Here is a 54,812-nt window from a genome sequence, read left to right as displayed (position 1 = left end):
ACCCGGCCGACGCCAAAGACCATGACGACGCGGTTTACGCTGAACTGGATGATGACCCCGCAAATGAAGGCGGCTATCTCATCTATATCGCCATCGCCGACGTGGCCAATTATGTGCGGCCCGAATCTGCCATGGACAAAGAAGCGCTTATTCGTGGCAACTCGGTCTATTTCCCCGACCAGGTGGTGCCGATGCTGCCAGAGCGGATTTCCAACAATCTGTGCTCGTTGGTGGAAGGTGAAAACCGCGCGGCCATGGGGCTGGTCATCAAGATTGATAAGGACGGCAACAAGCTCGACCATCATTTCCACCGTGTGCTGATGCGCTCAGCCGCAAAACTCAGCTATCAGCAAGCCCAAACCGCGATCGATGGGCATCCGGACGACAAGACGGAACCTTTGCTGGAACCAATCCTCAAGCCCCTGTTTGCGGCCTATGCGGCGCTTGAAAAAGCGCAAAAACAACGCTCACCACTGGCCCTCGATTTGCCGGAGCGACGCATTCGGCTGAATGAAGAGGGCTTGGTGGAAGATGTGTTTGTGCCGGAACGGCTGACAGCTCACCGCCTGATCGAGGAAATGATGATTCAGGCCAATGTGGCCGCAGCGGAAACGCTGGAAGCGAAAAAATCGCCCCTGCTCTACCGCGTGCACGATGCGCCGTCACAACAAAAAATGATCGGCTTGAAAGAATCGCTGGCCAGTTTGGACATCAATCTTTCGATTGGCGAAAACGTCAAACCGATGCATTTCAACAAGGTGTTGGCGCAAGCCGCAAACACCGATAACCCGCACATGGTCAACGAGCTGGTGCTGCGTTCACAAGCGCAAGCGGAATATACCAACGAGAATTATGGCCACTTCGGGCTGAATCTGCGCCGCTACGCGCACTTCACCTCGCCGATTCGCCGCTATGCTGATCTGATCGTTCACCGCGCACTTATTTCTGCGCTTAAACTGGGCGATGATGGCCTCAAACCCGGCGCAGAAAGCAAGCTGGCCGGGATTGGCGAGCAAATCTCGATGACGGAACGCCGCGCCATGATGGCCGAGCGTGAGACCAGTGATCGCCTGCTGGCCTATTTCCTCGCAGACCAAATCGGCGCCCGATTCAATGGGCGCATTGCTGGCGTTATCGGGGCGGGACTATTTGTCCGATTGGATAAAACCGGCGCAGATGGTTTTATACCAGCTTCGACGCTTGGCACCGACTATTTCGTTCATGATGAGTCGCAACAAGCACTGATAGGGGAACGCACAGGAGAACGATTCCGCATTGGTGATCAGGTTGAGGTTCGGCTTATGGAAGCCGTGCCGTTGGCTGGCTCTTTGCGCTTTGAAATGCTTTCAAAGGGCGAAAAAACCAAACCGATTGGCCGTGGACGTTCAAAACGTTCCTTTGGGACAAAATCCAAAGGGTTTGCCCGTAAACGTGGCAAACGGAGTGCAAAATGAGTTTAGAGATGACCACCGGCGCAAAGCCGAAACGATCGATTTGGTCAGCCATGAAAAATGGCATGGCCTGCAAATGCCCGAAATGCGGCGAAGGCAAGCTGTTTCGCGCCTATTTGAAGGTGAACGACACATGCCCCAAATGTGGTGAGGAATTGTATCACCACCGGGCAGACGATGCCCCACCCTATATCACCATGGCGATTGTGGGCCATATTATCGTTGGTGCAATTCTGCACATCGATATGGCCTATGAGTGGGATCCAATGATGTATTTGTACATCTTCGTGCCGATGGCCCTTTTCTCATCATTGGCCATGCTCCCCTCCATCAAAGGCGCGGTAGTTGCCATCCAATGGGCAACTTATCTGCATGGGTTTGACCCGGAGCACACCGAAGAAATTGACGGCCGCTAATTGCCCGCTAGCTTGTCGAATGAATTAACCACCCAGCGCTTCACCTCTTGAAGCGCTGGTGTGGGCACCTTTTCTGCCGGATAGACAAACCAATAATCATAGCTGGCCGGAATTCTCATCTCGAAGGGTGCAACCAAACGTCCCGCGGCCAAATCGTCCGCCACCAAAACCGAGCGACCCAACGCAGCGCCCTGCCCTGAAAGCGCGGCCTGCAGCACGGCATTATCATCTTCCATGCGGGGCAACCGGCTTGGCACCTCAACAGAAATATGTGCGGCGCGAAACCAAGCCGACCAATCGTCTAAAATATCCGTATGCAGCAAAGTGGCGCCCGCTAAATCCTGCGGCACAGCAAGGTTGTTTCGCGCGGCATATTCCGGCGTACACACTGGAAAAACCTCTTCTTTTGCCAGCAGGGTCGCGTTGAGAAACGGCCAATCGCCTCGCCCATAGCGGATGGCCGCATCAATATGCTCTGCCCGAAAATCAACCAAGTGCCGCCCCACACTGATGCGCAAATCAATATCACCATGATGACGCACAAAGTCACCCAGCCGGGGGGAAAACCATTTTGCCGCAACTGACGGCAGCATGGACAAGGTGACAATATGTTCAGTGGGCGTCCGAATCTTCGCCAAAGATGTCGCAATCTGTTGAAAGCCTTGTCCAACACCTGCGGCCAACTCGCGCCCCTTTGGCGTAAGCGACAAATTTGGCCCTGATCGCGCAAAGAGCTGCACATCCAACCTCGCTTCAAGGTCTGCGATTTGTCGGCTTACGGCGCTTTGAGTAATGCCAAGCTCCGCCCCCGCTGCGGTAAAACTACCCAGTCGCGCGGCGACGTCAAATATCTCAAGCGCGCGCACCGCAATGGGGCCAGTATGAATTCTACTCATGCAAAGACGCTCTTTTTCTCATTATTACAGGTGGCATTCCTAATCTAGCATAAGCCTAGCACATCATGTGAAAGGCCCAAAATGTCAGAATCAAGCACACATCAAGTCACCGCACCGCCGCAAACAGGGCAAACCATGCGACCATGGGCCTATCTGCAGCAAATCCCCTTCGTGTTTTGGATGGTGGGCGCAACGCTGGCACTCGCGCTTATGTCCAATCTGAGTGCTGCGGAGACCATTGACAGCTTTAACGCTGGATTTGGGCGGGCGCTCGGCGAATTCACATTGATCCTCTTGCCTGCTTTCACGCTGGCCGCCGTCATCGCAAAACTGGATCAAAACCCGTCCACCCGAACCATCGCCACAATGATGGGCCTGGCCCCTGTTTCCGGCGCTGGTATGGTGTGTCCTGACACAGCCTATGCCGCGCTGGCGCCTGCAGCGCAAACAAACACGAAACACAAACTGTCCATTGCCTTCGGCGCTTATGCCGGCTTCAAACTGCTTTTTCCCGCTGGCCCCCTATTGGTGGCAACAGCTTTAGGCGCACAAAACGACCCCAAAATCATTTGGGTGGGCGCCTTATTGCTGCTGCCGGTTTGGCTTGGGGGCCTTTTCTGGGCGCGGATGATGGCACCGCGCACCTTGGAAGCAACCAGCAACACTAAAGAGGCCACACCGTTCCCTAAAGACCAAAAATCGAAATTTAATTGGCGCGCAAATCTCGGCCCGTTTGTGATTTTGGTGAGCCTCATTGCCATCGGCTTCTTTGTTGAATTTTCCAGCTTGCCGCTCTTGGATCTGCTCACCCAACCTAAAGGCGCCCTGATTGCCGCAGCATTATTTGCCTTGGCGCAGCTCCCTGCCAACGAATGGCGCCCCTGCCTGGAACAAGCCAGCCGCCGCACCGCCGGGCTTATTTTGCTGATTGGCAGTGCCAGTGCCTTCGGCGCTGTGCTGACCGAACAGTTGGACCTGAGCAACATTGCTACCATCGCGCAAAGCCAATGGCTTTTGTTTTATCTCTTTGGTCTCACCATGCTGTTTAAACTGATCCAGGGCTCCAGCTTGGCCACCTTCGCCGCCATCACCCCAGTTGCCGCCCCTATTATCGCTGGCGCCGACATCTCGCCCGTCATCGCAACATTTGCAATCTGTCTCGGTTCATTTATCGCCATCATGCCAAATGACAGCTTTTATTGGCTCGTCAGGCGCGATGCCTTGACCCATTTGACCACAGAGCGCCAAGCCGTCTTGTTGCTCTCTGGTGGCGCTATAGTGCAGGCGCTGATAGGTTTGCTCTTGCTGTGGATATTGAGTGCATGGATATAACACACCACGCTCGATATGCTGGGGCTATGTAATGTCGCAAATCTATGGACCTGACATGAGTGACCACAACCTTACATTTCGCGTGCCAACCAAGGCAGATGCAGAGCAAATCACCCAAATCCACGAAATGGGTTTAGGCACAGGCCACGCCTCGTTTCGTGAAGTGGCCATGGTCTGGAGTGAATTTGAAAACAACTACCTAACCGACCGCAGCGTCGCGGGCGTCATCTGCTCCCCTGAAGGTGTTTTGGGTTGGGCCACAATTGTGCAAAGTTCCGCTCGCCCTGTTTATGCGGGCGTGGGTGAAATATCGATCTACCTTGATCGCGCGGCCCAGGGGCGCGGCATTGGCAAAAGGCTAATGCGGGACATCATTGATGCCGCAGAGGCAAAGGGCTACTGGACGCTTTTTGGCCATATCTTTCCCGAAAACACGGCCAGCATAGCGCTGCATGACAAAATGGGATTCGATGTTATTGGACGACGCCGGGCAATCGGCAAGATGACCTATGGCCCGATGGCGGGGAAATGGCGCGATGTGCTGCTTATGGAGCGAAGGAGCACACGCATTGGCGTGGACTAAGCCGACCGGCACAAATATTTGTGCTTTGAACTTGACATTTGGTTGGAAATGCATAGGTTGCCGCCAACGGAATGATGACAGATCGCCGCGCACCATTGCGTGGCCTTTTATTTGGGAATGTAGGCATGGCCAAGTCCAACACTGTAAAAATCAAGCTGGTTTCAACAGCTGACACGGGCTACTTTTACGTAGCCAAAAAGAATTCACGCACGATGACCGAGAAATTGACTTTGAAAAAGTACGATCCGGTTGCGCGTAAGCATGTTGATTTCAAGGAATCAAAAATCAAGTAAATTGATTTGAAATGCTGAAATTAAAAAACCCGCCTTTTGAGGCGGGTTTTTTGTTGGGCGATCCAGCTCGGCCAGAAGAGGCCACTCTTAAACCGAGCCGGAACTGCCCCCTCGCAGGATCTCAGGAAGTTGCGGCGGACCTGAGCAAATTATCTGCGAGGCAAGCCATCCAATGAAGAATGGCGCCCTTTGCAAATACGATGGCACACCGACTTTTCCAAGCAAATTTTACAATTTTGGAATATAAACGATAGATTAACTTAAAGACTTAACCTTAACACCCCGAATTAAGGTTAAGTCTTTGGGATAACGCATAAAATTTAAATCAAATGCGTTGCATTCTTATCCCTTACGCAGCGTCATAGGCTGTGCGATTGCGGCCTTCCCGCTTCGCGCGATAAAGCGAAATATCCGCACGCTTCATCAAACTTTCGGGGGTATCATGCTCGGCTTCATAGATCGACAAACCAATGCTCACCGTAATCGACAACGGCGCTACAATCTCAGATTCGAACACTTCATTGCTAATGGACTTGCGCACGCGCTCCGCTACCATCTCAGCTTGATGCAAATCCGTATCCGGCATCATCACGACAAATTCTTCGCCGCCATAACGGGACGCCAAGTCCACGCCTCGGATACTGCGCTGCAAGCGCAATGCAAATTCCTTCAACACCGCATCGCCTACGGCGTGGCCGTGCGTATCATTCACCGCTTTGAAATAGTCGATGTCCAGCATCATCAGCGAAAGATTGCGCTCATGTTCCTTCGACTTCTCAAGCTGCACCGCCAAGTGACGATCAAAATAGCGGCGATTATAAAGGCCGGTCAGCTCGTCAATAACCGCCATGGCGACGGTTGAAGATAAGTTTTTGCGCAATTCAGCCGCATAACGATGGCGCCGAATTTGTGTCCGCACCCGTGCCGACAATTCGTTGCGTTCAACCGGGCGCAGAATGAAATCATTCACCCCAAGCTCAAGCCCGCGCACAACGCGTGGCTTATCCGGCGCGTCCGCCAACAGAATAATCGGCATATTTCGTGTTTTCTCGAGCGTCCGAATTTGCGAACAAACGCGCAAAGGATCAACATCGGGCAAAGACATCGAAACAATCACCAACTCAAACTCGTGCTCAGCCAGCACCATTGGCGTATCTTCGGGACGTGTAAGGATCATCACATCATGTTCGCGATCCAGAATATCCTGCAACCGCTCTGCGGCGCGAATATCGCTCTCGATCAATAATAGCTTGCCGCCAGTCGCATCAATGCGCTGGGTCATGCCCACAATGTCTTCAATGGCGATTGACTGACCTGTCAGTGCGCGTGAATGCAATTCATCAGTCAAATTCTTCAGCCGCGACAAGCTTTTCACCCGCGCCATAAGCTGCACATCATCAACTGGCTTGGTCAGAAAATCATCCGCGCCAGCTTCCAGGCCCTTCACGCGGTCTGAGGGCTGATCAAGCGCCGTCACCATCACAATAGGGATATGCTGGGTTTTCGGATTAGATTTCAGCCGCCGACAGGTTTCAAACCCGTCCATTTCAGGCATCATCACATCAAGCAACACAATATCAACCTGCCCCTGATCGCAGATATCAATCGCCTCGCGACCACTGGTCGCTTCCAGAACATCAAAATACTCAGCAGTTAAGCGTGCGGCCAACAGTTTGATATTTGTTGGAATGTCGTCAACTACCAATACTCGCGCGGTCATAATACTCGTCCCGTACTCAAAAACTCACAAAGGCCAACACGACTTATTTGCCCGGCCCAATAAATCCTTCGATCGTTTGCAAAAAGTGCGGCAATGAAATCGGCTTGGAGATATATCCCTCGCAGCCGCCTTCCAAAATGCGCTCTTCGTCGCCCTTCATCGCAAACGCAGTTACCGCAATCACCGGAATCGAGCGCAAAGCTTCGTCTTCCTTGATCCACTTGGTGACCACAAGGCCCGACACTTCCGGCAGTTGAATATCCATCAGGATCAGGTCCGGGTGATGTGCCTTCGCCAAATCAAGCGCTTCCATCCCATTTCGGGTTTGGATTGTGCGATATCCCCGTGACTCCAATAAATCGTTGAAAAGCTTCATATTCAGCTCATTGTCTTCAACGATCATCACCGTCTTTGCCATAAAGTCCCCAAATCTTTGCGAAACGCTTTTGCCCTTCCATTACAAAAGCGTATAACAAGAAAACCTTACGAAAGACGTAATGAAAGACGCGCCATGATTGAAAGCACGCCCGAAAAAATCCAGTTTATCGCCGATGCGTGTTTAAACCATCTCATTGCAGAACCTGAGCTTTTAGGCCAGTTCATGACCGAAACCGGCACCTCACCGGACGAAATGCGCGGCGGCGATCCGGAGAGCTTAGCCTCGGGCCTCTTGGAGTTCTTTGCGCAAAATGAATCGGCGCTTTTGTCCATGTGTGCAAACGCACGGCTGACCCCGGAAGAGGTCATGCGGGCCTATTACACCCTGAACGGTCATGACAGATAAAGCTATCCCCACCATATGTCGCGATTGCGGGCATTTAGAGCATGAGCGCGCCCTCACCCGCTGCCCAAAGTGCAAATCCGTGCGCCTGACACGCCACAGTGAATTGCTCAGCCTCGACATTGCCCATGTGGATTGCGACAGTTTTTACGCGGCGGTGGAAAAACGGGATAACCCCGACCTGCTGGACAAACCAGTGATCGTGGGCGGGCGTGAGCGCGGCGTGGTGTCCACCTGTTGCTACATCGCCCGCATGAGCGGCGTTCGTTCCGCCATGCCGATCTTTCAGGCAAAACGGCTTTGCCCAAATGCAGTATTCATCCCACCAAACATGGCGAAATATGTTGAGGTCAGCAAGCAGATCAAAGCCAAATTCCTGGATTTGACCCCCTTGGTAGAACCTCTCAGCATCGATGAGGCCTTTCTCGACCTCTCAGGCACCCAATTGCTGCATAAAGCGACGCCGGTTGAAATCCTGGTCCGCCTGGCAAACGAAATCGAGCGTGATATTGGCGTGACCATCTCCATTGGCCTATCGCACAACAAGTTTTTGGCCAAAATCGCCTCTGAACTGGATAAGCCGCGCGGCCTTGCCCTGATTGGCGAGCAAGAAACCAGAGACTTTCTGGCCAAGCAACGCGTCACCGTGATTTATGGCATTGGCAAAAAGTTCGGCGAGAAACTGGAAAATGATGGCATCACCCACATTGGACAGTTACAAGAAATGGGCCTAAAGGAATTGGCGGGTCGATATGGCGAAATCGGCGCGCGCCTGTTCTACCTTTCTCAAGGCGAAGACAAGCGCAAAATCAAATCCAGCCGCGGCGCCAAATCAGTTTCAAACGAAACAACTTTCTTCAAAGATATCACAGACTTTGACGAACTTTCTAATGTACTGCTAAAACTTAGTGAAAAGGTATCGGCGCGGCTCAAAAAAAGCACCCTTGCGGGCGATACGGTGACGCTGAAACTTAAAACGGCGGGCTTTGCCACCCGCACCCGATCACGCCAATTGATTGAACCAACGCAATTGGCCCATGTCATATTTGAAACAGGCATGGCCTTGCTGAAAAAAGAGGTTGGCATGACCGCCTTTCGCCTGTTGGGCATTGGCGTCTCCGGTCTCTCCGCGCCAATATCGGCGGAAGATCCGCATGATCTTTTGGACCCCAATGTGGCCCGCAAAGCCAAAGCCGAGCGCGCGATCGACAATATCCGCGCCAAATTCGGCGATGATGCCCTATTGCGTGGGCGTATGATGCGCGCCAAATATGAGAAAGAACAACGCAAAAAAGATTCGCAAAAGGATAATCCCAATGAGCGCAATTGAATCCAAACTTCAAGACCTGGGCCACACCCTGCCCGCTCCTAAAGCGCCACTGGCCAGCTACTTGCCGTTTAAACGCAGCGGCAACATTTTATATATTTCGGGCCAACTGCCAATGAATGAGAGCGGCTTGACCACCGGCAAGCTGGGTGATGAAATAGACGTGGAACAAGGCCAAGCCGCCGCAGAAATCTGCGCACTCAACATTCTGGGTCAAATCAAATCCGCCGCCAATGTGCCACTTGAAGACATTGTGCAGTTTGTAAAACTATCGATCTATGTGGCCAGCACGCCCGATTTTACCGATCAGCATCTTGTGGCAAACGGCGCCTCAAACCTGATTGGTGAAGTCTTCGGCGAAAAGGGCCGCCATGCACGCGCAGCCGTTGGTGTGCCTTCATTGCCACTGGGAGCAGCCGTTGAAATCGAAGCAATCGTCGAAATCGCACCATAGTCAGATGCTCAAACAAATCTTTGCGCACCCGATTGCCCATCGCGGGTTGCATCAGGTTGCGCATGGCATTGCTGAAAATTCAAAAGCGGCGTTTATCGCCGCCATCGTCAACCGCTTTGGCATTGAATGTGACATTCAGTTAACGGGCGATGATCAAGCAATTGTTTTTCATGATGAAAAACTCGATCGCCTCACCCCGCAGTCCGGCATGGTGGCTGACATCAGCGCTGGCCAGGCTTCACATATTCCGCTGAAAGAGAGCGCAGATAACGACCACATACTCTCATTCCAGCAATTGCTGGCGCTGGTGGATGGCCGCGTGCCCCTCATCATTGAATTAAAAAGCCAAGAGGCCCGCAATGCGCAACTGGCCAATGCCGTCCACCATGCCGCCAAAGACTATATGGGCGTGCTATGTTTTAAAAGCTTTGACCCTGATCTGATCAGGCAACTCAATCGTTTAAAGGATAAGTGGCCAAAGGGGATTGTCGTGGAGCGGGAGACACCAGAAGGAAAGTCGGCAGCAACCGGGTTTGCCCTGCGCCATTTGCTGCACCTGCCGCTCACGCGACCCGACTTTTTGTCCTGCGATGTGGACAGTTTGGATTTACCCGCGGTGCGCCTTTATCGCGCGACCGGTCGACAAGTGATGAGTTGGACCATCAATTCCAAAGCACGGCTCGAAAAAGCCAAAGCCGAGGCCGATCAAGTGGTTTTTGAAGATATTGATCCAACAACCGGATCACCCCTGCCCGACCAGCGAGTGAAGGAGCTGGTATCCAATTGAGTCAAATTGTGTTGAAAACAAATGCGAGCATCCAAGAGATTGGCGCCGCCCGCTGGCAAGCGCTGGCAGGCAGCGATAATCCGTTCAATTCATTTGCTTTTCTGCACGCCCTCGAACAAAGCGGCTGTGTTGCAGCCCACACAGGTTGGCAGCCCCAACATCTGAGCGTGGAAACGGAAACAGGTGAACTGCTGGGCGTCGTACCCGCCTATTTGAAAGGCCACTCCCAAGGGGAATATGTGTTTGACCACGCCTGGGCCGATGCGTTTCAACGCGCTGGCGGCAAATATTATCCCAAACTGCAAATCTCCATCCCTTTCACCCCGGCAACTGCTCCCAAATTGCTGACCAAACAGGACGCGCCGAGCAGCACCAAATCCCTATTGATCGACGGGCTTGAGCGGGCATGCCAGCAGCTCAATCTATCGTCCGCACACGCGACTTTTTTGCCGCCAGAGGATTTAGAGCTATTCACGGAGCACCAGTGGCTGGAGCGCCATGATCGGCAATATCATTGGCGCAACCAGAACTATCAGTCTTTCGATGACTTCTTGGCCCAATTGGCGTCACGCAAGCGCAAAGCAATCCGCAAAGAACGGCGCACCGTGCATGATCACGGCCTGAAAATCGAATGGCTAAGTGGCAAAGACATCCAAGAACATCATTGGGACAGCTTTTTCGCCTTTTACATGGATACGGGCAGCCGCAAATGGGGCCAACCCTATCTAAACAGGGATTTTTTCTCGCTGATTGGCGAAAGTATGGGCGACAAAATCGTGCTGATGCTCGCCCATGATGGCACTGACTATGTCGCGGGCACCCTCAACCTTGTCGGCCGCGATACCCTGTTTGGCCGTTATTGGGGCTGCAACCTGCACATTCCCAATCTGCATTTCGAACTATGCTATTACCAAGCCATTGATTATGCGATTGAAAATAAATTGCAAACGGTTGAGGCTGGCGCACAGGGCGAGCACAAAATTGCGCGCGGTTACGAGCCGATCACCACACGTTCGGCGCACTTTATTCCCCATGATGGATTCCGCGAAGCGGTGAAAGACTATCTGGACGAAGAGCGCCGCCATATTGCCCTCGACCAAGAGCTGTTGAAAGGCTACACCCCATTTAAGAAAGAGTGAGTCTTTTCCGGGGCTTGTGCTATAACGTAAGTTCGCCACAATCATGTGACATCTGACATTTTTGTGACATTCAGGTCGGGGCACAAAATGAACTTTATTTATTTTCTCACGCTCGCTCTCCAAGCGGCTCTGGTTTTTGCATTATCGACTTTTTTGTTCGATATGGTGCATTATTTGCTGCACCGCTGGCAGCACTCAAGATTTGCCCTCTTGCGCGAGTTTTCTCGCTGGCATGACGTGCACCACAAATTTCTCGACGCTGAGATGAACGTTCATCCCAATTGGGCCAAAGCAAATCTTTGGTGCCATTTGATGCCTGAATTTATCGTTTCAATCCTCGGCACATTGCTTCTGGTGGTATTTTTCGACTGGATCGCCGTCGCCCTCGTGATTCTGGTTCATACGGGCCTGTTTGTTTTGCGCGTGCGCGATGAGGGTAAAGACGTAAACCACATGAACATGGATCGCCTCAATGGCCGTCGTGGCCATGTGTTCGTGACCCCCACCTATCATGCTCTGCACCATGTTTATCCCAATCAATTCTTTTCATCATTTCTAAGCCTGTTCGATGTGATTTTTGGCACAAATTGCCAAATCAAAGGCCAGCGCTTCTTGGTGACCGGGGCTTCCGGCGCCTATGGCCAAGCCCTCACGGCGCGGCTGGAAAAGCTGGGCGCTATTGTGGATACTGCCAAATTCGGCGAAGACTATGAAATCGACAAATATGATGGCCTCAGCGAAAAAATGCGAAAAGCCGACATTTTGGTGCTGGCCCATGGTTCAAAGTCAGACGATTGCTGGACCGCCAATTACACAAGTTTCGTAGACCTGATCGAAAAATTCCGCGTCATCGGCAAAGACCGCCTCACCCCGCCAGAGATTTGGGCCGTTGGCTCTGAGATTGAATTACATGGGGATATGGGCATTGAATCGCTCAAGCCCTACGCGACCTCAAAGCAGGCATTTGCTGCGCGGGCGCGGGAGTTTTACACCAGCCCTGATTTGACCTATCGACACGTCGTGCCGGCCGCCTTTACCTCGCGCATGGGTAAAGGCCTCATGTCAGCCGACGTGGCCGCAGCCCTATCCCTGTTCTTTATCCGCCGTGGCTTCACTTATGTGCCGGTGACATACACCACCCTTGCGGTGTGGAACTACATCCGTTTCCGGTTTATACCTTGGCCAAAATCCGTGCGCAAAGCACCTATATTCAACAAGAGTGCCTAGGACCTGACAATGAGCTACGATCCCGACAATATTTTCACCAAAATCATCGCTGGCGACATCCCAAGCCACAAAGTCTATGAAGACGATGTGTGCATTTCCATCATGGATATAATGCCCGAAGCGCCTGGCCATGTGCTGGTGGTGCCCAAAAAAGGCACCCGCAATTTGCTGGATGCAGATCCGGAAATGCTGGCTGAAGTCATCAAGCGCGTGCAAAAAATTGGCAAAGCGGTGAAACAAGCGATGGACGCTGATGGGATTTTGTTGCGCCAATCCAGTGAGGAAAGCGCCGGCCAAACTGTTTATCATTTGCATTTCCACCTGATCCCCTGCCACGACAATGTGAAGCGCAAGGATCATGTGAGCGGCACCACCGCCAATGACGAACTGGCCGCCAATTGCGAAAAAATCAAAGCGGCGCTCTAAATTCAAAAATTATACAGACAAATGAAAAGGCCGGGCAAATTGCCCGGCCTTTATTTTATTCGCTGTCTTGCGTGGACTTAGGCCCACGTTTGTTGGCCTTCGGCACGCGCGTGCCTGATGGCTTTTTCCGCGGTGTGCTCGACTTGGCAGTCGACTTTTTCGCCGCAGTTTTGCGCGGGGCTTTCTTGCCCGACTTTGGCCCCGTGATCGCCTTTGGCCGTGCAGGCTGTGGCGGCAAGAAGGTCAGCTTAAGCGTATCCTCTTTCTTATCCACGCCCACTTGCACCGTGCCACCATTCTGCAACTTACCGAACAACACTTCATCCGCCAGTGGCTTCTTGATGTGTTCTTGGATCACACGTCCCAATGGCCGCGCGCCCATCAACTCATCATAACCGCGTGTGGCAATCCACTTATTGGCTTCCGGTGTCAATTCGATGGTTACGCCGCGTTCGCCCAATTGCGCTTCAAGCTGAAGCACAAATTTGTCGACCACCAACGACACAACATCTGTCTGCAATGGCGCAAACGAGATTGTAGCATCCAACCGGTTACGGAATTCCGGGGTGAACAAACGCTTGAGCGCTTCTTCATCGTCACCCGTCCGCCGCTCTTGAGTGAAGCCCATCGGTGCTTTCGACATTTCAGACGCGCCAGCGTTGGACGTCATGATCAAAATCACATTGCGGAAATTGACTTGCTTGCCGTTATGATCGGTCAATTGGCCGTGATCCATCACCTGCAACAAAATGTTGAACAGGTCTGGGTGGGCCTTCTCAATCTCGTCAAGCAACACAACACAATGAGGGTTTTGGTCAACGCCATCGGTGAGCAACCCACCTTGGTCAAAGCCAACATATCCCGGAGGTGCACCGATCAAACGTGAAACCGTGTGCCGCTCCATATATTCGGACATGTCAAAGCGCAGCAATTCAAGCCCGAGCGTATCCGCCAATTGCTTGGCCACCTCGGTCTTGCCCACGCCTGTTGGCCCGGTGAACAAATAAGAACCAATCGGTTTTTCAGGCTCACGCAACCCGGCCCGCGCCAGTTTAATGGCAGAGGACAAGGCCGTAATCGCAGCATTTTGACCAAAAACAACACGTTGAAGATTGTCTTCAAGGTTAGACAAAACTTCCGCATCAGATTTAGACACTGATTTCGGTGGAATCCGTGCCATCGTCGCGATGGTGGCTTCTACATCTTCAGTGTCGATGATGGTCTTGCGGTCAGCCAATGGCTTCAACCGCTGCGCTGCGCCGCTTTCGTCAATCACATCGATGGCCTTATCCGGCAATTTCCGATCATTGATATAACGGGCAGAGAGCTCCACCGCCGTCTTGATGGCGTCACCAGTATATTCCACCTCGTGATATTTTTCGAAATAAGGCTTCAGCCCTTTCATAATATCGATGGCTTCTGAAACCGTTGGCTCCACCACGTCAATTTTTTGGAACCGCCGCACAAGAGCACGATCTTTCTCAAAGAACTGGCGGAACTCTTTGTAAGTGGTCGACCCGATACACCGCACCGCACCAGAGGCCAAGGCCGGTTTCAAAAGGTTCGACGCATCCAATGCGCCGCCCGATGTCGCCCCGGCACCAATGATGGTGTGAATTTCGTCAATAAACAAAACCGAGTTTTCTTCAGCTTCCAGCGCTTTCATCACGGCTTTCAGGCGCTCTTCGAAGTCACCGCGATAACGTGTGCCTGCCAACAATGCACCCATATCGAGCGCATAAATCGTGGCATCGTTCAGCACCTCTGGCACTTCTTTATCGACAATGCGCTTGGCCAAACCTTCGGCAATCGCTGTTTTACCCACGCCCGGATCGCCCACATAGATCGGGTTATTTTTCGAGCGACGGCACAACACCTGAATGGTCCGATCAAGTTCTGATTTCCGGCCAATCAACACGTCGATTTTGCCGTCCTCAGCTTTCTTGTTCAAATTGACACAGAACTCGTCCAAGGGCGATGAGCCGGTTTGTCCAGCCGCTGCTTCCTCTTCCGTTTCTGCGCCGCGCACGGGCCGCGTTTCGGTGATGCCCGCTTTACTGATGCCATGCGAAATATAGTTCACTGCATCCAGCCGGGTCATATCTTGCTGCTCGAGGAAATAGGCCGCATGGCTCTCGCGCTCAGCAAAAATTGCCACCAGCACATTGGCCCCGGTCACTTCATCTCGACCAGACGATTGCACGTGGATCACAGCGCGCTGCACCACCCGCTGGAACGCAGCCGTTGGTGTGGGGTCTAAATCCGTGTCGGTGATCAAGCCGTTTAGTTCTTCATCCAGAAAATCTTCCAGATCACGCCGCAAGATTTCACGATCGACATCACAAGCATCCAAAACCGCAATGGCATCCGTGTCGTCGATCAATGATAACAACAAATGCTCCAAAGTCGCCATTTCGTGTGTGCGATCACGCGCAAAAGTCATTGCGTTGTGCAAAGCACGTTCTAGTCCGCGGGAAAATGAGGGCATAGATGCCTCCTATTGCTTTTCCATTACACATTGTAATGGATGCTGGTGTTTACGCGCCGCGTCCATGACGCGTGTTACCTTAGTTTCAGCCACTTCGTATGGAAAAACGCCACACTCCCCCACACCATTATTATGCACATGCATCGTAATGGTCACCGCTTCTTCTTCGCTTTTGTGAAAAACCTGTTGCAGCACAGCAATCACAAACTCCATCGGCGTATAATCATCATTGAGCAAAAGCACGCGATAAAGACTGGGGCGCTGGGTTTTTGTGCGTGTTTTTGTTGCCACGCCAATCCCGGCATCCTCGTCGTCTTCATCCTTCTTTGCCATGGCAAATACCTTTGCTGAGCCAAGGCCCAATTTTGGCATCTGTACATTGGTCATATTCAAGTGCTTCTCCGTTTCAGTCTGTCGGTGTTCAACACAAATCACCGACCCCCTATTATGTAGACAATTTTGTCACGATGTTAAGGGCAAAACGCGTCAAATCCGTGATCAGTTTAGTCTCATTTTTGTGAACACAACACGGCGGAAAATTTTTCTTTCAAATTTTTCGACAATTTTACTCATTCGTAAGGGTGCCAAATCTATATTCGGATCTTGAGTTGAGTTTGTAAGTTTCGCGTACGGCTCCCCTATTGCAAGGGGCCGAATGAGTTGGAGTACAGAGTGGTTTACCAGTCTGATCAGCACCTGTCAGTTTCGACCTTAAAGCGCCTCCTATTCGTGGTGGCGCTTTTTGCTGTTTTATTGTTTTCCGTCGTCGATGGTCAAAGCGCCAATCTGCGTAAATATGCGGGAATAGTTGTGGACGCCAAAACGGGCCAAACACTCTATTCTCATGGCGCAGATTCAAAACGCTACCCGGCGTCCGTGGCCAAGGTGATGACGCTTTATATTGTTTTTGAAGAGCTGGAGGCAGGCCGCCTGACCCTCGATTCAAAGCTGAAAGTGTCTAAGTACGCCGCAAGCGCTGTCCCATCCAAACTCTATTTGAAGCCTGGCACGTCTATCACTGTTTCTGACGCGATCAAAGCGCTGGTGACGAAATCCGCAAATGACGTGGCACGCGTTGTCGCAGAAAACATTTCTGGCTCTGTACCGAAGTTTGCCGACCGCATGACCAAAACCGCGCGGGCGCTTGGTATGTCACGCACCACCTATAAAAATCCATCGGGCCTGCCCGATTCACGTCAGGTGACCACTGTGCGCGACCAGGCACGCTTGGGGATGGCGATTTTCCAGCACTATCCGCAGCATTTCCATTATTTCAAAACCTCGTCGTTCCGCTATCGCGGCAACACTTATGGCAACCATAACCGCCTGCTGCGCTCAGTTAAGGGCGTGGATGGCATCAAAACAGGTTACATCAATGCCGCTGGCTTTAACCTGTTGACCTCAGCGCGCGTGAATAACCGTCACGTGATCGTGGCCGCGTTTGGCTTCAACTCAGGCGGTTCACGCAATGCCAAAGTTGCCGAATTGATCAAAAAATATATGCCCAAGGCGCGTCGCGGCGATTATTGGCGTCAAGCCAGCATCCCGCGCCCAACTGGCGCAGGCGGCGTGATCCGTATGGCTTCAAACCCAGTGTCGCTGGCAATTAAGGGCACGCCACCCGCACGGCCAACATCTTTGGGCGGCGGCGACGTACTAACACCGCCAGCGGTAATGGCTTTGGCCGACACAGCAACACAACCCGTGCCAACACCACCGGCGCTGACAACGCCGCAAGCACAGGCAGTACAAGTGGCCAGCATTGAACCTGTTGCGCCTGCCGTGCCCGCACCCGCGCCGCCAAATCGCCCCATCGATTTGTTGATGGGCGACAGCACAAAACCACTTGGCGTGATCAAAGTGGCCGCACCTATTGAACTGCGTGCGCCACAAGGCAGCGCCCCAGCGCCCCAACCTGTGAACACACCACAGCGCAAGTCGCTATCGTCGCTGACACCTTTAGATTTGTTCGGCAATTTGATCCAAGGTGGTCCGTCAACACAACAGCCCGTGAGCCTCGTGCCACCCGCATCTGTTGGCACCGACATCACCAGCGCCATTCCGGACACAAAAACAGCTCAACTTGATCGCTGGACCCTACAATTGGGCGCAGCGCACAGCGCAGAAGAAGCGAATGAAATACTCGCCAGCGCCACAAAAGAAGTGGACGATCTCAAAGATCTAAGGTCCGCCGTTCAGCCCATCAAAACAAACGGCCAAGCCTATTTCCGGGCAAGAGTCATGGGCTTCACCAACGAAACAGAGGCGATTCAAACTTGTCAGGCACTCAAGGATAAAAACATCAAGTGCTTGGCACTGCCGGGGTAAAAGAAACACCGCATGAGTAAGTTGTATGGAGTAACTCAATGCAAAATGATGACAGCTTGAAGAATTTGGCAGCGTTTTCGCCAAAATCGCCACTGGCCTCTGATGATTATAAGCTGCGCCGCGCCACCCTTTTGGGGCTCGCACAGCAAATGGTCGACAAAAGCGCGCGCAAATCCGTAGGTGATTTGCTCAACTCAGTGCTGGCTTTGTCCAGCCGTACGCGTCGTATCTTGAAGCCTACGGTTTCAATTGAATTGGATGTGTATTCGCCAAGCGGCAATCGCGCCATTCAGTGGGACTATCAAGCACCTAATCACGACGAATAGGGCAACGCGGACCTAAGGGCCGGCAATATGCTCAAAAACGGGCTGTTCCATCACGCGTTTTTGCCATTCGGCCCGCCGCGCCTGCCGCTCCTCCAGCCGTTCACGTACGGGCAGATTGAGCGCATCAACCAGATGGCGATATTCTTGCCGGGCGCTGACTTGCGCCACACCTCCGCCGGGCAACAGATCGTCACCTAACGCATCAAACACCGTTAAACCGGACGCAAACAGCGATCGGAAGGCCACACGCTCGGCGATGCCATCGGCCATGCGGCATCCCAAACGACGTGCAATATGCTCGATCGCCATTTGGACATTGCGCATGTTACGCGACGCCAATGTGGCAATGCGATTGCGCACAATGACCCAATCGATGGTCCGTCCATCAATCGCCAAACGTTCTTTGCGGGCTTGCTGCACCAACCGTGCATAATGATTGATCTTGCGGATTTCCAACGATACCGGATTGATATCGGCCAAAACGTCCAAATCAATCAAACTATCATTTACAGGCGTGACCAACGTGTCTGCCAAAGCATGGCTGAGACGGGTCAAATGGGTATCAAACCCAGGTGTGTCCACAATCAGAAAGTCAACACGCCCCTCCACTTCACCCACGGCTTGCCGAAACAGCGCAAACTCGATGCGCTCGCGTTCGGCCTTGCTGTCATTTTTGGCATTTGGCAGATGATAGTGTGTTGAATGCGGGATCGTCAGCCCATGGACACGCGCCCAGTTGCGACGATTCTTGACGTAGTGGGTAAGGGTTTGCTGCCGACTGTCCGTGTCGATGGTGGCGACTTTATAGCCTTGATAAAGCAGATAAACAGCCAAATGAAAGGCGGTCGTGGTCTTGCCAGATCCCCCCTTTTCATTCCCCAACACAATAACATGTGCGCCAGAGCGTTCGGCCATAAACGAGTCACCTCTTCCCATTACGAAGACAAGAGTGCGTCAGAACAAAAAATGGCGCAAGCCACCAGTTTTGTTAATTCTATTTTTACCTTAACACAGAAGGTAAACCGATGTGTTAAAGCAGACCCAGGGCATCCAGCTCCGCGGCCAACTCTGGCGGCAGATCATCATCCTGGCCCTGCGATATGTCCTTTGGCGCATCCTCTGGCTTAAGATAGCGCCAGCCCTGAAACGGCCGCTTGGGGCGCGGCACAGTGCGGATAATCTCGGGTGCCATCAAAATATCACAACAGGATTTGCCTTCGTGATCCGTGGCATCAACCAAATCCACCAACTTTTGCCGGGCCAATATTTTACCGCCCATGACCCAGTAGAGCGATCCACCATCCAGCAGCTCTTCGCGCCGCTTTGGGGTCATCCGCGTACGGTGCCGATTCAAGCCATCCTGTCGTGCTTGGCCGCTGTCACGTAAAAACGCTCGACGCGCAACAAGCTCATCGACTGTTTTAATACCGACACATAGTTTGATTAAATGAATCATAGACACCAACTTGCCGTGACAGACCGGCAATTTCAATGCGAAACCGCGTCAAATCAGGGCGAGTGACTTGGTACAGCACAAAAATAAGGGTGCGCTGAGTAAGCGCACCCTATGAAATCTTTTTTTGCCAGCAATCAATTACGCACTGACTAGAACGGATACGAGGAACCCGACGGATAAAAGACTTACAAACGTCCAGCTCGCGGCTCGCCAACATACTGCCTTAGAATGGCTACGCATGTCGCCTCCTATTGTTGTTAATCCCCACTCGCCAGTATTTAACTCGCGAGAGACCTAAGAGTTAACGAGATATGAACAAACTAGCAAGTGCAAAATGCACATGGCTTCCCTGCGCCGCGGTCATAGTGGATAAGTCTGGGATAACTTAAAACAGATTGAACGCGTGCGCCGCGATATAAAGAAACGCCATAAAGCCCACGACATCCGTGACCGTGGTCACAAATGCACTGGAGGCAATAGCTGGATCGATCTTGAGCTTATCCAGCGTAAGCGGGATCATAATCCCCGAAATACCGGCGGCAATCATATTGATCACCATGGCCGCACCAATCACCAAACCAAGCAATGGGTTTGCAAACCATATAGCTGCCACCACACCAATCACCAACGCAAATACCACGCCATTAACCACGCCCACCAAAAACTCACGGGTGATCAACCGCCGCACATTGTAGCTGTCCAATTCGCGGGTCGACAGCGCGCGCACGGCAACCGTCATGGTTTGTGTACCAGCATTGCCCCCCATTGACGCCACAATGGGCATCAACACCGCCAGCGCCACCATTTGCTGGATCGTCGCATCGAACATGCCAATAACCAAAGACGCCATGATGGCGGTCACAAGGTTCACACCGAGCCACGTGAGGCGCGAACGCACCGCATTCCACACATTGCCAGAGATCTCTTCATTACCAACACCAGCGAGGCGCTTAATGTCTTCCCCCGCCTCTTCTTGGATCACATCGACAATGTCATCAACTGTCAACACGCCCACCAAACGGCGCGTCTCGTCAACAACCGCCACTTCAACCAAGTCATAACGCTCAAACATGCGCGCAGCTTCTTCCTGGTCTTCTTCGGCTTCCACCTCAATGATGGTCGAATTCATAATGTCTTTAATCACAGCGGGGCGTTTGGCCCGCAACATCCGATCCAGCGCCAAGGTGCCCAACAGGTTGTAGCTGGGGTCCACCACATAGATCTGATGGAAATCGTCCGGCAAATCGTCGGCTTCCCGCATATAGTCGATGGTTTGCCCCACCGTCCAAAATGGTGGAATGGCGATAAACTCGGTCTGCATGCGCCGACCGGCAGTTTCTTCGGGAAAGTCCAGTGACCGCTTCAGCGCCAACCGTTCAAATGTTGGCAAGGCCGCCAAGATTTCTTCGCGGTCGCCGCCTTCAATATCCTCCAAGATATAAACCGCGTCATCGCTGTCCAATTCTTGAACACCGCGGGCAATATCATTGTTCGGCAGCAAGTCCATCAACTCAAGCCGAACCGAGTCGTCAATCTCAGTCAGGGCAGAATAGTCGAACAGTTCACCCAAAAGATTGATCAGCTCAAACCGATCAGCCGGCGAAATCGCCTCAAGCACGTCACCGACATCAGATGCGTGCAGCGGCGACATATACCGCGCCACCTCATTGCCATCGTGAATGGCAATCAAATCAACGAGTTGATCAATCCAATCGCGATTTAGCCGATCATCATCGTCGCGCAATGGCGGGATCGCATCCAATTCAGCATCGTCGGCCCAATGTTCTTCACCTACATTCGACATATATGCTCCCTTGGATGTGTGTTGCGATAGGCTTCATCTGTTACATAATTCGCAGCCAAATGGCCACTCAATTATGGCAAAATGCAGCACGATCACGCCGCAAATACAAAGAAAAGAAAGAGAAAATACGTTTCTCGCGCCAAGCGCTCACATCACACTCACACCAAAGTGATAAAAATCACCGCAAGCGTTATTTTCCTTTTTTCGTTGGGTCGGACACAAATGGACCAGCAGATAATCTGCACAACAATTTGTTTATTAAAATCTCATTGGAGGAAAACATGTCTAAAGCCAAAACAGCCACAGGTCTCGTTGTCGCCAGCGCCGTCGCAGCAGCAGTAGCTTCAACCGCATCTGTTGCACCAGCACACGCTGAAGGCGACATGGAAAAGTGTTTCGGTGTTTCCGTTGCAGGCAAAAATGACTGTGCCGCAGGCCCAGGTACATCTTGCGCTGGCACATCAAAAGTAGACTACCAAGGCAATGCGTGGACACTGGTTCCTGCTGGCCTTTGTGAAAATGATGAGTTCTGGGCAAAAGTACTCCCAGGCGATCGCACAGGTTCTTTGGAAGCCCTTGAACGCGACATGTCATAGTCGAAGGGTCTACTCTTCCATTCTCGCGCGGGGGCACTGCGCCCCCGCGTCATTCAAAAGGGACGGAACCATGCAACATAAAGCAAATATGCCGGAAATCGGCGTCGGGTTTAAACCAGAGCACTATGCCGACATCGCAGCGGCACAACCCGATCTCAGTTTTTTTGAAGTGCACGCAGAAAACTATATGGGCGATGGCGGCCCACCCCATGCTATGCTGCGCGCTCTTGATGAAAACTACGATCTTTCGGTTCACGGCGTTGGCCTTTCCATCGGCAGCGACGGCCCCCTAGACCGCCCGCACCTAATGCGGCTTAAAAAGCTGGTGGACCGATACCAACCCAAGCTCGTTTCTGAGCATCTGGCTTGGTCCAGCCATGACACGGAACGCAACATGCTGTTCCTGAATGATTTGCTACCGATCCCCTATACCCAGCGGACGCTGAACCGCGTTGTCGACCATGTGAATGAGATTCAAGACACGTTGGGGCGCACACTTTTGATGGAAAACCCATCCACCTATGTGGCGTTTAGCGATACGGAGATGGACGAAATCAGCTTCATTACGGAAATGCAAAAGCGCACCGACTGCGGGCTGATCCTTGATGTGAACAATGTGCACATTTCGGCCAACAATCAAAAGCTCGATGCCTACGAATATTTGGATCGCTTCCCCTTGCACGCTGTAGGCGAGATTCACTTGGCCGGACATGCCACAGACACGGACGACGACGATGCGCCGTTGCTTATCGATAGTCATGACCGTCAGGTGGCGCCGCCTGTATGGGATCTTTATCGCTATGTGGTCAAAAAGGCCGGGCGCCGCCCCACCCTGATTGAGTGGGACAATGATGTGCCCGATTGGCCAACACTTTACGCTGAGGCCAATGCCGCGCGCGACGCCATGCTGCACGTAACCGGGGAGTCCGCCGATCATGCGCTCGCCTAATTTTCGAAATGACCAGACCGACTTCGCCCGGGCCTTGTTTCACGCCGACGAAGCCGCCCCGGGCAATCTGGTTGATCCTGCAGGAAGCGCCGCGCCAAAGCGCTTTGGCGTCTATCGCAACAATGTGATGGTCAGCCTCATCGACAATTTGGCCAGCACGTTCCCGGCTTGCCAAAGGCTGGTCGGCGAGGAGTTTTTCCGCGCCCTCGCCCGCGAATATGCGTTTAACTTCCCGCCAAGCTCCCCCTTAATGATCTATTATGGCGACCAGTTCGCGCAGTTCTTGGGCAGCTTCAAACCGGCGCAGCAAGTTCCCTTTCTCGCTGACATTGCCGACATTGAATATAAGCTGATCAAATCCTATCACGCCGCCGATGGCCCGGCATTCGATCCACAATCCATCGCCAACGTGCCGCAAAAAGACTTGGATCGCGCCAAAATCAAGTTTCATCCCAGCTTTTTTTGGTCTGCCTCCCGCTTTCCAGCGCACACTATCCATAGCCGCGCGAAAGCCGGCGAAACGCTCGAAAAAGTTGATTTTGAACAGGCCCAAATCACCTTGATTTGTCGCCCGGAGTGGGACGTTAAAACAGCACCTATTGATCCACAGCATAAGGCGGGCCTAACCGCACTGGTGGCCGGCTTCTCGCTTGCCACAACCGTCGACATCGGTCAAAGGTCCGCGCCCAATTTTGATCTTCAAGACCTGCTCACCAATTTGTTGGCGCTCGGCGCAATTGAGCGCTTCGAACTGAAAAAGGACATCTAAAATGATTGCGACCATTTTTGGAGAATTCAAACCGTTACGTCGCTTCGGTCTCCCCGCCTATATCGCGCTCTCAGCGGCGTTGTTGGCTGTTCGGTTCTTTGTTGCACGACCATACTGGAATTCTGGCTGGACCAAATGGGCGGAGTTCCCAACCCAAATCAATTCCGGCGCCAAATATTTGTTCAGTCAGGAATATAAACTGCACATCCTTGGCACAGCCTACGACATGCCATTCCCCGAATTGCTGGCCTATTTCGCGTCCCTCGGCGAAGTCATCCTGCCCGTCTTGTTGGTGATTGGCCTGTTTTCCCGCTTCGCTGGCCTTGGCCTTTTGGGCATGACCTGTGTCATCCAGCTCGTTTACCCCGGCGCCTGGGCGCTTCACGCCCAATGGGCCCTCGCCGCCCTCACCATCTTCATCTGTGGGCCAGGTCTCTTCTCTCTTGATGCGGGTATTCGGAAACTGATTAAGGCTTAGGACGGGCCAAACATATGGGATATTATCTACCGCGGCCCCGGCCCAATTGAGTTCTGGCCCAGATAGATTTCATACCAGTAAAATTCAATACCGAGCGCTTCGATCTTGAAGTCCTGCACTTTCTCGAAGCGCTCAAATTTGGCACGTGCGGCTTCCAAATCCCCAAAATAGTCATGCAAAATGAGCGCATCGCTACCGGCGGGCGGCACTTTAAGCTGCCAAAAATCAAACTGCGAGCGCTTATCTGACAAATCATATATCTCAATTTGATCCATCGCATAGGCCAATTGTCCGGCAGTAGGATAACCAGTTGTCGCCAATATCTCGAGATCATATTCTGTCTGGAGGTTTTCAACATTCATGGCAACTTCGTCCCAGCCATGCATGCGCCCTACTTCCACATTCTTTGCACCCACCAAATAGTCAAATGGCAAAATGCCATAACTGAGCAACCCATAAGAAATGAAAACAAAACTCGTCAGCACATGGGCCCAAATTAGCCATGCCCAACGCAGATAGAGCAGCATAAATAAAATCATCATGGCATAGGCAAGATCACTCCAATACCAATGCACTGTGCCCCGCGCTGCGAACACAACGAAGATGCCAAGCGACGTGAGAATCGTGATTTGCGCCAGCCGCACGCCGAGCTTAGCAAAATCTGTTTCGTAGCGACGCGGCCAGAAGATGCCAACGAGCGGTACTAAAAGAAAAACGCCGAAATAAAGCGCAGTGGAAAACAAATAACGCGCAAATGTGGCTGCGTTGATCCCCTGAAATGCTTTCAATTCATAGCGATCACTAAAGTGCAGCTGGAATGAAGCCCAGTCATTCTGCAGATTCCAAACCAGTACCGGCGACATACAGGTAAAAGTCAGCAACCCAGCCAAGTAGATGTGCGGTCGCAATAGGAGTGGACGCAGTTGCGTACTCAATATCACCACCAATGCAACTGAAATGCCCAAAAATGCCGCCGCATATTTGGTCAGGCCGGCCAGTCCCAACAGCAGCGCTGCCAGATAAAGCATTTTAACGTCGGTATCTTCATCTGCGGCGAAGCGCGCAAAATAGTCTGTAAAACAATAGGTTGCGGCAAGGCACAGAAACAACATCAGGTGGTCGTGATAGACAATTGTTGTCCACACAAACAAAGTTGGCGAGGCCAAAAAGACCATCACAATAACTAAAAAGCTTTGTTTGCTGTTTTGGGGAAACAAGCGTTTGGCAAACAGCCACATGACATAAAGCGTGCCAATAAAGGTCAAAAATGCAGGAAATCGTAGCCCAACAACATTGGTGCCGAATACGGCATCACTAAGCCCCAAAAACCAGGCATTCAGCGGCGGATGATCAAAATATGACCAATCAAAATGTTGCCCCCAAAGCCAATAATAGGCTTCGTCTGCCGCCACTTTGGTGAATAGGGCAAAGCCCAATTTCAAGGCGAGCAACACCGCCACAAAAAACATCAATGCCTTGATAGGCAAAAACCTATACGCGTCTTGCCGACTGTGCGCCTTTGTCACCAACTTCCCCCACCCCATAAAAAAACCTGCCCTAAAGGCAGGTTCTTTTAAAACAATTTGGTGCGGTCGAGAAGACTCGAACTTCCACGGGTGTTACCCCACAGCGACCTCAACGCTGCGCGTCTACCAATTCCGCCACGACCGCATAATCGTCTTAAGCGCGTCACCATGTATCAAATGGCTTCATGGCGCACAAGCCAAATTTATAGCTTTTTTCGCTTAAGGTTGTTTTGTGACTTTTTCCAGCACTTCAATGGAGAGTTGCCCCTCATCAATCTTGATCTCGCCGATCGCCACCAATGTCTTATTGGCGTAGATTTTCAAAGGATCATATTCAGTCGCATCCAGCTCAATCACAGCACCGCGTCCCATGCGCAGCAAATGGTGAATCGGCATCTTGGTGGCACCAAGTTCAACGGTGATATTCACATCAATGGATTTTAATGCGTCCATGTATTTTGGGTCCCAAGCGACAGAATCAAGTCATTGCACCTCAACGGTTTATGCCATAAACCAAAGGCGATGCAATTGACCTTGCACTGCCCATGGTTATTGAAGTGTTAACAAAATCCAAATTCGCGGCCAAATATGTCTCAAAATCCAACAATAATGCGCGATGATCAGCGCCCAACTCATTGGGAAATTTCCGACAAGTTGGTCGAATATCCAGAGGCGCTGGCGCGCATGAAAGATCATGTGGACCGCTTGGCCCGCGGCGAAGTGGGCGAGCTGGCCTGGCTTTTGGAACATCCACCGCTTTATACCGCTGGCACCTCCGCCAAAGCCGCCGATTTGACCGATCCCAACGCGCTGCCCGTATTCAATGCGGGGCGTGGTGGCCAATACACCTATCATGGCCCTGGGCAACGGGTGGTTTATTTGATGCTTGACCTCAAACACCGTGGCCGCGACGTGCGCGCCTTCGTGCGGGCGATGGAGCAATTGGTGATCGACACTTTGGCCGACTTCAATATTGTTGGCGAACAGCGCGATGGCCGCGTGGGCGTGTGGGTCAAACGTCCTGAAAAAGGCTTTAATAAAGAAGACAAGATCGCCGCAATCGGCGTAAGGGTTTCACGTTGGGTCAGCTTTCACGGCATCTCGATCAATCTAAACCCGGATTTATCAGACTATAACGGCATCGTGCCTTGCGGCATCACCGACCAAGGCGTCACCAGCTTTGAAGATTTGGGCCAATTGGCGTCCATGCCCGAACTCGATGGCGCCCTGCGTCGCAATTTTGAACGCATTTTTGGGCCCACTGTTCGGGTTTAACCCCCGGTAGACTGGCCATTTTTCACTGAATTATGCTAAAGCTAAACCAACCCAGCGCGAACACCCACACAAAGGTGAGAAAATGACCCCTGACGATATGAAAAAACTGGCCACAAGCGGCACCATCTTCAATCTCGATCGGATGATCGCCCCCAAAATCATCAAATTGCTCTACCTGCTTGGCTTGGGCACAATCGTCCTTTGGTCAATCAATCATTTGTTCGCAACCTTTGCTGATTCTTTTGGTTCCGGCCTTTGGGGCCTGTTGGAAGTGGGCATTTTTGGCCTTGGTGGCTTTGTTGCCCTGCGCGTGCTGTGTGAAACATTGCTTGTGTTCTTTAAAAAGAACGAAAAGATCATGGAAATCCAACAGCCCGTGCGCCCCGCGCTTTCAATCTTTGATGATGTGAAAGACGCGTTGGAAGAGCTGGCGGAAGATGACGTGCAGGACGCCTATAAAGAACTGGATACGGACTATGACGAGTCCAGCACGGCCGACAAACCAGCGGCGAAGCCAAAAGCACGGACCACAAAATCTCGCGCGGCATCAACTCGACGCACCACCACGACGGCGAAGTCATCAACTCGCAAAGCCCCGGCCAAACGCAAAACCACCGCGAAGCGTCCCGCAACCGCCAACAAGACGGCGAAGAAGCCAGACGCTTAAACGCATTTAGGTATTTTGACATTGATGGGTTCATGCAGTTTCTGCATGAACCCATTTTTATATTTCGTGCAAATTCACCCCTGTTTTGGCTCCACGCCACCGCAAAATTGGATATGATAATCAAAACAACATCCAACCAAGGGTCAAAGCACCAATGTCAGCTTTTGAGTTCGCCCCGCCACAATTCACTGAAAATGATGTCCAAGAGCTATTGAGCGCCAAATATGGCATCAAAGGCGATCTACGCGCCCTTGAAAGCGAGCGCGATCAAAACTTCGCTGTCTCCAGCGACAAAGGCAAATTTGTTTTTAAAATTGCCAACCTTGGCGAAGATGTTGACTTCCTCGAGCTCCAAAACAACAGCCTCACCTTTTTACAAGATAGCGGCTTTGAAGGCTGTCCTGCCGTAGTGCCTACGACTACGGGCGAGAATATGTTTGTGGCGCAAAAAGGTGAGCAGGAATACCATATCCGCATGTTGACCTTCCTGGAGGGTGATCTTTATTCGCAAAAGCCTGTTTCTCTGGAGCGCCTGGCCAATCTGGGCCGCTTTATGGGCAAATTCTCAAAAAGCATGAGCGGTTTTTTCGACACTGCTGCCCATCGCCCTGATTTTATTTGGAACTTGGACAATGCGCTGGCGGCTGAGGAATATTTCCCGTCCATCGCCAATCCAGCCCATCGTGAACGCGCCGAACACTTGTTTGCGCATTATCGCGCAGAGACCGCACCCAAACTGCAGCATTTGCGCATGGCGGTGATCCATCAGGACGCAAATGACAATAATCTGGTGATCGACCCAGCTGACGAAAGCAAGGTCACCGGCCTCATCGATTTTGGTGACATGTGCTATGGCCGCCAAATCAATGAGTTGGCCGTGACCATGGCCTACGCGCTGATGGATCAGGATGACCTGTTTGCCGCCTCGAAAGCGCTGGTCAGCAATTATTGCGCTGAATTTCCGCTGTTTGCAGCAGAACTGGATGTGCTGTTTGATTTGATCCGCATGCGCCTCACCGTCAGCGTGGCTATGTCCTCGCACCAGATCAAGGCCCACCCGGAAAATGAATATTTGCTGGTGTCGCAAAAGCCAGCGCTTGAGCTGCTTGATCGGCTGGACGATGTCGACCCACGCTTTATGACAGCGCTGTTCCGCCATGCAGCGGGCTTGGACGCTGTGGATCATGCAAGCCACATCATCAACTTTCTTGAGCAAAATCAGCCCAATACAGCTTCACTGTTCAAGCCAGACTTCAAATATGAAGCCCGGTTTATCATCCCGGCGGATGGCAGCGACACGACGATACCGCCCTTCAGCGACCAGGCCTTTAACGCATGGTTTGATGAAAAATGCGCCAAAGAAGAGGCCCGCTTTGGCATTGGCCGCTATGGCGAAGACCGCACCGTCTATCAAACCGATGCTTTTGCCTCCAAACTGTCAAAAGAACGCCGCACCATTCATATGGGCGTCGATGTGTTTGTGCATGCGGATGAACCGCTGCACGCGCCAATGGCAGGCGAAGTCTATGCCGTGCACGACAATGCATTTGAGCTGGATTATGGCCCAACACTCATTCTGAAACATGAGACCGATAAAGGCGTGCCGTTCTATTCGCTATATGGGCATCTCTCCCGCTCCATCTTTGATCTGCACCATGTGGGCGACAAGATCGAGAAGGGCCAGCTGATCGGCCATATTGGCGATTGGGACGTGAATGGAGGCTGGTATCCGCACCTGCATTTCCAGATCATGACTTCAATGTTGAGCCAATCCACCAATTTCAACGGCGTGGCACACAAAAGCATGTGGGATGTATGGCAGCAAATCTGCCCCAACCCGAATCTTTTGATGAACCAGGCACCGCAAACCTTTGAAATTGATGAGCAAACGCCAGACAAACTGATGCGGCGCCGCGCCAACTTGCTCGGTCCGTCACTGAGCGTTTCCTATAAGAAAAAGCTGAAAATGGTGTCGGGCAAAGGCGTGCATTTATATGACCATACGGGCCGTGCCTTTGTAGATGGGGTCAACAACATCACCCATATCGGCCATTGCCACCCGCATCTGGTGGAGGCGATTTCGCGGCAGGCAGGAATCCTCAACACCAATACGCGTTATCTGAGCGAGTTGGTGCTGGATTATGCTGAACGCATCACCTCGAAAATGCCCGATCATCTCTCAGTCGCCTATTTCGTCAATTCAGGCACCGAGGCCAATGAACTGGCGCTGCGCATCGCGCGGCAGGCCACAGGCCAGAAAGATACGATTGTGCTGGATTGGGCCTATCACGGCAACTCGCAAGGGACGGTGGATGTCAGCCCCTATAAATTCAAGCGCAAAGGCGGTTTCCCGCAACCTGATTTTACCCATATCGCCGAATTCCCCGATCCGTTCCGTGGCCCCTATCGCTATGGCGACAATGACGCAGGCGCCAAATATGCGGAAGATGTGAAACGGCGCATTGAAGAAATCAAAGCCAAAACGGGCAATGGCGCGGCGGCCTTCATTGCTGAAAGCATTTCAGGCGTTGGTGGCCAGGTCGCTTACCCGGAAGGCTATTTCAAGGCTGTTTATGAAGCCGTGCGTGCCGAAGGCGGCGTGTGCATTGCTGATGAAGTGCAATGCGGCTTTGGCCGCGTGGGCGAGCATTTCTGGGCCTACGAACTGCAAGATGTGGTGCCGGACATTGTCGTGATGGGCAAACCCATCGGCAACGGCCACCCCCTCGCCGCCGTGGTGACCACCAAGGAACTGGCCGACAAGTTCAACACAGGCATGGAATATTTCAACAGCTTCGGCGGCAATCCGGTTTCCATGGCTGTGGGCATGGCGGTGATGGATGTGATTGAAAATGAAGGCTTGCAGGCCCATGCCAAAGAGCTTGGCAATTACATTTTGGGCCGCTGGCGCCAGATCAAAGACAAATATGATCTGGTGGGCGATGTGCGCGGGCACGGCCTGTTTCTCGGCATGGAACTGGTTGAAGACGAGCAATTGACCCCAGCGACGGAAAAGGCGGGTGCCATCGTCAACGCCATGCGCGAACGGTCAATCTTGCTCTCAACCGATGGTCCGCTGGACAATGTGCTGAAATTTAAGCCCCCCATGGTGTTTAGCCGCGAAAATGCCGATTTTATGTGCGACCAGTTGGATGAGGTGATTAGCACATTCTCCTAAGCCACAGCACTTGTGCTTGACGTAGGATTTGAGTGCGTTAGAAAGCCCATTCAAATCCTATTAAAGGCCGAACGGATGAACCAGAACCCAACCATTGGACTTGTGAGCCTTGGCTGCCCAAAGGCGCTCGTCGATTCAGAACGCATTTTGACCACCCTACGCGCGCAGGGCTACAATTTCTCGCAGTCCTATGAGGGCGCGGATTTGGTGATCGTCAACACATGTGGATTTTTGGACAGCGCCAAAGCTGAAAGCCTTGAGGCCATCGGCGAAGCCATCAATGAAAATGGCAAAGTGGTCGTCACCGGCTGTTTGGGCACCGAAGAGCAATTGATCCGCGACACGCACCCAAAAGTGCTCGCTGTGTCCGGCCCGCATCAATATGAAGCGGTGGTGGAAGCGGTGCATGAAAATCTGCCGCCCGTGCACAAGCCTTTCGAAGATCTCGTGCCTGCCGATGGCTTGCGCCTCACGCCACGCCACTACGCCTATCTGAAAATTTCCGAAGGCTGTTCCAACCGCTGTACTTTCTGCATTATCCCGTCTATCCGCGGTGATTTGCAGTCGCGCCCTGTGGCCAGCGTGCTTTATGAAGCCGAACGGCTGGTGAAAGCGGGCGTGAAAGAAATCATGGTGATTTCGCAAGACACAAGCGCCTACGGCCAGGATATCAAATATGCCACCTCCCGCTTTCATAAGCGCGATGTGGAAGCGCGGTTCCACAATCTTTGCGAAGAGCTGGGCGAATTGGATGCATGGGTGCGCTTGCACTATGTTTACCCCTACCCGCATGTCGACAAGACCATCCCACTGATGGCCGAAGGCAAAATCTTGCCGTACCTCGACATTCCATTCCAGCACGCGGCACCAAATGTGCTTAAAGCCATGCGCCGCCCGGCCAATCAGGTTAAAACCGCCGATCGCATCAAACATTGGCGCGATATCTGCCCGGATTTGGCCATCCGCTCCACCTTCATTGTCGGCTTCCCGGGTGAAACCGAAGATGACTTCCAGCAATTGCTGGATTGGCTGGACGAAACCCAAATCGACCGCTTGGGCGCGTTCCAATATGAACCTGTAACCGGCGCCGTGGCCAATGAAATCGAAGGCGAAGTGCCCGACGAAATCAAACAGGACCGCTATGATCGCTTGATGATCAAAGCCCAAGCCATTTCCGCAGAGCGGTTGCGCCAAAAAGTTGGTCGCGAGATTGATGTGTTAATCGACGATGTGGCCCCCGAAGACAACCGCGCCCTTGGCCGCAGCCAATGGGATGCGCCAGATATTGATGGGCAAGTGTTTATCGACGATGTGCAGGGCGTAAAGCCCGGCGACATGGTGAAGGTCAAACTGGTCGATAGTGACGAATATGACCTTTATGGCGAGCCTGCGCAGCCTGAATTTGTGGCCAAACCCGCTGCAGAATGATGCATCAGCAATTCACATGGCAGCTCAAGTCGGGTGACATCACGCTGGGACGTGATCCGCTTGTGATGGGCATTCTCAATGTCACGCCAGACAGCTTTTCGGACGGTGGTGACTTTACCGACCGCGACAAGATTATCGCGCAGGCGCAAAAAATGGTCGCTGAAGGCGCACACATCTTAGACGTTGGCGGCGAGAGCACCCGCCCCGGCTCAGAAGCTGTTGCGGCACAAGAAGAGCTCGACCGCGTCTTGCCCGCCATCGATGCCCTCAAGGAATCAGGCATCAACACGCCCATCTCTATCGACAGCTACAAAGCCATTGTCGGCCAGCAGGCCATGGAAGCCGGGGCCGAAATCATCAATGATGTCTGGGGCTTTCAGCGCGATCCGGAACTGGCGGACGTCGCCGCGCATTATGGCTGCCCGGCCATTTTGATGCATTGGGACCCGGACCGCGACCGCGAAAAAGATCTGCTCGGTGAGATGACTCGATTCTTTGAAAAGAGTCTGCAAATCGCTGAAAAGGCTGGAATTTCCAAATCTCAAATCGCTTTGGATCCCGGCTTTGGCTTTGCCAAAAACTTTGACGAGAATTACGAATTGCTGCGCCGGGTGGACGAACTGCATGCCCTTGGTTATCCATTGCTGATCGGCACGTCTCGCAAATCCATGTTCGGCAAATTGCTGGGCAATACACCAAAAGAACGGGTTGCAGCCACCACCGCCTCTACGGTACTTGCATATGAAAAAGGTGCGCATATATTCCGCGTGCACGATGTGCGCGAGAATCTCGATGCGCTGCATGTCGTGAAGGCCATGCTCTATGGTCCGCCACCGCCAAAGGACGTTTAATTATGGTTCGCACAGACCGTGTCGAAGATAAAATCATCCTCTCCGATCTCGCCTTTTATGGCTATCACGGGGTGATGATGGAAGAAAATACGCTGGGTCAACGCTTTCGCATTGATCTGGAGTGCGGTGTTGATCTGCGCGTACCGGGTCGCAGCGACGATGTGGAGACCACAATCTCTTATGCGGACATTTTCGAACTGCTCAATGAAGTGGTCACCAAAACCCGCTTCAAACTGATCGAAGCGCTGGGCCAGCACATTGTTGACCAACTCTTTGACGCCTTCCCCACCATTCAGTGGATCAAAGTGCGCGTGCGCAAACCGGAGGCGCCGATTCCTGTGGTTGCAGGTGAATTTGCCATCGAAATCGTCCGCGACCGGGAGACCGCATAATGGCACGTGCTTGGTTAGCCCTTGGGGCAAATATTGGCCGTCCGCGCGCACAGCTAAAAGAAGCCGTGCGCCGATTGGATGCGCATCCCGATATTCATATCATCAAAAAGTCCACGATCATTGAGACGGACCCCTGGGGCAAAACCGATCAAAACCCATTTTTGAATATGGCGATTGAGATCGAAACTTCGCTCGGGCCTGAAGGCTTGTTGGATAGCGCCCTAATGATCGAGGTGGCTATGGGGCGCAAGCGCGACGAAAAATGGGGACCACGCCTGATCGATATTGATGTGATCGCATATGGCCGCAAAGTGATCGAGACCGAACGGCTGACCATTCCCCACCCTTACGCCCATGAACGCGCATTCGTCACCGATCCGCTGGAAGAAATCGAACCGGCAATCGTGGAATGGCTTCGCGAACACGCAGCCAAATCACAAAGCTAAGTCAGCGACTTAACACAGCTTACGGAATCGAATTACGAAGTCAGCCGGCGCTTGCGTCGGCTTTTTTCTTCGGGCATAGATCTCAGCGCACCGCCGAAATAGGTCATGCGCCTCAACGACTTCTCTAAACTTCTGGATTCAAAAGATCAAACAATTGAACTGCGGCGTCAAAGTCTTTGCGCTTATAGGCGCGCGCGGCCATGGCTTGATCATCCTCGCCCCATTGGCTGGCTTGATAGTCCTCATCGACATAAGCGGCAGTCCAAACCTGTTCCGCATCAAAATGCCCTTCACGCAGGCCAATGGCCAGCAATGCCGAACCGGTGATCGAGGTAATGGACATCGCGGCAAAGGCGGAATAAAGGCCGTAGCGGTTGATCAGCGCCCCGATCTTTTCATGGCTTTCCTGCGGCTGTGCCACGTGCATCACGCCAGCCACCAACTTGAATGTGGCCCCGTGCTCACGTTCAAACACCTGCAATGGCGCATCCCAATGCTGCCGCTGCAGCTCAACCAAACTGTCTGGCCCCTCGGCGCGGTAAAACAGCAAATCATTGGCGGCATATTTCAGCAATTCCGCGCGCACGGGTGCCAAATATTCATCACCACTTTCAACAATCGTATTGCAGATCCGCGTAAGTGGCATTTTGGCGGGGTCGATTTTCTCCTCGACAGCCGCCCACTCGTCTGCAACCAACTGCGCCAGCTTAGGGTCAGGAAAACCAACAGTCTTTTTGCCGGGTGTTTTGATCGGCTTGCCGTCCAGCAACACACGGTGCTGGCCATCAAGTTCGTCGGTCGACACCTCTTTATAGAAACGCTTGGGCAATGGCTGCTTGGCGTGTTCCTGCGCCCGGCCATAACCATCATTGATATGTGCTTCTGCCTCTTTAAGAATCTCACGCATCAGCCAATAAGTCCGTCAATTGCTTCATCAATATGTTCATATTTGTCGATCACGACATCCGCACCATGCTCTAGCAAATCTGCCTTATCGTGATAGCCCCACGCCACGCCAATGGCCTTAACATTGGCAGCTTTGGCCATTTGCATATCATATGACGTATCGCCCACCATCACGGTGCGCGCAACCTCAACCCCAGTTTCATTGATTGCATTGTGCAACATGCCCGGATGCGGTTTGGAAGGGTTATTATCTGCGGCCTGAAGGGTCACAAAATGATGGCCAAAATCATGATTATCAAACAAACGGTGGATGCCGCGCAAATGCTTGCCAGTGGCAATGCCCAAAAGGGTTTTCTCATGCGCGCCAAGCCGATGGATCGCGTCATAGGCTCCATCGTAAATATGCTCAATATGCGGCTCATCCGTCACCTTACCGAAGAAATAATCGCGATAGTGGCCCGCAAGGCGATCCACCAGCACATCATCATGTTCCTCAAGCAAATGCCCGATCGCCGTTTCAAGCTTCAGCCCGATGCCAGAGCGCACGGCATGTGGGGTCGGGATAGAAAGTTTTTCTTTTTCGAACGCATAGTGCGCCGCATCAATAATGATATGGGCGCTATCGACAATCGTGCCATCGACATCAAAAACGACAAGACGCATCAATCTTCATCCAATTCATCATCTTGTGGGTCATATTGCGACGCATTAAAGCCGAACAAATCAAAGGTTTGCTGCATGTGCGGCGGCAATGGTGCCGTAATGTCCAAACGCTGACCATTGGCCAACGGAATGGCCAGGCGACGCGCATGCAAATGCAGGCCCTTGCCCGTTTCCTCAGGCGCTTCCCAGTTCTCCAAGGAGAAATAGCGCGGGTCGTGCAAGATCGGCGTGCGAAGCTGAGACATGTGCACCCGCAATTGGTGCGTCCGGCCGGTCACAGGTTTCAGCGTCACCCAAGCCACTTGGCCCGCCGCATCATCAGTCACCGAATAATGGGTTACAGAATGCTGCGCACCATCTTCGCCCTGATCCACCACCTGGATCTGTTCGCCGTCATCTGTGGCGCGACGTGCAAGAAAGCAAGAGATCTTGCCCTGCTTCGGGTGCGGCACATGGGCGGTGATCGCCCAATAGATCTTGCGGGCCGAACGCGACCGGAAGATTTTGCCGAAATGCGAGGCCGCAGAACGGGACTTCGCAATCAGCAAGCAGCCCGACGTGTCACGGTCCAACCGATGCACCAGGCGCGGCTTCTCACCCTTTTTGTTGGGGATGCTCTCCAGCATCTTGTCCAAGTGCCGTTTGGTGCCCGTCCCGCCCTGCACGGCCAAGCCGTGTGGCTTATTCAGCACCAAAATGTCGTCATCTTCATAAAGCGTGATATCGCGAATGAAGTTCACGTCTTTTTCGTCGACGGGCTTTGGCTTGCGTGGTTTCACACCCGCATCGCTGATCGGCGGCACGCGAACGGTTTGCCCAGTTTCAAGCCGCTGATTGGCTTTCACCCGGCCTTTTTCAACGCGCACTTCACCTTTGCGGATAATGCGGTTCAGACGTGAAAACGGCAAATCCGGAAAATGGATCGAAAACCAGCGGTCCAGCCGCATGCCGTCTTCTTCTTCCGTCACTTTTCGATGTTGAACACCACTCATTTTAAATTGCACTCCCGCGCACCAACGCCATCGCTGCAAACAAAGCAGCAATGGACAAAATTACAGAAAGCCCCAGATACATAAGCGCCGACAGCATTTGGCCGCGCTCATATAGGGCGATAAAATCTAAAGAGAACGCCGAAAAGGTGGTGAAGCCACCACAAAATCCGGTAGCCAGCAGCAACCGCGCTGAATGCGACCATTCCGGGGTTGTCCGCGCCAAAAGCGCAATAACAAGCCCCATAAGGAACGAGCCGACAATATTGACCGCAAGGGTTGCATAAGGCCATCCCGTCAGCCCCCAACGCATGATCAATTGGCCAACGCCAAATCGGCCCATGGCCCCAAACGCGCCACCTAGTCCGACCAACAAATAGGACATGAACTGCCCTTTCTCACTTCGAAATTCTCAGTTGCTTAGCTTTTGCCCGTTTGCCGCCGCAAACGCAAGCGTTTGAAATAATCTACCCGCTTTTGCAAATCGCGTTCAAACCCACGCTCAACCGGTTCGTAAAAACTTTGCCGGCCCAGTTTTTCGGGAAAATATTCCTGCCCCGAAAAGGCGTCTGGCGCGTCATGGTCATAAATATACCCGTCGCCATAGCCTTCATTTTCCATCAATTTTGTCGGCGCGTTCAAAATCACCTTCGGCGGCGTTGGTGATCCGGTGGTTTTCGCTACCCGCATGGCTTTGTTGAACGCGTTATAAACCGCATTCGACTTCGGCGCCAATGCCAAATAAACCGTCGCCTGCGCCAACGCCAACTCTCCTTCAGGTGGCCCCAGCATATGAAATGCATCCCGCGCCGCCACACATTGCTCAAGCGCCTGTGGATCGGCCAAACCAATATCTTCAACCGCCATGCGGATCAACCGCCGTGCCAAAAACATCGGATCTTCGCCCGCCACCAACATCCGCGTCAAATAATAAAGCGCCGCATCCGGATCAGACCCACGAATAGTTTTGTGCAAGGCCGAGATCAGATTGTAGTGACCGTCCTGCCCTTTGTCATAAACCGGTGCCCGCCGTTGCACCAAGGCTTCAAGCGCTTGCTGGTCCAACACCTCGCCTTCGCCCGTGGCGGCATAAACCTCTTCCAGCAGACCCAACAAGGCACGACCATCGCCATCGGCCATTTCAAACAGCGCCCGCCGCGCATTTTGGTCCAGCGGCGCGTCACGCTCTTCCAGCTTTTCAGCCCGCGAAATCATTTGCTCCGCCGCATCGCGATCATGAGAGCGAAAGCTTAGAACCTGCGCCCGCGACAGCAGCGCCGCGTTCAACTCAAATGATGGATTTTCCGTAGTCGCGCCCACCAAAACGATGGTGCCATCTTCCATAACGGGCAAAAAACTATCTTGCTGCGCGCGATTGAAGCGATGAATCTCATCCACGAACAATAAGGTCTTTTTGCCATTGCCCCGCATCTGGCGTGCCATTTCAAACGTCTTCTTGAGGTCGGCTACACCGGAAAAAATGGCTGAAATTTGGTGGAAATGGTAATCCACCTGATCGGCGAGCAAACGTGCGACCGTGGTTTTGCCAGACCCTGGCGGGCCCCAAAACACGAGTGAGCCAAGGCGCCCCGCCTTGATCATCCGCGTCAGCACGCCGTCTTCGCCCAACAAATGGTCTTGCCCCACCACCTCATCCAAGGTTTTGGGGCGCAACCGATCTGCTAACGGCCGATCTTCAAATTGCTCATTGGGCGATGATCCAGCATCATCGCCAAATAAATCGGGCATAGACTATCCACTGATAAACGAGTTTATCACTCGATTACCACGCTGAATGGTCAAACGCCAGCCGCGAGCGCCCTCGCCCACAAGCTCTTGGAAGCGATCAAGGGTGAGATTTTGCTCACCATTAAGGGCGCGGATCACATCGCCAGGGCGCAGCCCCATGCGTTGCGCCGGAGAGCCACGCTGCACTTGCAGCACCAACACGCCTTCAATCGAAGACGCTAGGTCGAGCTCATCGCGATAATATCCGTTCAACTGCACCATTGTTGCCCCGGTGAAACGCGAATTGCCTTTCACGGTGATTTGCCGGATTTCGGCATCTTTATCGACAGGCTTAAGGGCCAAACGCAATTCGATATCGCGCCCATTGCGCAGCACCAAAAGGTTTGCTTCGCCGCCGACAGGTTTCGTCGACAGGCGGAAATCGAAGGCTTCAGGGTCTTCGACCATCCGATCATCCAGCATCAAAATCACATCACCGGATTTCAAACCGGCATCGTCAGCCGGGCCATTCGGATAAATCTCACTGACCAAAGCCCCGCGCTTGCGTGGCAGGCCAATAGATCGGGCAATATCGCCCGTGACTTCTTGCAGCCGTGCGCCCAACCAAGGCCGCACTAACTCGCCGCCATTTTGCGCGGCCGTCAAAATAAACTGTGCCATACTGGCGGGAATGGCGAAGCCAATACCATTTGACCCACCAGAGCGCGAGAATATCGCGGTGTTGATGCCAACCAAACGGCCATTCATATCCACCAACGCGCCGCCGGAATTGCCCGGGTTGATAGCCGCATCGGTTTGAATGAAGAATTGGTAGTCGCTCACGCCCACACCGGTACGTGCTAAAGCAGATACAATCCCGCTGGTCACGGTTTGCCCGACACCAAAGGGGTTGCCGATCGCCAATACGAGGTCACCGACAAGTAGTTCGTCAGAATCTGCAAACTCCAGTGCGGGAAATTTCTCACCGTTTGCGTCCTTAATGCGCAGCACAGCCAAATCTGTCTTTTTGTCCGCCAACATCAGTTCGGTGTGATATTCGCGCCCATCAGCAAAACCAACGCGGATGTCATCCGCCCCATCCACCACGTGGAAGTTGGTCAAAATCATGCCGTCAGACTGAACTACCACCCCAGAGCCAAGAGATTGGCTCTTGCGCGGACGCCGTTCGAAGAATGGACTGTCTTCACCAAAAAAGCGCCGAAAGAACGGATCGTCGAACATGGAGTCACGCTGCACCGTCATTTTGGTTGCATAGACGTTCACGACTGAAGTCGACGCCTTTTGCACCACAGGCGCAAAGCTAAGCTGCACCTGAGCACGATCCAAAGGCACCTCACGCGCATTCTGGGCCAACGCTGGGGCCAAGACCCCAATAAATGCAAACATCGTCGCAATGGCTCTTATATGCAGTTTTGATCGCATAACAATCGGTCTCCCTGGGTCGTTGACGAGTCGCGCCTGATCATAAAACGCAATAAGGCAGATATAAGATCAAATTTGCGTCAGACAAAACAAAAGCGCCCCCAAATTGGGAGCGCTTTAAAATCTCTTCGAAATGAAGCTGAAGCTTACGCTGCGTCGGCGTTTTCAGTTTCATCACGATCAGCAGTTGGGCCTGAATCGGCACCACGTGCTGACGGATCACGATCAACAAGCTCGATCACAGCAACTGGCGCGTTGTCGCCATGGCGGAAGCCGGCTTTCAACACGCGGGTGTAACCACCCTGACGATCTTGATAACGAGGACCCAATACGTCGAACAACTTCTTCGCCATGGCTTCATCACCAATGCGAGACGCTGCGATACGACGTGAATTCAGATCACCTTTTTTCGCCAATGTGATGAGTTTTTCAACGATTGGACGAAGGTCTTTGGCTTTGGGCAAAGTTGTAACGATCTGCTCGTGCTTGATCAAAGCAGCAGACATGTTAGCAAACATCGCTTTACGATGGCTTGCTGTCCGGTTCAACTTGCGACCAGCTTTACGGTGGCGCATTCTATTCTCCTGTCAACTCAATGCGGGGCGCTTAAAGATCAATAATGATCTTCAAAACGCTTCGCGAGATCTTCAATGTTTTCAGGCGGCCAGTTGGCTACATCCATACCAAGATGCAAGCCCATTTGCGCCAGAACTTCTTTAATTTCATTCAGTGATTTACGACCAAAGTTCGGCGTGCGCAACATTTCCGCTTCCGACTTCTGGATCAAATCACCAATGTAAACGATATTGTCGTTCTTCAAGCAGTTTGCTGAACGAACAGACAATTCAAGCTCATCAACTTTCTTGAGCAAGGCTGGGTTAAAGGCCAATTCAGGAATGGCATCTTCAACAACCTCTTTTTCAGGCTCTTCAAAGTTCACGAACACGTTCAATTGATCCTGCAAGATACGTGCAGCGAAAGCCACAGCATCTTCAGGCGTAATTGCACCGTTTGTTTCCACTGTCAGGTTCAGCTTGTCATAGTCAAGCACCTGACCTTCACGGGTATTTTCAACTTTGTAAGACACACGCTTAATTGGCGAGAACAGTGAATCCACTGCTACATGGCCAATCGGTGCATCTTCAGGACGATTGCGATCTGCAGGTACATAGCCTTTGCCATTGCCTACAGTGAATTCCATGTTGATTTCGGCACCATCATCGAGGTGACACAAAACCAGTTCTGGATTCAAAATCTCGATATCGCCAGTTGTTTCAATGTCGCCAGCAAGCACCGCACCAGGTCCCTTTTTGGTCAAAGCGAGACGCTTAGGTCCCTCATCTTCCATACGGACTGCGATGTCTTTGACATTGAGCACCATATCGGTAACGTCTTCGCGCACACCTGCAACAGATGAGAACTCATGCAACACGCCATCAATTTGGATGGCTGTTACAGCAGCACCTTGCAGCGAAGACAGCAAAACACGACGCAAAGCATTGCCCAATGTCAAACCGAAACCTCTTTCCAAAGGCTCAGCGACAATAGTGGCAACGCGCGCCGGATCATTTCCCGGTACAATGTCCAGCTTTGTCGGCTTAATCAATTCTTGCCAGTTTTTCTGGATCATTATAGTTTAACCCTTTCCCATATGCAGCACATCCGCCAATGGCCACATTGAAATGTAAGAACCTATTGAATTGCCCAATCGATTAATTGGCCAAAATGGGCAAAACAATAAACTACACGCGACGACGCTTGCGTGGGCGACAGCCGTTGTGCGGAATGGAGGTTACGTCACGAATGCTTGTGACTGTAAAACCAGCAGCTTGCAACGCGCGCAGCGCTGATTCACGACCAGAACCTGGGCCACAAACTTCAACTTCCAAAGTTTTCATGCCGTGCTCTTGGGCTTTCTTTGCAGCGTCTTCGCCAGCAACCTGAGCAGCATATGGAGTTGATTTCCGCGAGCCTTTAAAGCCCATGGTACCAGCAGACGACCAAGCAATCGCGTTGCCTTGCACATCTGTGATGGTAATCATGGTGTTGTTAAAAGTAGAATTTACGTGAGCAACACCGGAAGTAATATTCTTTCGTTCGCGACGGCGAACACGAGCTTCTTTAGCCATTCTTTTTCCTTAAAGCGATCTCAACGCCACTGCACTATTAAGCGGTGGCTCCACCGAACAAAAGGCACCTCAAGATTGAAGCGCCTTTCAGATTTACTTTTTCTTGCCTGCAATAGGCTTCGCAGGACCCTTACGTGTACGCGCATTATTGTGCGTATTTTGACCACGTACAGGTAGACCACGACGATGACGCAACCCACGGTAGTTACCAAGATCCATCAAGCGTTTGATGTTCATCGCAACAGAGCGACGCAAGTCACCCTCTACCATGTAGTCACTGTCAATTGTTTCACGAATCTGAATCACTTCGGCATCAGAAAGTTCGTTAACACGACGCTCGGCCGCGATACCAACTTTGCCACAGATTTCAGACGCTTTTGTTGCACCAATCCCGTGAATGTACTGTAGCGCGATAGCTACACGTTTATTCGTTGGGATATTGACGCCAGCAATACGAGCCACGTCCCTGATCTCCTTAGTTAATGCAAATCAAACTTTTCGATTTGCGCCCAAACAACAACAAACGACCGGATACCGATCCCCTGCTTTTTTCAAGAAACCGACCCAGTCCATCGCATTGCGTATGACTAAGCGCGGTTCATAACCGAGTTTTGGGCCATAAGTCAACACGCTTATCGGCCCAAATGCTCCAAATTTTAGTCGGCGTTCAGCGCAGACATTATTGAGGCTGTGACTTCTTCGATTCCAGCCATGCCGTCAACACTTTTCAGCAAGCCCTTGGCAGAATAATATTCAACCAATGGCGCTGTCATTTCTTGATAGACATCAAGACGGTTGCGCAACACTTCTTCATTGTCGTCTGCACGGGCGCCACCATTTTCTTTAGCACGCTGCAAAATGCGGCCCACCAAAATGTCAGCGTCAGCACGGATCTCAACGACCGCGTCGAGCGAAATGCCCTTCTCGTCCAACAGATCATCAAGCGCTTCCGCCTGACCTGTTGTGCGTGGAAAGCCATCCAAAATGAAACCATTTGCACAATCAGACTCATCAATACGGTCTGAAATAATGCCAACCACAATTTCATCAGGCACAAGATCACCACGGGCGATCATGTCTTTTACCTTCAACCCAAGTTCGGTCTCAGCAGCAATCGCTGCCCGCAACATATCACCAGTAGACAATTGCGGAATATCGAACTTCTCAGTCAAGAATTGTGCTTGCGTCCCCTTACCCGCACCTGGCGGGCCCAACAAAATCAGCCTCATTTTTTACGACGTCCTCCCAAACGAGATTTCTTCACCAAGCCCTCATATTGCTGCGCAATCAGATGGCTTTGAACTTGTGAAATCGTATCCAGCGTCACCGTCACCATAATGAGAAGTGATGTCCCCCCCAAGAAGGCAGAAACGCCAAGCTGCGACACCAAAACCTCTGGGATCAGAGCAACCGCAGTCAAATAGGTTGCGCCCACCAACGTGATCCGCGTGAGCACATAGTCCACGTGCTGCGCGGTCCGTTCACCCGGACGAATACCTGGAATAAAGCCGCCTGATTTTTTCAAATTGTCGGCTGTCTCAGTCGGGTTAAACACGATCGAGGTGTAATAGAACGCAAAGAAAAAGATCAAGAACGCAAAAAGGCCAAGATAAAGCGGCTGGCCACGACCCAAAACAGCAGACACAGTGGTCAACCAGGTCGGTGCGTTACCTTGAGCGGCAAAGCCGGCCATTGTTGCAGGCAACAACAGCAAAGATGACGCAAAGATCACCGGAATAACACCAGCAGTGTTCAGCTTCAGCGGCAAGTGAGATGTGTCCCCTTGGAACATCTTATTGCCCACCTGGCGCTTTGGATATTGTACCAACAGCCTTCGCTGTGCCCTTTCAAAGAACACAATGATGCCAATCACCACAATCGCGAGTACCAATAGACCAACCACACCAACTGTTGGCAAAGCACCAGTCCGGCTCAATTCGAGCGTTTGTGCAATGGCTGTTGGCAATGTCGCCACAATACCTGCGAAAATGATCAAGGAGATGCCGTTACCTACACCACGTGCGGTAACCTGCTCACCCAGCCACATCAGGAACATTGTGCCCCCGACAAGGGTAATCACGGTAGACAAACGGAAGAACCAGCCAGGATTGGTTACAACCCCTTCACTGGCTTCCAAGCCAACAGCAATCCCGTAGGCCTGCAATGCGCAGAACACCACCGCGAGATAGCGGGTATATTGGTTGATCTTACGACGCCCCTGCTCCCCTTCCTTCTTGAGCTGCTCAAGACGGGTCGAAGCGGTGGTCAACACCTGAATAACGATAGAGGCGGTAATGTAAGGAATAAGGTTTAGCGCAAAAATCGCCATACGCTCAACCGCGCCCCCGGCAAACATGTTGAACATGCCGAAAATGCCGTTTTGTGCGCGATCAAAGGTCGCCGCGAAAGCGTCCCCATCAATGCCTGGAATTGGAATAAATGTACCAAACCGATAGACCAAAAGCGCACCCAGGGTAAACAGGATGCGCTGTTGAAGGTCTTTTGCCTTGGCAAAGGTCGAAAAATTCATATTTCGGGCAAGTTGTTCTGCTGCCGAAGCCATAAACCATCCTCAATAAATGAGAAGAAGCGGCGAATTACTCCGCCGCCGCTGGAAGATCGATTTTGCCGCCAACAGCATCTACAGCTGCTTGGGCACCTTTTGACGCATGGTCAACTTTAAAGGTCACTTTAGACGCTTTAAATTCGCCACCAGCGATCAAACGCACACCGTCTTTAGCGCGACGAATAACGCCCGCTTCAACCAATGCTTTTGCGTCAATCACGCCCTTGGCGTCAAGTTTGCCGGAATCAATCGCAGTTTGAATGCGATCAAGACGAACGGCATTGAACTTTTTCGCAAACGGATTGTTAAACCCGCGCTTAGGCATTTGCTGGATCAAGTTTGTCTGCTCACCACGGAACCCGTTCACGGATACACCTGAGCGTGACTTTTGACCCTTTACACCGCGGCCACCGGTTTTGCCTTTACCAGAACCAATACCACGACCAATGCGTGTGCGGTTCTTTGTGGCACCTTTATTGTCGGCCAACTCATTCAGTCGCATGACAAAACCCTTTTATTACTTCTCGTCGACAACGCGAACGAGATGCGAAACTTTTTTGATCATCCCACGCACAGCTGGAGTATCTTCCAGTGTACGACGACGATGCATTTTGTTCAGACCAAGACCAACAAGCGTGGCACGTTGATCTTGTGTCCGGCGGATCGGGCTACCAATCTGCTCAACAGTTACTGTTTTTTCAGCCATTTCTCAACTCCGTAAACGTCAGTGACGCGAATTACGCATTCACCTGTTCGCCAACGTCAGATTCCCGGCGACGACCTTGAATTTCAGAAACCTTCAAACCACGACGCGCAGCAACTGAGCGTGGGCTATCCAGATTTTTCAAAGCATCAAATGTTGCCCGAACCATGTTATATGGGTTTGCTGAACCTTGTGACTTGGCCACAATATCCGCAATACCAAGCGTCTCAAATACCGCACGCATTGGACCACCGGCAATAATACCAGTACCCGCAGGTGCCGCACGCAAGAACACCTTGCCCGCACCGTGACGACCCGCCACATCGTGGTGCAATGTACGCGCTTCACGCAATGGCACACGGATCATTTGACGTTTGGCTTGCTCTGTTGCCTTACGGATCGCTTCAGGCACTTCACGCGCCTTACCATGACCGAAACCAACACGGCCTTTTTGATCACCAACCACAACAAGTGCAGCAAAGCCGAAACGACGGCCGCCTTTCACCACTTTCGCCACGCGATTGATGTGGACCAGGCGATCAACAAATTCGCTATCGCGCTCTTGATTGTCTCTCATCGTCTCAACCAGTTCTCTTTAAATTCTGTTTTGTTTTGGCTTGCGCATTCATTTAGAAGCTCAGCCCGCCCTCACGTGCAGCTTCTGCCAAAGCTTTCACGCGGCCGTGGTATAGATATTCACCACGATCGAAAATCACATCGCCAACGCCGGCTTTTACAGCACGTTCAGCAACAAGTTTGCCGACCTGCTGTGCAGCATCTTGGTTGCTACCATTTTCAACTTTAAGATCTTTGTCCAAAGTTGAAGCGGCAGCCAAAGTGTGGCCAGTCGTGTCATCGATAACTTGGGCATAAATATTTTTGCCCGAACGGAAAACCGACAAACGTGGACGACCATTTGCGCGCAAACGAATTGCGCGACGTACTCTCGCCTTGCGGCGGTCTTTGCTAGACATATTCGCCATTCTCTTGCGCCCTTACTTCTTCTTACCTTCTTTACGGAAGATATATTCGTCCTCGTAACGGATACCTTTGCCTTTATAAGGCTCTGGTGGCCGGAACTCACGGATATTGGCAGCAACCTGCCCAACCGCTTGCTTATCAATACCTGAAATAACAACCTCAGTTGCCTGTGGTGCTTCAAGCTTAATGCCTTCAGGTGCCTTGAAAATCACATCATGTGAAAAGCCAAGTGCCAACTTAAGGTCAGTACCTTGCATTTGAGCACGATAACCAACACCGTTGATTACCAGCTTCTTAGAAAAGCCCTCTTTCACACCAGTGACAATGTTGTTCACCAATGTACGTGACATACCCCAAGCAGAACGCGCTTGTTTGCTATCGTTCACGGGGGTGACCTGGACACCCTCTTCGGTCATTTCAACTGTCACCAAGTCAACCAAATCAACAGACAATTCGCCCTTAGGGCCCTTTGCCTTAACCGTTTGGCCTTCGATTGTGACCGTCACGCCATCTAGAAGGGCGACTGGTTTCTTGCCAATACGCGACATGTTCTTTTGCCTTTTCGGTTCAAACCGTAGCTAAATAGTGAGATCAGTGTGTTTAACGCCTTAAAAGACGCGGCACAACACTTCACCACCAACGTTATTTTGACGTGCTTCATGGTCAGCCATCACACCCTTAGGTGTTGAAACGATGGATACCCCGAGGCCGTTTGCCACTTGTGGAATATTCTTCACAGAAGCGTACACACGACGACCTGGCTTTGAAACACGTTGGATTTCGCGGATCACTGGCTGATTGTCGAGATATTTCAACTCAACGCTATACTCAGCAGAGCCGTTTTCAAATTCGGTCACGCTATAGCCGCGAATGAAGCCTTCAGACTTCAAAACGTCCAAAACACGTGCCCGCAATTTAGATGCAGGTGTTGAAACAGTAGTCCGGTTGCGCATTTGGGCATTCCGGATACGTGTTAGCATATCACCAAGCGGATCAGTAAAACTCATCGCTTATGTCTCCTTACCAGCTCGACTTGACGAGGCCAGGAATTTTACCTTCGTTACCCAATTCACGTAGTGAAATACGTGACATTTTGAGTTTCCGGTAATAGCCACGTGGCCGACCTGTAACTTCACAACGATTGCGTACACGAACAGCTGCACTGTTGCGTGGCAATTCAGCCAACTTCAATGTTGCAGCGAAACGCTCTTCAATAGGAAGAGAACGATCGTCAACAATCGCTTTGAGATCAGCACGCTTAGCGGAGTATTTGTCCACCAAACGACGCTTTTTCTCGTTATTTTCTACGGCGCTTTTCTTTGCCATCTTCTTTGATCCTTATTCGATCGTCTCGTTTCGACTACTGACGAAACGGGAAGTTAAAGCCTTTAAGAAGCGCCAAGGCTTCTTCGTCGCTATTTGCAGTGGTGCACACAATGATGTCCATACCCCACATTTGATCAACTTGGTCGTAATTGATCTCAGGGAAGACGATGTGTTCTTTGATACCCATTGCAAAGTTGCCGCGGCCGTCAAAGCTTTTTGGGTTTAGCCCACGAAAGTCCCGAACGCGAGGCAAAGCAATGTTCACCAAACGATCAACAAATTCGTACATCTGCGTCTTACGCAAAGTCACTTTAACACCCAAAGGCATTTCTTCGCGCACTTTAAAGCCCGCAATAGACTTCTTCGCATATGTAATAATCGGCTTTTGACCGGCAATAGCTTCCATATCAGCCAAGGCAGACTTAACTTTCTTGGTATCATTTACAGCTTCGCCAACACCCATATTCAAAACCACTTTGTCCAATTTTGGAACCTGCAAGTGGTTTTGGTAATTAAACTGGTCAGTTAGGCCAGCGCGCACAACATCATTATAATGTGTGCGTAGACGTGGGACGTAATTCTCAGCCATCGATCACATCTCCTGAACGCTTTGCTACGCGTTTCTTTTCGCCATCTTTGACCACAAAACCAACACGAGTTGCTTTGTTTTCTTTCGGGTCAACCAATGCAATGTTTGACAAGTGAATTGGCGCTTCTTTGTTAAAGATGCCGCCTTCATTTGTTTGTGTTGCACGTTGATGACGTTTCACCAAATTCACACCTTGAACAACGGCGCGGTTCTCTTCCGGCGCAACGCGCAAAACTTCACCAGTTTTGCCCTTGTCGCGGCCAGTCAAAACGATAACCTTGTCGCCTTTTTTAATCTTGGCAGCCATGGTTACAGCACCTCCGGCGCAAGTGAGACAATCTTCATGTGGTTCTTTGAGCGCAATTCGCGAGGAACTGGTCCAAAGATACGTGTGCCGATTGGCTCTTTATTGTTGTTCACCAAGACCGCTGCATTGCGGTCAAAACGGATCACGGTACCATCGGGGCGGCGAATGTCTTTCGCCGTACGCACAACTACTGCGCGCATCACTTGACCCTTCTTAACGCGGCCACGCGGAATAGCTTCTTTAACGGACACAACAATTACGTCGCCCACAGAAGCGTATTTACGCTTGGAACCGCCCAGCACCTTGATGCACATAACACGACGCGCACCGGAATTATCCGCGACATCGAGATTCGTCTGCATCTGAATCATGACTGGCTGCCTTCTATATTTTGGTTGATTCTAAACAACCGATTTACAACATTCATTCCGATATTCTAAAGCTCTTTACGAAGCCTGAATAACGGCCCATCTTTTATTCTTAGAAACCGGTGCACATTCTTGAATTTGAACAATGTCACCAATCTTGGCCGCATTCGCTTCGTCATGCGCCTGATATTTTTTTGAACGACGAACTGTCTTTTTCAAAAGCGGGTGCGTAAAACGACGTTCAACACGTACCACAACAGTTTTCTCGTTCTTGTCAGAGACCACAGTCCCTTGCAATATACGCTTTGGCATCAAAACGCTCCTACTGGCCTGCTACGCTTTTTTCGCGCAGGATGGTCTTAATCCGAGCAATGTCACGGCGAACCTGCCGAACACGCGCGGTATTTTCAAGCTGCTGGGTTGCACGTTGAAAACGCAGATTGAACTGCTCTTTTTTCAAATCAACCAATTCTTGCTTTAGCTCGTCTGCGGTCTTAACCCGCACTTCACTCGCATTCATGAGACGTGCCCCTTAGTCCGCAATACGGGTAACAACCCGTGTTTTGATCGGCAATTTCATTGCTGCCAAGCGCAAGGCTTCGCGTGCAACTTCGTCCGACACACCATCGATTTCAAACATGACCCGACCTGGCTTAACCCGAGCGGCCCAATAATCTGGTGAACCTTTACCTTTACCCATCCGAACTTCTGTAGGCTTAGAGCTTACAGGTACATCAGGAAACACGCGGATCCAAACACGACCGGCACGTTTCATGTGACGGGTCATTGCACGACGTGCAGCTTCGATCTGACGTGAAGTAACACGCTCAGGTTCTTGAGCTTTAAGGCCATGAGACCCAAAGTTCAATGTAAAACCACCTTTGGCAACACCATGGATGCGGCCTTTGTGCGCTTTACGAAATTTTGTACGTTTAGGTTGCAGCATGATCAGTAAACTCCTTAGCCTGCAGCCTGCTGACGACGCTGACGCTGAGGCTTCTTATCGCCACCACCGCTAGCTTCAATCGCACGACGTTCGTGAGCCATTGGATCATGTTCAAGAATTTCACCTTTTGAAATCCAAACTTTGATCCCGATGATCCCGAATGTTGTTTCAGCTTCCGCAGTGCCGTAATCAATGTCAGCACGCAATGTGTGCAAAGAAACGCGACCTTCGCGATACCATTCAGTCCGCGCAATGTCTGCGCCGCCCAAACGACCAGCTACGTTCACCCGGATACCTTCAGCGCCCATACGCATTGCAGTTTGCACTGCACGCTTCATGGCACGACGGAAAGATACACGACGCTCAAGTTGCTGCGCGATGCCCTGGGCAACAAGGTTCGCATCCGTTTCAGGCTTACGTACTTCAACAATGTTGATGTGTACTTCTGAATCGGTGAACTTGCGAATTTTATTACGCAGCTTCTCGATGTCAGCGCCTTTTTTACCGATCACAATACCAGGACGTGCTGTATGAATAGACACGCGGCATTTACGGTGTGGACGCTCAATCACGATTTTAGAAACCGCAGCTTGCTTAAGTTCCTTCTTAAGCATTTTGCGGATTTTCAAATCTTCCTGCAACAAGCTACCATATTCGCCTTTATCAGCGAACCAGCGGCTGTCCCAAGTCCGGTTAACACCAAGACGGAAACCGATTGGATTAATCTTATGACCCATTATGCGGCCTCCTCGACTTCACGAACAACGATAGTCAGATGTGAGAAAGGCTTCAAAATCTTACCCACACGACCACGAGCACGTGGACGGAAACGCTTCATCACCAAGGACTTGCCCACATATGCTTCAGCAACGACCAACGCATCTGTATCCAGACCGTGATTGTTCTCAGCATTGGCGATGGCGCTTTCCAATGTCTTTTTCACATCTTTTGCAATGCGCTTTTGAGAAAAGGTCAATTCGGCCAAAGCCTTCTCAACCTTTTTACCCCGGATAGCGCTTGCAACGAGGTTCAATTTCTGAGGGCTCGTGCGCAACATGCGCAACACGGCCCGTGCCTCATTGTCTTTAAGCGTACGTTCACGCTTTGGCTTACCCATTGTTACTTCCTCTTCGCCTTTTTGTCGGCGCCGTGGCCATAATAGGTACGAGATGGTGCAAACTCACCAAACTTGTGACCGATCATTTCCTCAGTTACGAGAACTGGTACGTGCTTCTGGCCGTTGTAAACACCAAAATTGAGGCCCACAAATTGTGGTAAAATCGTAGAGCGACGGCTCCAGATTTTGATCACTTCGTGACGGCCGGACTCACGGACTTTTTCCGCTTTTTTGATCAGATATCCGTCAACAAACGGACCTTTCCAAACAGAACGTGCCATAGTGACCTACCTGCCCTTTTTCTGATGACGTGAACGAACAATAAATTTGTCCGTCTGTTTATTAGAGCGAGTACGCTTGCCCTTAGTTGGTTTACCCCAAGGCGTCACTGGGTGACGACCACCTGAAGTACGCCCTTCACCACCACCGTGTGGGTGATCGATCGGGTTCATGGCAACACCACGAACTTGAGGACGTTTGCCCAACCAGCGCTTACGACCAGCTTTACCCAAATTGGTGTTGGAGTGATCAGCGTTAGACACTGCACCAACTGTTGCCATGCAAGAGCCTGGCACCAACCGCGTTTCACCTGAGTTCAACCGCAGAATAGCCATGCCTTGGTCGCGTCCAACATATTGAACGTAAGTACCGGCAGAACGTGCAATCTGACCACCTTTTAGAGGCTTCATCTCAACGTTGTGCACAATGGTACCCACTGGCATTTTTTCCAATGGCATCGCATTGCCTGGCTTCACGTCAACATTGTTGCGTGAGGCCACAACCTTGTCACCAGCAGCCAAACGCTGCGGCGCCAAGATGTAGGCTTGCTCGCCATCATCATAATTTACAAGCGCGATGAACGCTGTGCGGTTTGGATCATACTCCAAACGCTCAACCGTGCCGACGACGTCATATTTACGACGCTTAAAGTCAACCACACGGTAGGCACGCTTAACACCACCGCCCTGACGACGCATGGTAATACGGCCAGAATTGTTGCGACCGCCCTTGCTTGTCAGACCTTCAGTCAATTTCTTGACTGGACCGCCCTTCCAAAGTCCTGAACGGTCGATACCGATCAGCGCACGTTGGCTTGGCGAGGTTGGATTATATTGCTTCAAAGCCATTTTCTAATCTTTCCTGCCTATAGTCCGGTCGCAATGTCAATTGACTGACCTTCAGCCAATGTCACAATTGCTTTCTTCACGTCTTTGCGCTGACCAACGCGGCCGCGGAAACGCTTTTCCTTGCCTTTGCGGACCAAAGTGTTGACGGCTTTCACTTTAACAGAGAACAACCCTTCAACCGCTGCCTTGATTTCAGGCTTGGTCGCATCGATCGCCACGTCAAATACAACTTGGTTGTGCTCTGACGCATAGGTGGACTTTTCAGTCACAACCGGATTGCGAATAATATCGTATGCTTTCACCATGCTCATGAGAAACGAGCCTCCAAGCTTTCCAAAGCAGCCTTGGTCAACACCAATTTTGTGCGACGCAAGATGTCATAAACATTGATGCCTTGAGCGGGCAGAACGTCGATGTGACCAATGTTCCGTGCGGCAAGCGCAAAGTTTTGATCAAGTTCTGAACCACCGATAATCAAAGCGTTGTCTAGACCAAGCTCACCAAACGCTTTTTTCAAAGCTGATGTTTTGGCTTCTTTGATTTCAGCTTTATCCAAAATCACCAAGTCACCTGACTTAGCTTTTGTAGACAATGCATGCTTAAGTGCTAACGCACGAACTTTCTTTGGCAACACGATCGCATGTGAGCGAGGTGTTGGGCCGAATGCACGACCACCACCGCGGAAAATTGGAACCTTACGGTTACCGTGACGTGCTCCGCCTGAACCTTTTTGGCGAACAAATTTCTTTGTTGTGCCACGGATTTCAGCGCGGTTTTTCACATCATGTGTGCCAGCCATTTTTTTCAACTGCTGGTAACGAACCATGCGGTGCAAAATGTCCTGACGTGGCTCAAGGCCAAAAACGTCGTCAGACAAGTTCACTTTGCCGGCAGATTTACCGTCGAGAGATATAACTGAAAGTTCCATTATTCAGCACTCCCTTCAGCTTGAGCTGCTTCAGCCGCTTTGAACGAACCAGGTGTTGGCGCATCAGCAGATGCAGGCTTCTTAACCGCATCACGGACCATAATCCAACCACCTTTTGAACCTGGAACAGAACCCTGAACCATGATCAAACCGCGTTCTACGTCAACCTTCACAACCTTCAGGTTTTGAGTAGTTGTACGAACAGCGCCCATGTGACCAGCCATCTTCTTACCTTTGAAGACTTTACCTGGATCTTGACACTGACCAGTCGAACCGTGGGCACGGTGAGAGATAGACACACCGTGTGTTGCCCGCATCCCGCCGAAGTTGTGACGCTTCATCGCACCGGCAAAACCTTTACCGATTGATGTACCAGCCACATCCACAAACTGGCCAACATGGAAGTGATCAGCCAACATTTCGGCGCCAACTTCAATCATGTTGTCCTCGGAAACGCGGAATTCCGCAACTTTCCGTTTTGGTTCAACTTTTGCTACCGCAAAGTGACCACGGGCCGCTCTGCTTGTATTTTTTACTTTGGCTGTACCCGCACCCAATTGGAGTGCCGTATAACCATTTTTGTCCGCCGTCCGCTGAGCGACAACTTGGCAGTTCTGAAGACCAAGGACTGTTACAGGGACATCTCTGCCCTCTTCTGTAAAGATCCGGGTCATGCCCAGCTTCTGTGCGATCACACCTGAACGCATCGGTTTACACCTTTTCTAAAGTTCTAAAGTTTGATCTCGACGTCCACACCGGCCGCCAAGTCCAACTTCATAAGCGCATCCACTGTCTGTGGAGTCGGTTCCACAATGTCCAAAAGACGCTTGTGAGTCCGAATTTCAAATTGTTCGCGGCTCTTCTTATTGACGTGCGGCGAACGGTTGACAGTGTATTTCTCAATTCGTGTAGGCAACGGGATTGGGCCACGAACTTGAGCGCCTGTGCGCTTAGCCGTGTTCACAATCTCATGCGTCGAGCTATCGAGGACTCGATGATCGAACGCTTTCAGCCGGATACGAATGTTTTGACCATTCATGTCGATGTTTCCCGAAATAAACGCTGCGGCGCTCTAAATGAACGCCGCAAAGCGCTTGAAAAATTTACTACTCGATGATTTTGGCGACGACGCCGGCGCCAACAGTGCGGCCACCTTCGCGGATAGCGAAGCGCAATTGCTCTTCCATCGCGATCGGCACGATCAACTCAACGTTCATCTCAACACGGTCACCAGGCATCACCATTTCGGTGCCTTCTGGCAACGTCACAACACCAGTCACGTCAGTTGTACGGAAGTAGAACTGTGGACGGTAGTTGTTGAAGAATGGCGTATGACGGCCACCTTCGTCTTTGGTCAAAATGATCGCCTCACCAATGAACTTGGTGTGTGGGGTCACTGAACCTGGCTTACACAAAACCTGACCACGCTCAACTTGCTCACGGTCAATACCACGGATCAAAGCACCGATATTGTCACCAGCTTCACCGCTATCCAGCAGCTTGCGGAACATTTCAACGCCTGTCACAACAGTTTTCTGTGTGTCTTTAATGCCAACGATCTCAACTTCTTCGCCAACATTGATCACGCCACGCTCAACACGACCGGTAACAACTGTACCACGGCCTGAAATTGAGAATACGTCTTCAATTGGCATCAAGAATGGCTGGTCCTTAGGACGTGCTGGTGTTGGCACATAATCGTCAACAGCCTGCATCAGCTCAAGGATCTTGTTTTTGCCGATTTCGTCGTCACGGCCTTCCAAAGCAGCCAAAGCTGAACCCGCTACGATTGGAATATCGTCGCCTGGGAATTCATAAGTGGTCAAAAGTTCACGAACTTCCATTTCCACCAATTCCAACAACTCTTCGTCGTCAACCTGGTCAACTTTGTTCAAGAACACAACCAGCGCTGGTACACCAACCTGACGGGCCAACAAAATGTGCTCACGTGTCTGTGGCATTGGGCCATCAGCTGCGTTCACAACCAAAATAGCACCATCCATCTGAGCCGCACCAGTGATCATGTTTTTCACATAGTCAGCGTGGCCTGGGCAATCAACGTGCGCATAGTGGCGACCGTCTGTTTCGTACTCAACGTGCGCTGTGGAAATGGTAATACCACGTGCTTTTTCTTCTGGCGCTTTGTCGATCTCGTCAAAAGCTGTGCCTTGACCACCTGTCGCTTCAGACAATACTTTCGTAATCGC

Annotated in this window: 69 protein-coding genes and 1 tRNA gene (1 of these 70 running past the window's edge); 25 read left to right on the top strand and 45 right to left on the bottom strand. The window is 51.7% G+C overall.

Annotated features, from left to right (window positions below):
• Positions 1–1,454, top strand: the 3' portion of a protein-coding gene (gene rnr, locus G549_RS20085) for a ribonuclease R (protein WP_051213713.1). 865 nt of this gene lie to the left of the window's left edge; the window shows 1,454 of its 2,319 coding nt (coding positions 866–2,319); its start codon lies beyond the left edge, outside the window; the stop codon is at positions 1,452–1,454.
• Positions 1,451–1,867, top strand: a complete 417-nt coding sequence (locus G549_RS0111565; RefSeq protein ID WP_027835163.1) for a DUF983 domain-containing protein — start codon at positions 1,451–1,453, stop codon at positions 1,865–1,867. Before rnr ends, G549_RS0111565 begins: the two co-directional genes overlap by 4 nt.
• On the opposite strand, the gene G549_RS0111560 is transcribed toward G549_RS0111565, so the two are convergent.
• Entirely contained in the window at positions 1,864–2,763 is a 900-nt protein-coding gene (locus G549_RS0111560; protein ID WP_036222520.1) for a LysR substrate-binding domain-containing protein, read from the bottom strand. The two genes, G549_RS0111565 and G549_RS0111560, sit on opposite strands and share 4 nt — an antisense overlap.
• Positions 2,764–2,844: 81 nt before the next feature.
• Here G549_RS0111560 and G549_RS0111555 point away from each other — a divergent pair, with 81 nt between their 5' ends.
• The 3 genes from G549_RS0111555 to rpmG all read left to right on the top strand — a co-directional run bounded on the left by G549_RS0111555 (position 2,845) and on the right by rpmG (position 4,971).
• Positions 2,845–4,095 carry a GntT/GntP/DsdX family permease gene (locus tag G549_RS0111555; RefSeq protein ID WP_027835161.1) on the top strand — a complete coding sequence of 417 codons (1,251 nt, stop codon included), beginning with the start codon at positions 2,845–2,847 and terminating at the stop codon, positions 4,093–4,095.
• 55 nt (positions 4,096–4,150) lie between these two features.
• A complete protein-coding gene (locus tag G549_RS0111550) occupies positions 4,151–4,678 on the top strand; it encodes a GNAT family N-acetyltransferase (protein WP_036222698.1) in 528 nt (175 codons plus the stop codon).
• Between the two features lie 125 nt (positions 4,679–4,803).
• Positions 4,804–4,971, top strand: coding sequence for a 50S ribosomal protein L33 (gene rpmG / locus G549_RS0111545; protein WP_027835159.1), 168 nt, complete (start codon positions 4,804–4,806; stop codon positions 4,969–4,971).
• Positions 4,972–5,320: 349 nt separating this feature from the next.
• Here rpmG and G549_RS0111535 read toward each other — a convergent pair whose 3' ends face one another.
• Both G549_RS0111535 and G549_RS0111530 read right to left on the bottom strand, forming a co-directional pair.
• Positions 5,321–6,691 (bottom strand): PleD family two-component system response regulator, encoded by a 1,371-nt coding sequence (locus G549_RS0111535; protein ID WP_027835158.1) that lies wholly within the window; start codon positions 6,689–6,691, stop codon positions 5,321–5,323.
• Between the two features lie 43 nt (positions 6,692–6,734).
• Positions 6,735–7,109, bottom strand: a complete 375-nt coding sequence (locus G549_RS0111530; protein ID WP_027835157.1) for a response regulator — start codon at positions 7,107–7,109, stop codon at positions 6,735–6,737.
• Between the two features lie 93 nt (positions 7,110–7,202).
• Between G549_RS0111530 and G549_RS0111525 the strand changes: the two genes are divergently transcribed.
• The 7 genes from G549_RS0111525 (at position 7,203) to G549_RS0111495 (ending at position 12,832) form a co-directional block, all read left to right on the top strand.
• The gene (locus G549_RS0111525; RefSeq protein WP_051213711.1) at positions 7,203–7,475 is read left to right on the top strand and encodes a DUF3572 family protein; all 273 of its coding nucleotides are present in this window, start codon (positions 7,203–7,205) and stop codon (positions 7,473–7,475) included.
• Positions 7,465–8,802 carry a DNA polymerase IV gene (locus G549_RS20080; RefSeq protein ID WP_051213709.1) on the top strand — a complete coding sequence of 446 codons (1,338 nt, stop codon included), beginning with the start codon at positions 7,465–7,467 and terminating at the stop codon, positions 8,800–8,802. The genes G549_RS0111525 and G549_RS20080 overlap by 11 nt, the downstream gene beginning before the upstream one ends.
• Positions 8,789–9,253, top strand: a complete 465-nt coding sequence (locus tag G549_RS0111515; protein WP_027835155.1) for a RidA family protein — start codon at positions 8,789–8,791, stop codon at positions 9,251–9,253. Before G549_RS20080 ends, G549_RS0111515 begins: the two co-directional genes overlap by 14 nt.
• Positions 9,254–9,257: 4 nt before the next feature.
• The gene (locus tag G549_RS20075; protein ID WP_051213707.1) at positions 9,258–10,040 is read left to right on the top strand and encodes a glycerophosphodiester phosphodiesterase family protein; all 783 of its coding nucleotides are present in this window, start codon (positions 9,258–9,260) and stop codon (positions 10,038–10,040) included.
• Between the two features lie 8 nt (positions 10,041–10,048).
• On the top strand, positions 10,049–11,179 hold the full coding sequence (locus tag G549_RS0111505; RefSeq protein WP_246778374.1) for a GNAT family N-acetyltransferase: 1,131 nt from the start codon (positions 10,049–10,051) through the stop codon (positions 11,177–11,179).
• A gap of 87 nt (positions 11,180–11,266) precedes the next feature.
• Positions 11,267–12,406, top strand: a complete 1,140-nt coding sequence (locus G549_RS0111500; protein ID WP_027835153.1) for a sterol desaturase family protein — start codon at positions 11,267–11,269, stop codon at positions 12,404–12,406.
• A gap of 9 nt (positions 12,407–12,415) precedes the next feature.
• Entirely contained in the window at positions 12,416–12,832 is a 417-nt protein-coding gene (locus tag G549_RS0111495) for an HIT family protein (RefSeq protein ID WP_425462118.1), read from the top strand.
• Positions 12,833–12,887: 55 nt separating this feature from the next.
• On the opposite strand, the gene clpA is transcribed toward G549_RS0111495, so the two are convergent.
• Both clpA and clpS read right to left on the bottom strand, forming a co-directional pair.
• Positions 12,888–15,320 carry an ATP-dependent Clp protease ATP-binding subunit ClpA gene (gene clpA, locus G549_RS0111490; protein ID WP_027835151.1) on the bottom strand — a complete coding sequence of 811 codons (2,433 nt, stop codon included), beginning with the start codon at positions 15,318–15,320 and terminating at the stop codon, positions 12,888–12,890.
• A gap of 9 nt (positions 15,321–15,329) precedes the next feature.
• Positions 15,330–15,653, bottom strand: coding sequence for an ATP-dependent Clp protease adapter ClpS (gene clpS, locus G549_RS0111485; RefSeq protein ID WP_027835150.1), 324 nt, complete (start codon positions 15,651–15,653; stop codon positions 15,330–15,332).
• Between the two features lie 339 nt (positions 15,654–15,992).
• On the opposite strand from clpS, the gene G549_RS20070 reads away from it, so the two are divergent.
• Positions 15,993–17,648: a D-alanyl-D-alanine carboxypeptidase gene (locus G549_RS20070; protein ID WP_051213704.1), complete on the top strand. Its 1,656-nt coding sequence runs from the start codon at positions 15,993–15,995 to the stop codon at positions 17,646–17,648.
• Positions 17,649–17,686: 38 nt separating this feature from the next.
• Entirely contained in the window at positions 17,687–17,974 is a 288-nt protein-coding gene (locus G549_RS0111475; protein ID WP_027835149.1) for a hypothetical protein, read from the top strand.
• A 12-nt stretch (positions 17,975–17,986) separates the two neighbouring features.
• On the opposite strand, the gene G549_RS0111470 is transcribed toward G549_RS0111475, so the two are convergent.
• From G549_RS0111470 to mgtE, 3 genes are all read right to left on the bottom strand, one after another.
• Positions 17,987–18,889, bottom strand: coding sequence for a division plane positioning ATPase MipZ (locus G549_RS0111470; RefSeq protein WP_027835148.1), 903 nt, complete (start codon positions 18,887–18,889; stop codon positions 17,987–17,989).
• Positions 18,890–19,004: 115 nt separating this feature from the next.
• Complete coding sequence (locus G549_RS0111465) at positions 19,005–19,430, bottom strand: DUF1489 family protein (RefSeq protein ID WP_036222516.1); 426 nt, start codon at positions 19,428–19,430, stop codon at positions 19,005–19,007.
• Positions 19,431–19,815: 385 nt separating this feature from the next.
• A complete protein-coding gene (mgtE, locus tag G549_RS0111460) occupies positions 19,816–21,234 on the bottom strand; it encodes a magnesium transporter (RefSeq protein WP_027835146.1) in 1,419 nt (472 codons plus the stop codon).
• Positions 21,235–21,515: 281 nt separating this feature from the next.
• On the opposite strand from mgtE, the gene G549_RS0111455 reads away from it, so the two are divergent.
• From G549_RS0111455 to G549_RS20055, 4 genes are all read left to right on the top strand, one after another.
• A complete protein-coding gene (locus G549_RS0111455) occupies positions 21,516–21,830 on the top strand; it encodes a BufA1 family periplasmic bufferin-type metallophore (protein WP_027835145.1) in 315 nt (104 codons plus the stop codon).
• A gap of 70 nt (positions 21,831–21,900) precedes the next feature.
• Positions 21,901–22,779, top strand: coding sequence for an MNIO family bufferin maturase (gene bufB, locus G549_RS20065; RefSeq protein ID WP_051213702.1), 879 nt, complete (start codon positions 21,901–21,903; stop codon positions 22,777–22,779).
• Complete coding sequence (locus G549_RS20060) at positions 22,766–23,548, top strand: HvfC/BufC N-terminal domain-containing protein (protein WP_051213700.1); 783 nt, start codon at positions 22,766–22,768, stop codon at positions 23,546–23,548. The genes bufB and G549_RS20060 overlap by 14 nt, the downstream gene beginning before the upstream one ends.
• Before the next feature lies 1 nt (position 23,549).
• Positions 23,550–24,026, top strand: coding sequence for a DoxX family protein (locus G549_RS20055; protein ID WP_036222513.1), 477 nt, complete (start codon positions 23,550–23,552; stop codon positions 24,024–24,026).
• A gap of 26 nt (positions 24,027–24,052) precedes the next feature.
• Here the strand turns inward: G549_RS20055 and G549_RS21700 are convergent, their stop codons facing one another.
• The 3 genes from G549_RS21700 to G549_RS0111425 all read right to left on the bottom strand — a co-directional run bounded on the left by G549_RS21700 (position 24,053) and on the right by G549_RS0111425 (position 26,005).
• Positions 24,053–25,495 (bottom strand): ArnT family glycosyltransferase, encoded by a 1,443-nt coding sequence (locus G549_RS21700; protein ID WP_027835144.1) that lies wholly within the window; start codon positions 25,493–25,495, stop codon positions 24,053–24,055.
• Positions 25,496–25,610: 115 nt separating this feature from the next.
• Positions 25,611–25,697, bottom strand: a tRNA-Leu gene (locus G549_RS0111430).
• A gap of 74 nt (positions 25,698–25,771) precedes the next feature.
• The gene (locus G549_RS0111425) at positions 25,772–26,005 is read right to left on the bottom strand and encodes a FliM/FliN family flagellar motor switch protein (RefSeq protein ID WP_027835143.1); all 234 of its coding nucleotides are present in this window, start codon (positions 26,003–26,005) and stop codon (positions 25,772–25,774) included.
• 156 nt (positions 26,006–26,161) lie between these two features.
• On the opposite strand from G549_RS0111425, the gene lipB reads away from it, so the two are divergent.
• From lipB to folK, 7 genes are all read left to right on the top strand, one after another.
• Positions 26,162–26,827, top strand: coding sequence for a lipoyl(octanoyl) transferase LipB (gene lipB, locus G549_RS0111420; RefSeq protein ID WP_343251109.1), 666 nt, complete (start codon positions 26,162–26,164; stop codon positions 26,825–26,827).
• An 82-nt stretch (positions 26,828–26,909) separates the two neighbouring features.
• Positions 26,910–27,494 carry a DUF4282 domain-containing protein gene (locus G549_RS0111415; RefSeq protein WP_084634147.1) on the top strand — a complete coding sequence of 195 codons (585 nt, stop codon included), beginning with the start codon at positions 26,910–26,912 and terminating at the stop codon, positions 27,492–27,494.
• A 154-nt stretch (positions 27,495–27,648) separates the two neighbouring features.
• Positions 27,649–30,672, top strand: a complete 3,024-nt coding sequence (locus G549_RS0111410; protein WP_027835140.1) for an aminotransferase class III-fold pyridoxal phosphate-dependent enzyme — start codon at positions 27,649–27,651, stop codon at positions 30,670–30,672.
• 75 nt (positions 30,673–30,747) lie between these two features.
• Complete coding sequence (rimO, locus tag G549_RS20050) at positions 30,748–32,100, top strand: 30S ribosomal protein S12 methylthiotransferase RimO (protein ID WP_051213697.1); 1,353 nt, start codon at positions 30,748–30,750, stop codon at positions 32,098–32,100.
• Positions 32,097–32,951, top strand: a complete 855-nt coding sequence (folP, locus tag G549_RS0111400; protein ID WP_027835139.1) for a dihydropteroate synthase — start codon at positions 32,097–32,099, stop codon at positions 32,949–32,951. The genes rimO and folP overlap by 4 nt, the downstream gene beginning before the upstream one ends.
• A gap of 2 nt (positions 32,952–32,953) precedes the next feature.
• Positions 32,954–33,343, top strand: coding sequence for a dihydroneopterin aldolase (folB, locus tag G549_RS0111395; RefSeq protein WP_036222507.1), 390 nt, complete (start codon positions 32,954–32,956; stop codon positions 33,341–33,343).
• Complete coding sequence (folK, locus tag G549_RS0111390; RefSeq protein WP_027835137.1) at positions 33,343–33,789, top strand: 2-amino-4-hydroxy-6-hydroxymethyldihydropteridine diphosphokinase; 447 nt, start codon at positions 33,343–33,345, stop codon at positions 33,787–33,789. Before folB ends, folK begins: the two co-directional genes overlap by 1 nt.
• Positions 33,790–33,913: 124 nt before the next feature.
• On the opposite strand, the gene G549_RS0111385 is transcribed toward folK, so the two are convergent.
• From G549_RS0111385 to tuf, 34 genes are all read right to left on the bottom strand, one after another.
• Positions 33,914–34,696, bottom strand: a complete 783-nt coding sequence (locus G549_RS0111385) for an ATP12 family chaperone protein (RefSeq protein ID WP_027835136.1) — start codon at positions 34,694–34,696, stop codon at positions 33,914–33,916.
• Complete coding sequence (locus tag G549_RS0111380; protein ID WP_036222504.1) at positions 34,696–35,358, bottom strand: HAD-IA family hydrolase; 663 nt, start codon at positions 35,356–35,358, stop codon at positions 34,696–34,698. Before G549_RS0111380 ends, G549_RS0111385 begins: the two co-directional genes overlap by 1 nt.
• Positions 35,358–36,350 carry an RluA family pseudouridine synthase gene (locus G549_RS0111375; RefSeq protein ID WP_027835134.1) on the bottom strand — a complete coding sequence of 331 codons (993 nt, stop codon included), beginning with the start codon at positions 36,348–36,350 and terminating at the stop codon, positions 35,358–35,360. Before G549_RS0111375 ends, G549_RS0111380 begins: the two co-directional genes overlap by 1 nt.
• Before the next feature lies 1 nt (position 36,351).
• Positions 36,352–36,732 (bottom strand): fluoride efflux transporter CrcB, encoded by a 381-nt coding sequence (gene crcB / locus G549_RS0111370; protein WP_027835133.1) that lies wholly within the window; start codon positions 36,730–36,732, stop codon positions 36,352–36,354.
• A gap of 35 nt (positions 36,733–36,767) precedes the next feature.
• Positions 36,768–38,096: a replication-associated recombination protein A gene (locus G549_RS0111365; RefSeq protein WP_027835132.1), complete on the bottom strand. Its 1,329-nt coding sequence runs from the start codon at positions 38,094–38,096 to the stop codon at positions 36,768–36,770.
• Positions 38,097–38,099: 3 nt separating this feature from the next.
• Positions 38,100–39,482: a Do family serine endopeptidase gene (locus G549_RS0111360; protein WP_036222501.1), complete on the bottom strand. Its 1,383-nt coding sequence runs from the start codon at positions 39,480–39,482 to the stop codon at positions 38,100–38,102.
• A 182-nt stretch (positions 39,483–39,664) separates the two neighbouring features.
• Positions 39,665–40,093 (bottom strand): 50S ribosomal protein L17, encoded by a 429-nt coding sequence (gene rplQ, locus G549_RS0111355; RefSeq protein ID WP_027835130.1) that lies wholly within the window; start codon positions 40,091–40,093, stop codon positions 39,665–39,667.
• 38 nt (positions 40,094–40,131) lie between these two features.
• A complete protein-coding gene (locus tag G549_RS0111350; protein ID WP_036222498.1) occupies positions 40,132–41,148 on the bottom strand; it encodes a DNA-directed RNA polymerase subunit alpha in 1,017 nt (338 codons plus the stop codon).
• Positions 41,149–41,260: 112 nt separating this feature from the next.
• Entirely contained in the window at positions 41,261–41,647 is a 387-nt protein-coding gene (gene rpsK / locus G549_RS0111345) for a 30S ribosomal protein S11 (protein WP_027835128.1), read from the bottom strand.
• A gap of 93 nt (positions 41,648–41,740) precedes the next feature.
• Positions 41,741–42,109: a 30S ribosomal protein S13 gene (gene rpsM, locus G549_RS0111340; protein WP_027835127.1), complete on the bottom strand. Its 369-nt coding sequence runs from the start codon at positions 42,107–42,109 to the stop codon at positions 41,741–41,743.
• Between the two features lie 194 nt (positions 42,110–42,303).
• Entirely contained in the window at positions 42,304–42,876 is a 573-nt protein-coding gene (locus G549_RS0111335) for an adenylate kinase (protein WP_027835126.1), read from the bottom strand.
• Positions 42,873–44,210 carry a preprotein translocase subunit SecY gene (gene secY, locus G549_RS0111330; RefSeq protein ID WP_027835125.1) on the bottom strand — a complete coding sequence of 446 codons (1,338 nt, stop codon included), beginning with the start codon at positions 44,208–44,210 and terminating at the stop codon, positions 42,873–42,875. Before secY ends, G549_RS0111335 begins: the two co-directional genes overlap by 4 nt.
• 34 nt (positions 44,211–44,244) lie before the next feature.
• Positions 44,245–44,715 carry a 50S ribosomal protein L15 gene (gene rplO, locus G549_RS0111325; RefSeq protein ID WP_027835124.1) on the bottom strand — a complete coding sequence of 157 codons (471 nt, stop codon included), beginning with the start codon at positions 44,713–44,715 and terminating at the stop codon, positions 44,245–44,247.
• Positions 44,716–44,730: 15 nt separating this feature from the next.
• The gene (rpmD, locus tag G549_RS0111320; RefSeq protein WP_027835123.1) at positions 44,731–44,919 is read right to left on the bottom strand and encodes a 50S ribosomal protein L30; all 189 of its coding nucleotides are present in this window, start codon (positions 44,917–44,919) and stop codon (positions 44,731–44,733) included.
• A 31-nt stretch (positions 44,920–44,950) separates the two neighbouring features.
• Positions 44,951–45,493 (bottom strand): 30S ribosomal protein S5, encoded by a 543-nt coding sequence (rpsE, locus tag G549_RS0111315; protein WP_027835122.1) that lies wholly within the window; start codon positions 45,491–45,493, stop codon positions 44,951–44,953.
• A gap of 52 nt (positions 45,494–45,545) precedes the next feature.
• The gene (rplR, locus tag G549_RS0111310) at positions 45,546–45,899 is read right to left on the bottom strand and encodes a 50S ribosomal protein L18 (RefSeq protein WP_027835121.1); all 354 of its coding nucleotides are present in this window, start codon (positions 45,897–45,899) and stop codon (positions 45,546–45,548) included.
• A 12-nt stretch (positions 45,900–45,911) separates the two neighbouring features.
• Positions 45,912–46,445, bottom strand: a complete 534-nt coding sequence (gene rplF, locus G549_RS0111305; RefSeq protein WP_027835120.1) for a 50S ribosomal protein L6 — start codon at positions 46,443–46,445, stop codon at positions 45,912–45,914.
• Between the two features lie 60 nt (positions 46,446–46,505).
• Complete coding sequence (rpsH, locus tag G549_RS0111300) at positions 46,506–46,904, bottom strand: 30S ribosomal protein S8 (RefSeq protein WP_027835119.1); 399 nt, start codon at positions 46,902–46,904, stop codon at positions 46,506–46,508.
• A gap of 13 nt (positions 46,905–46,917) precedes the next feature.
• Positions 46,918–47,223, bottom strand: a complete 306-nt coding sequence (gene rpsN, locus G549_RS0111295; RefSeq protein WP_027835118.1) for a 30S ribosomal protein S14 — start codon at positions 47,221–47,223, stop codon at positions 46,918–46,920.
• A gap of 34 nt (positions 47,224–47,257) precedes the next feature.
• Positions 47,258–47,812 (bottom strand): 50S ribosomal protein L5, encoded by a 555-nt coding sequence (rplE, locus tag G549_RS0111290; RefSeq protein WP_027835117.1) that lies wholly within the window; start codon positions 47,810–47,812, stop codon positions 47,258–47,260.
• Positions 47,805–48,119 carry a 50S ribosomal protein L24 gene (rplX, locus tag G549_RS0111285; RefSeq protein WP_027835116.1) on the bottom strand — a complete coding sequence of 105 codons (315 nt, stop codon included), beginning with the start codon at positions 48,117–48,119 and terminating at the stop codon, positions 47,805–47,807. The genes rplE and rplX overlap by 8 nt, the downstream gene beginning before the upstream one ends.
• A gap of 2 nt (positions 48,120–48,121) precedes the next feature.
• On the bottom strand, positions 48,122–48,490 hold the full coding sequence (rplN, locus tag G549_RS0111280; RefSeq protein WP_027835115.1) for a 50S ribosomal protein L14: 369 nt from the start codon (positions 48,488–48,490) through the stop codon (positions 48,122–48,124).
• A gap of 75 nt (positions 48,491–48,565) precedes the next feature.
• Positions 48,566–48,799, bottom strand: a complete 234-nt coding sequence (gene rpsQ / locus G549_RS0111275) for a 30S ribosomal protein S17 (protein WP_027835114.1) — start codon at positions 48,797–48,799, stop codon at positions 48,566–48,568.
• Positions 48,800–48,809: 10 nt separating this feature from the next.
• Positions 48,810–49,007, bottom strand: a complete 198-nt coding sequence (rpmC, locus tag G549_RS0111270) for a 50S ribosomal protein L29 (RefSeq protein ID WP_027835113.1) — start codon at positions 49,005–49,007, stop codon at positions 48,810–48,812.
• A 12-nt stretch (positions 49,008–49,019) separates the two neighbouring features.
• Positions 49,020–49,433, bottom strand: a complete 414-nt coding sequence (gene rplP / locus G549_RS0111265) for a 50S ribosomal protein L16 (RefSeq protein WP_027835112.1) — start codon at positions 49,431–49,433, stop codon at positions 49,020–49,022.
• Between the two features lie 14 nt (positions 49,434–49,447).
• Positions 49,448–50,170, bottom strand: coding sequence for a 30S ribosomal protein S3 (gene rpsC, locus G549_RS0111260; protein WP_027835111.1), 723 nt, complete (start codon positions 50,168–50,170; stop codon positions 49,448–49,450).
• Positions 50,170–50,550 (bottom strand): 50S ribosomal protein L22, encoded by a 381-nt coding sequence (gene rplV, locus G549_RS0111255; protein WP_036222493.1) that lies wholly within the window; start codon positions 50,548–50,550, stop codon positions 50,170–50,172. The genes rpsC and rplV overlap by 1 nt, the downstream gene beginning before the upstream one ends.
• Positions 50,551–50,552: 2 nt before the next feature.
• Complete coding sequence (rpsS, locus tag G549_RS0111250; RefSeq protein WP_027835109.1) at positions 50,553–50,831, bottom strand: 30S ribosomal protein S19; 279 nt, start codon at positions 50,829–50,831, stop codon at positions 50,553–50,555.
• Between the two features lie 6 nt (positions 50,832–50,837).
• Positions 50,838–51,677 carry a 50S ribosomal protein L2 gene (gene rplB, locus G549_RS0111245; RefSeq protein WP_027835108.1) on the bottom strand — a complete coding sequence of 280 codons (840 nt, stop codon included), beginning with the start codon at positions 51,675–51,677 and terminating at the stop codon, positions 50,838–50,840.
• Positions 51,678–51,694: 17 nt separating this feature from the next.
• Positions 51,695–51,988 (bottom strand): 50S ribosomal protein L23, encoded by a 294-nt coding sequence (locus G549_RS0111240; RefSeq protein ID WP_027835107.1) that lies wholly within the window; start codon positions 51,986–51,988, stop codon positions 51,695–51,697.
• Positions 51,985–52,605 (bottom strand): 50S ribosomal protein L4, encoded by a 621-nt coding sequence (rplD, locus tag G549_RS0111235; RefSeq protein ID WP_027835106.1) that lies wholly within the window; start codon positions 52,603–52,605, stop codon positions 51,985–51,987. The genes G549_RS0111240 and rplD overlap by 4 nt, the downstream gene beginning before the upstream one ends.
• Positions 52,605–53,312 carry a 50S ribosomal protein L3 gene (gene rplC, locus G549_RS20045; protein ID WP_036222490.1) on the bottom strand — a complete coding sequence of 236 codons (708 nt, stop codon included), beginning with the start codon at positions 53,310–53,312 and terminating at the stop codon, positions 52,605–52,607. The genes rplD and rplC overlap by 1 nt, the downstream gene beginning before the upstream one ends.
• Before the next feature lie 23 nt (positions 53,313–53,335).
• Positions 53,336–53,644, bottom strand: a complete 309-nt coding sequence (gene rpsJ, locus G549_RS0111225) for a 30S ribosomal protein S10 (RefSeq protein ID WP_027835105.1) — start codon at positions 53,642–53,644, stop codon at positions 53,336–53,338.
• 67 nt (positions 53,645–53,711) lie between these two features.
• The coding region (gene tuf, locus G549_RS0111220) for an elongation factor Tu (protein ID WP_027835104.1) at positions 53,712–54,812 on the bottom strand (1,101 nt) is incomplete at its 5' end.

The sequence above is a fragment of the Maritalea myrionectae DSM 19524 genome (assembly GCF_000423365.1).
In the GTDB taxonomy this organism is placed as follows: domain Bacteria; phylum Pseudomonadota; class Alphaproteobacteria; order Rhizobiales; family Devosiaceae; genus Maritalea; species Maritalea myrionectae.
The sequence above is the reverse complement of the archived record's forward strand: the minus strand, read 5'-3'. Positions and strand labels throughout refer to the sequence as shown.

Excerpts from the sequence above, each read along its gene's own strand:
- rplQ (WP_027835130.1), bottom strand. The coding sequence starts at position 40,093 with ATGCGCCACCGTAAAGCTGGTCGCAAGTTGAACCGGACAGCAAGCCAT.
- rpsJ (WP_027835105.1), bottom strand. The coding sequence starts at position 53,644 with ATGAATGGTCAAAACATTCGTATCCGGCTGAAAGCGTTCGATCATCGA.
- rplC (WP_036222490.1), bottom strand. The coding sequence starts at position 53,312 with ATGCGTTCAGGTGTGATCGCACAGAAGCTGGGCATGACCCGGATCTTT.
- folK (WP_027835137.1), top strand. The coding sequence starts at position 33,343 with ATGGCACGTGCTTGGTTAGCCCTTGGGGCAAATATTGGCCGTCCGCGC.
- G549_RS0111425 (WP_027835143.1), bottom strand. The coding sequence starts at position 26,005 with ATGGACGCATTAAAATCCATTGATGTGAATATCACCGTTGAACTTGGT.
- G549_RS0111535 (WP_027835158.1), bottom strand. The coding sequence starts at position 6,691 with ATGACCGCGCGAGTATTGGTAGTTGACGACATTCCAACAAATATCAAA.
- G549_RS0111530 (WP_027835157.1), bottom strand. The coding sequence starts at position 7,109 with ATGGCAAAGACGGTGATGATCGTTGAAGACAATGAGCTGAATATGAAG.
- rplF (WP_027835120.1), bottom strand. The coding sequence starts at position 46,445 with ATGTCGCGTATTGGCAAGAAACCAGTCGCCCTTCTAGATGGCGTGACG.
- rplV (WP_036222493.1), bottom strand. The coding sequence starts at position 50,550 with ATGGGTAAGCCAAAGCGTGAACGTACGCTTAAAGACAATGAGGCACGG.
- folB (WP_036222507.1), top strand. The coding sequence starts at position 32,954 with ATGGTTCGCACAGACCGTGTCGAAGATAAAATCATCCTCTCCGATCTC.
- G549_RS0111515 (WP_027835155.1), top strand. The coding sequence starts at position 8,789 with ATGAGCGCAATTGAATCCAAACTTCAAGACCTGGGCCACACCCTGCCC.
- G549_RS0111500 (WP_027835153.1), top strand. The coding sequence starts at position 11,267 with ATGAACTTTATTTATTTTCTCACGCTCGCTCTCCAAGCGGCTCTGGTT.
- rpsK (WP_027835128.1), bottom strand. The coding sequence starts at position 41,647 with ATGGCTAAAGAAGCTCGTGTTCGCCGTCGCGAACGAAAGAATATTACT.
- G549_RS0111550 (WP_036222698.1), top strand. The coding sequence starts at position 4,151 with ATGAGTGACCACAACCTTACATTTCGCGTGCCAACCAAGGCAGATGCA.
- G549_RS0111380 (WP_036222504.1), bottom strand. The coding sequence starts at position 35,358 with ATGCGTCTTGTCGTTTTTGATGTCGATGGCACGATTGTCGATAGCGCC.
- G549_RS0111360 (WP_036222501.1), bottom strand. The coding sequence starts at position 39,482 with ATGTTTGCATTTATTGGGGTCTTGGCCCCAGCGTTGGCCCAGAATGCG.
- folP (WP_027835139.1), top strand. The coding sequence starts at position 32,097 with ATGATGCATCAGCAATTCACATGGCAGCTCAAGTCGGGTGACATCACG.
- G549_RS0111350 (WP_036222498.1), bottom strand. The coding sequence starts at position 41,148 with ATGATCCAGAAAAACTGGCAAGAATTGATTAAGCCGACAAAGCTGGAC.
- clpS (WP_027835150.1), bottom strand. The coding sequence starts at position 15,653 with ATGGCAAAGAAGGATGAAGACGACGAGGATGCCGGGATTGGCGTGGCA.
- rpsH (WP_027835119.1), bottom strand. The coding sequence starts at position 46,904 with ATGAGTTTTACTGATCCGCTTGGTGATATGCTAACACGTATCCGGAAT.
- G549_RS0111375 (WP_027835134.1), bottom strand. The coding sequence starts at position 36,350 with ATGAGTGGTGTTCAACATCGAAAAGTGACGGAAGAAGAAGACGGCATG.
- G549_RS0111495 (WP_425462118.1), top strand. The coding sequence starts at position 12,416 with ATGAGCTACGATCCCGACAATATTTTCACCAAAATCATCGCTGGCGAC.
- G549_RS0111555 (WP_027835161.1), top strand. The coding sequence starts at position 2,845 with ATGTCAGAATCAAGCACACATCAAGTCACCGCACCGCCGCAAACAGGG.
- rimO (WP_051213697.1), top strand. The coding sequence starts at position 30,748 with ATGAACCAGAACCCAACCATTGGACTTGTGAGCCTTGGCTGCCCAAAG.
- rpsN (WP_027835118.1), bottom strand. The coding sequence starts at position 47,223 with ATGGCAAAGAAAAGCGCCGTAGAAAATAACGAGAAAAAGCGTCGTTTG.
- rplB (WP_027835108.1), bottom strand. The coding sequence starts at position 51,677 with ATGGCTTTGAAGCAATATAATCCAACCTCGCCAAGCCAACGTGCGCTG.
- lipB (WP_343251109.1), top strand. The coding sequence starts at position 26,162 with ATGCGCGATGATCAGCGCCCAACTCATTGGGAAATTTCCGACAAGTTG.
- rpsC (WP_027835111.1), bottom strand. The coding sequence starts at position 50,170 with ATGGGTCATAAGATTAATCCAATCGGTTTCCGTCTTGGTGTTAACCGG.
- rplD (WP_027835106.1), bottom strand. The coding sequence starts at position 52,605 with ATGGAACTTTCAGTTATATCTCTCGACGGTAAATCTGCCGGCAAAGTG.
- rpsS (WP_027835109.1), bottom strand. The coding sequence starts at position 50,831 with ATGGCACGTTCTGTTTGGAAAGGTCCGTTTGTTGACGGATATCTGATC.
- G549_RS0111385 (WP_027835136.1), bottom strand. The coding sequence starts at position 34,696 with ATGCGTGAGATTCTTAAAGAGGCAGAAGCACATATCAATGATGGTTAT.
- G549_RS0111240 (WP_027835107.1), bottom strand. The coding sequence starts at position 51,988 with ATGAGCATGGTGAAAGCATACGATATTATTCGCAATCCGGTTGTGACT.
- G549_RS20055 (WP_036222513.1), top strand. The coding sequence starts at position 23,550 with ATGATTGCGACCATTTTTGGAGAATTCAAACCGTTACGTCGCTTCGGT.
- G549_RS0111465 (WP_036222516.1), bottom strand. The coding sequence starts at position 19,430 with ATGATTCATTTAATCAAACTATGTGTCGGTATTAAAACAGTCGATGAG.
- rpmD (WP_027835123.1), bottom strand. The coding sequence starts at position 44,919 with ATGGCTGAAAAAACAGTAACTGTTGAGCAGATTGGTAGCCCGATCCGC.
- clpA (WP_027835151.1), bottom strand. The coding sequence starts at position 15,320 with ATGCCCTCATTTTCCCGCGGACTAGAACGTGCTTTGCACAACGCAATG.
- G549_RS0111410 (WP_027835140.1), top strand. The coding sequence starts at position 27,649 with ATGTCAGCTTTTGAGTTCGCCCCGCCACAATTCACTGAAAATGATGTC.
- G549_RS0111455 (WP_027835145.1), top strand. The coding sequence starts at position 21,516 with ATGTCTAAAGCCAAAACAGCCACAGGTCTCGTTGTCGCCAGCGCCGTC.
- mgtE (WP_027835146.1), bottom strand. The coding sequence starts at position 21,234 with ATGTCGAATGTAGGTGAAGAACATTGGGCCGACGATGCTGAATTGGAT.
- G549_RS20080 (WP_051213709.1), top strand. The coding sequence starts at position 7,465 with ATGACAGATAAAGCTATCCCCACCATATGTCGCGATTGCGGGCATTTA.
- rplR (WP_027835121.1), bottom strand. The coding sequence starts at position 45,899 with ATGGCGAATATGTCTAGCAAAGACCGCCGCAAGGCGAGAGTACGTCGC.
- rplO (WP_027835124.1), bottom strand. The coding sequence starts at position 44,715 with ATGCGACTGAATGAGTTGGCCGACAATAAAGGTGCCACAAAGAACCGC.
- rplX (WP_027835116.1), bottom strand. The coding sequence starts at position 48,119 with ATGGCTGCCAAGATTAAAAAAGGCGACAAGGTTATCGTTTTGACTGGC.
- G549_RS0111335 (WP_027835126.1), bottom strand. The coding sequence starts at position 42,876 with ATGAGGCTGATTTTGTTGGGCCCGCCAGGTGCGGGTAAGGGGACGCAA.
- G549_RS21700 (WP_027835144.1), bottom strand. The coding sequence starts at position 25,495 with ATGTTTTTTGTGGCGGTGTTGCTCGCCTTGAAATTGGGCTTTGCCCTA.
- G549_RS0111560 (WP_036222520.1), bottom strand. The coding sequence starts at position 2,763 with ATGAGTAGAATTCATACTGGCCCCATTGCGGTGCGCGCGCTTGAGATA.
- G549_RS0111475 (WP_027835149.1), top strand. The coding sequence starts at position 17,687 with ATGCAAAATGATGACAGCTTGAAGAATTTGGCAGCGTTTTCGCCAAAA.
- rpmC (WP_027835113.1), bottom strand. The coding sequence starts at position 49,007 with ATGAATGCGAGTGAAGTGCGGGTTAAGACCGCAGACGAGCTAAAGCAA.
- G549_RS0111470 (WP_027835148.1), bottom strand. The coding sequence starts at position 18,889 with ATGGCCGAACGCTCTGGCGCACATGTTATTGTGTTGGGGAATGAAAAG.
- G549_RS0111565 (WP_027835163.1), top strand. The coding sequence starts at position 1,451 with ATGAGTTTAGAGATGACCACCGGCGCAAAGCCGAAACGATCGATTTGG.
- rplN (WP_027835115.1), bottom strand. The coding sequence starts at position 48,490 with ATGATTCAGATGCAGACGAATCTCGATGTCGCGGATAATTCCGGTGCG.
- G549_RS0111415 (WP_084634147.1), top strand. The coding sequence starts at position 26,910 with ATGACCCCTGACGATATGAAAAAACTGGCCACAAGCGGCACCATCTTC.
- G549_RS20075 (WP_051213707.1), top strand. The coding sequence starts at position 9,258 with ATGCTCAAACAAATCTTTGCGCACCCGATTGCCCATCGCGGGTTGCAT.
- rpsE (WP_027835122.1), bottom strand. The coding sequence starts at position 45,493 with ATGAGAGACAATCAAGAGCGCGATAGCGAATTTGTTGATCGCCTGGTC.
- rplP (WP_027835112.1), bottom strand. The coding sequence starts at position 49,433 with ATGCTGCAACCTAAACGTACAAAATTTCGTAAAGCGCACAAAGGCCGC.
- rpmG (WP_027835159.1), top strand. The coding sequence starts at position 4,804 with ATGGCCAAGTCCAACACTGTAAAAATCAAGCTGGTTTCAACAGCTGAC.
- rpsQ (WP_027835114.1), bottom strand. The coding sequence starts at position 48,799 with ATGCCAAAGCGTATATTGCAAGGGACTGTGGTCTCTGACAAGAACGAG.
- crcB (WP_027835133.1), bottom strand. The coding sequence starts at position 36,732 with ATGTCCTATTTGTTGGTCGGACTAGGTGGCGCGTTTGGGGCCATGGGC.
- rplE (WP_027835117.1), bottom strand. The coding sequence starts at position 47,812 with ATGGCTGAGAATTACGTCCCACGTCTACGCACACATTATAATGATGTT.
- bufB (WP_051213702.1), top strand. The coding sequence starts at position 21,901 with ATGCAACATAAAGCAAATATGCCGGAAATCGGCGTCGGGTTTAAACCA.
- G549_RS20060 (WP_051213700.1), top strand. The coding sequence starts at position 22,766 with ATGCGCTCGCCTAATTTTCGAAATGACCAGACCGACTTCGCCCGGGCC.
- G549_RS0111365 (WP_027835132.1), bottom strand. The coding sequence starts at position 38,096 with ATGCCCGATTTATTTGGCGATGATGCTGGATCATCGCCCAATGAGCAA.
- secY (WP_027835125.1), bottom strand. The coding sequence starts at position 44,210 with ATGGCTTCGGCAGCAGAACAACTTGCCCGAAATATGAATTTTTCGACC.
- G549_RS0111525 (WP_051213711.1), top strand. The coding sequence starts at position 7,203 with ATGATTGAAAGCACGCCCGAAAAAATCCAGTTTATCGCCGATGCGTGT.